The 56,590-nt window shown below is 73.3% G+C and carries 52 protein-coding genes and 1 riboswitch (1 of these 53 cut by a window edge); of the genes, 28 read left to right on the forward strand and 24 right to left on the reverse strand.

Annotated elements, in window-relative coordinates; genetic code table 11:
- Nucleotides 1–123: 123 nt before the first annotated feature.
- Nucleotides 124–2,634: an SdrD B-like domain-containing protein gene (locus tag ACGFRB_RS07410; protein ID WP_393240191.1), complete on the reverse strand. Its 2,511-nt coding sequence runs from the start codon at nt 2,632–2,634 to the stop codon at nt 124–126.
- A 220-nt stretch (nt 2,635–2,854) separates the two neighbouring features.
- On the opposite strand from ACGFRB_RS07410, the gene ACGFRB_RS07415 reads away from it, so the two are divergent.
- Nucleotides 2,855–3,574 (forward strand): hypothetical protein, encoded by a 720-nt coding sequence (locus ACGFRB_RS07415; protein ID WP_393240194.1) that lies wholly within the window; start codon nt 2,855–2,857, stop codon nt 3,572–3,574.
- A gap of 102 nt (nt 3,575–3,676) precedes the next feature.
- Here the strand turns inward: ACGFRB_RS07415 and ACGFRB_RS07420 are convergent, their stop codons facing one another.
- The gene (locus ACGFRB_RS07420; RefSeq protein ID WP_393240197.1) at nt 3,677–5,473 is read right to left on the reverse strand and encodes an AMP-dependent synthetase/ligase; all 1,797 of its coding nucleotides are present in this window, start codon (nt 5,471–5,473) and stop codon (nt 3,677–3,679) included.
- A 391-nt stretch (nt 5,474–5,864) separates the two neighbouring features.
- Here ACGFRB_RS07420 and ACGFRB_RS07425 point away from each other — a divergent pair, with 391 nt between their 5' ends.
- The 6 genes from ACGFRB_RS07425 (at nt 5,865) to ACGFRB_RS07450 (ending at nt 11,604) form a co-directional block, all read left to right on the forward strand.
- Nucleotides 5,865–6,632: a metallophosphoesterase gene (locus ACGFRB_RS07425; protein WP_363011575.1), complete on the forward strand. Its 768-nt coding sequence runs from the start codon at nt 5,865–5,867 to the stop codon at nt 6,630–6,632.
- Nucleotides 6,633–6,839: 207 nt separating this feature from the next.
- On the forward strand, nt 6,840–7,283 hold the full coding sequence (locus tag ACGFRB_RS07430) for an SRPBCC family protein (protein WP_361228217.1): 444 nt from the start codon (nt 6,840–6,842) through the stop codon (nt 7,281–7,283).
- Nucleotides 7,284–7,419: 136 nt separating this feature from the next.
- Complete coding sequence (locus tag ACGFRB_RS07435) at nt 7,420–8,694, forward strand: ArsA family ATPase (RefSeq protein WP_393240201.1); 1,275 nt, start codon at nt 7,420–7,422, stop codon at nt 8,692–8,694.
- A 161-nt stretch (nt 8,695–8,855) separates the two neighbouring features.
- A complete protein-coding gene (locus tag ACGFRB_RS07440; RefSeq protein WP_393240204.1) occupies nt 8,856–9,458 on the forward strand; it encodes a DUF5304 domain-containing protein in 603 nt (200 codons plus the stop codon).
- An 80-nt stretch (nt 9,459–9,538) separates the two neighbouring features.
- Nucleotides 9,539–10,480 (forward strand): ROK family glucokinase, encoded by a 942-nt coding sequence (locus tag ACGFRB_RS07445; RefSeq protein ID WP_361228223.1) that lies wholly within the window; start codon nt 9,539–9,541, stop codon nt 10,478–10,480.
- A gap of 320 nt (nt 10,481–10,800) precedes the next feature.
- Complete coding sequence (locus ACGFRB_RS07450) at nt 10,801–11,604, forward strand: endonuclease/exonuclease/phosphatase family protein (protein WP_393240208.1); 804 nt, start codon at nt 10,801–10,803, stop codon at nt 11,602–11,604.
- An 89-nt stretch (nt 11,605–11,693) separates the two neighbouring features.
- On the opposite strand, the gene ACGFRB_RS07455 is transcribed toward ACGFRB_RS07450, so the two are convergent.
- Entirely contained in the window at nt 11,694–12,497 is an 804-nt protein-coding gene (locus ACGFRB_RS07455; RefSeq protein WP_393240210.1) for a hypothetical protein, read from the reverse strand.
- Nucleotides 12,490–13,272: an alpha/beta hydrolase gene (locus tag ACGFRB_RS07460; protein WP_393240213.1), complete on the reverse strand. Its 783-nt coding sequence runs from the start codon at nt 13,270–13,272 to the stop codon at nt 12,490–12,492. Before ACGFRB_RS07460 ends, ACGFRB_RS07455 begins: the two co-directional genes overlap by 8 nt.
- Nucleotides 13,273–13,455: 183 nt before the next feature.
- Here ACGFRB_RS07460 and ACGFRB_RS07465 point away from each other — a divergent pair, with 183 nt between their 5' ends.
- The 5 genes from ACGFRB_RS07465 to ACGFRB_RS07485 all read left to right on the forward strand — a co-directional run bounded on the left by ACGFRB_RS07465 (nt 13,456) and on the right by ACGFRB_RS07485 (nt 18,175).
- A complete protein-coding gene (locus tag ACGFRB_RS07465; protein ID WP_363011564.1) occupies nt 13,456–14,202 on the forward strand; it encodes a lysophospholipid acyltransferase family protein in 747 nt (248 codons plus the stop codon).
- A 144-nt stretch (nt 14,203–14,346) separates the two neighbouring features.
- Nucleotides 14,347–15,639 carry a MacS family sensor histidine kinase gene (macS, locus tag ACGFRB_RS07470; RefSeq protein ID WP_393240217.1) on the forward strand — a complete coding sequence of 431 codons (1,293 nt, stop codon included), beginning with the start codon at nt 14,347–14,349 and terminating at the stop codon, nt 15,637–15,639.
- Between the two features lie 188 nt (nt 15,640–15,827).
- The gene (locus ACGFRB_RS07475; RefSeq protein WP_363011633.1) at nt 15,828–16,478 is read left to right on the forward strand and encodes a response regulator transcription factor; all 651 of its coding nucleotides are present in this window, start codon (nt 15,828–15,830) and stop codon (nt 16,476–16,478) included.
- A 137-nt stretch (nt 16,479–16,615) separates the two neighbouring features.
- Nucleotides 16,616–17,638, forward strand: a complete 1,023-nt coding sequence (locus tag ACGFRB_RS07480; RefSeq protein WP_393240220.1) for a 2-hydroxyacid dehydrogenase — start codon at nt 16,616–16,618, stop codon at nt 17,636–17,638.
- 33 nt (nt 17,639–17,671) lie between these two features.
- Nucleotides 17,672–18,175, forward strand: coding sequence for a nuclear transport factor 2 family protein (locus ACGFRB_RS07485; RefSeq protein WP_393240223.1), 504 nt, complete (start codon nt 17,672–17,674; stop codon nt 18,173–18,175).
- Nucleotides 18,176–18,256: 81 nt separating this feature from the next.
- Here ACGFRB_RS07485 and ACGFRB_RS07490 read toward each other — a convergent pair whose 3' ends face one another.
- Nucleotides 18,257–20,233, reverse strand: a complete 1,977-nt coding sequence (locus ACGFRB_RS07490; protein ID WP_393240226.1) for an anthranilate synthase family protein — start codon at nt 20,231–20,233, stop codon at nt 18,257–18,259.
- A gap of 129 nt (nt 20,234–20,362) precedes the next feature.
- Nucleotides 20,363–20,419: a trp operon leader peptide gene (locus ACGFRB_RS07495; RefSeq protein ID WP_359875241.1), complete on the reverse strand. Its 57-nt coding sequence runs from the start codon at nt 20,417–20,419 to the stop codon at nt 20,363–20,365.
- Between the two features lie 100 nt (nt 20,420–20,519).
- Here ACGFRB_RS07495 and ACGFRB_RS07500 point away from each other — a divergent pair, with 100 nt between their 5' ends.
- Nucleotides 20,520–21,875 (forward strand): class II 3-deoxy-7-phosphoheptulonate synthase, encoded by a 1,356-nt coding sequence (locus ACGFRB_RS07500; RefSeq protein WP_361228250.1) that lies wholly within the window; start codon nt 20,520–20,522, stop codon nt 21,873–21,875.
- 179 nt (nt 21,876–22,054) lie between these two features.
- Nucleotides 22,055–22,408, forward strand: coding sequence for a bacterioferritin-associated ferredoxin (locus tag ACGFRB_RS07505; RefSeq protein ID WP_393240230.1), 354 nt, complete (start codon nt 22,055–22,057; stop codon nt 22,406–22,408).
- Nucleotides 22,409–22,423: 15 nt separating this feature from the next.
- On the opposite strand, the gene bfr is transcribed toward ACGFRB_RS07505, so the two are convergent.
- Nucleotides 22,424–22,900, reverse strand: coding sequence for a bacterioferritin (gene bfr, locus ACGFRB_RS07510; RefSeq protein ID WP_363011551.1), 477 nt, complete (start codon nt 22,898–22,900; stop codon nt 22,424–22,426).
- Nucleotides 22,901–23,089: 189 nt separating this feature from the next.
- On the opposite strand from bfr, the gene ACGFRB_RS07515 reads away from it, so the two are divergent.
- On the forward strand, nt 23,090–23,749 hold the full coding sequence (locus ACGFRB_RS07515; protein ID WP_393240233.1) for a sulfite oxidase-like oxidoreductase: 660 nt from the start codon (nt 23,090–23,092) through the stop codon (nt 23,747–23,749).
- Between the two features lie 27 nt (nt 23,750–23,776).
- Here ACGFRB_RS07515 and ACGFRB_RS07520 read toward each other — a convergent pair whose 3' ends face one another.
- From ACGFRB_RS07520 to thiO, 6 genes are all read right to left on the reverse strand, one after another.
- Nucleotides 23,777–24,379 (reverse strand): DUF4396 domain-containing protein, encoded by a 603-nt coding sequence (locus ACGFRB_RS07520; protein WP_393240236.1) that lies wholly within the window; start codon nt 24,377–24,379, stop codon nt 23,777–23,779.
- Nucleotides 24,380–24,497: 118 nt separating this feature from the next.
- Nucleotides 24,498–25,349, reverse strand: coding sequence for a deoxyribonuclease IV (locus ACGFRB_RS07525; protein ID WP_393240239.1), 852 nt, complete (start codon nt 25,347–25,349; stop codon nt 24,498–24,500).
- Nucleotides 25,350–25,355: 6 nt separating this feature from the next.
- Complete coding sequence (pknB, locus tag ACGFRB_RS07530) at nt 25,356–27,293, reverse strand: Stk1 family PASTA domain-containing Ser/Thr kinase (RefSeq protein WP_393240242.1); 1,938 nt, start codon at nt 27,291–27,293, stop codon at nt 25,356–25,358.
- Nucleotides 27,294–27,558: 265 nt separating this feature from the next.
- On the reverse strand, nt 27,559–28,353 hold the full coding sequence (locus ACGFRB_RS07535; protein WP_393240245.1) for a thiazole synthase: 795 nt from the start codon (nt 28,351–28,353) through the stop codon (nt 27,559–27,561).
- Nucleotides 28,354–28,358: 5 nt separating this feature from the next.
- Nucleotides 28,359–28,559 (reverse strand): sulfur carrier protein ThiS, encoded by a 201-nt coding sequence (gene thiS, locus ACGFRB_RS07540; protein WP_393240596.1) that lies wholly within the window; start codon nt 28,557–28,559, stop codon nt 28,359–28,361.
- A 116-nt stretch (nt 28,560–28,675) separates the two neighbouring features.
- Complete coding sequence (thiO, locus tag ACGFRB_RS07545) at nt 28,676–29,860, reverse strand: glycine oxidase ThiO (protein ID WP_393240248.1); 1,185 nt, start codon at nt 29,858–29,860, stop codon at nt 28,676–28,678.
- A riboswitch (TPP riboswitch) is annotated at nt 29,858–29,970 on the reverse strand. Its footprint overlaps the gene before it by 3 nt.
- Before the next feature lie 102 nt (nt 29,971–30,072).
- On the opposite strand from thiO, the gene ACGFRB_RS07550 reads away from it, so the two are divergent.
- The 6 genes from ACGFRB_RS07550 (at nt 30,073) to ACGFRB_RS07575 (ending at nt 35,336) form a co-directional block, all read left to right on the forward strand.
- A complete protein-coding gene (locus ACGFRB_RS07550) occupies nt 30,073–31,398 on the forward strand; it encodes an NAD(P)/FAD-dependent oxidoreductase (protein WP_393240250.1) in 1,326 nt (441 codons plus the stop codon).
- Between the two features lie 43 nt (nt 31,399–31,441).
- A complete protein-coding gene (locus ACGFRB_RS07555) occupies nt 31,442–31,807 on the forward strand; it encodes an Rv2175c family DNA-binding protein (protein WP_363011540.1) in 366 nt (121 codons plus the stop codon).
- 154 nt (nt 31,808–31,961) lie between these two features.
- Nucleotides 31,962–32,732: a thiamine phosphate synthase gene (gene thiE, locus ACGFRB_RS07560; RefSeq protein ID WP_393240254.1), complete on the forward strand. Its 771-nt coding sequence runs from the start codon at nt 31,962–31,964 to the stop codon at nt 32,730–32,732.
- A gap of 171 nt (nt 32,733–32,903) precedes the next feature.
- The gene (metF, locus tag ACGFRB_RS07565) at nt 32,904–33,821 is read left to right on the forward strand and encodes a methylenetetrahydrofolate reductase [NAD(P)H] (RefSeq protein ID WP_393240256.1); all 918 of its coding nucleotides are present in this window, start codon (nt 32,904–32,906) and stop codon (nt 33,819–33,821) included.
- 51 nt (nt 33,822–33,872) lie between these two features.
- A complete protein-coding gene (locus ACGFRB_RS07570; protein WP_393240259.1) occupies nt 33,873–34,769 on the forward strand; it encodes a hypothetical protein in 897 nt (298 codons plus the stop codon).
- Nucleotides 34,770–34,802: 33 nt separating this feature from the next.
- Nucleotides 34,803–35,336 carry a hypothetical protein gene (locus ACGFRB_RS07575; protein ID WP_393240262.1) on the forward strand — a complete coding sequence of 178 codons (534 nt, stop codon included), beginning with the start codon at nt 34,803–34,805 and terminating at the stop codon, nt 35,334–35,336.
- A gap of 59 nt (nt 35,337–35,395) precedes the next feature.
- On the opposite strand, the gene ACGFRB_RS07580 is transcribed toward ACGFRB_RS07575, so the two are convergent.
- From ACGFRB_RS07580 to ACGFRB_RS07605, 6 genes are all read right to left on the reverse strand, one after another.
- Nucleotides 35,396–36,088, reverse strand: a complete 693-nt coding sequence (locus ACGFRB_RS07580) for a type 1 glutamine amidotransferase domain-containing protein (protein ID WP_393240265.1) — start codon at nt 36,086–36,088, stop codon at nt 35,396–35,398.
- A 163-nt stretch (nt 36,089–36,251) separates the two neighbouring features.
- Nucleotides 36,252–37,700: a phytoene desaturase family protein gene (locus tag ACGFRB_RS07585; protein WP_393240268.1), complete on the reverse strand. Its 1,449-nt coding sequence runs from the start codon at nt 37,698–37,700 to the stop codon at nt 36,252–36,254.
- Between the two features lie 116 nt (nt 37,701–37,816).
- Nucleotides 37,817–38,461, reverse strand: coding sequence for a DUF4126 domain-containing protein (locus tag ACGFRB_RS07590; protein ID WP_363011528.1), 645 nt, complete (start codon nt 38,459–38,461; stop codon nt 37,817–37,819).
- A 330-nt stretch (nt 38,462–38,791) separates the two neighbouring features.
- The gene (locus tag ACGFRB_RS07595; RefSeq protein WP_363011526.1) at nt 38,792–39,400 is read right to left on the reverse strand and encodes a TetR/AcrR family transcriptional regulator; all 609 of its coding nucleotides are present in this window, start codon (nt 39,398–39,400) and stop codon (nt 38,792–38,794) included.
- An 85-nt stretch (nt 39,401–39,485) separates the two neighbouring features.
- The gene (locus ACGFRB_RS07600; RefSeq protein ID WP_393240272.1) at nt 39,486–41,672 is read right to left on the reverse strand and encodes a YhgE/Pip family protein; all 2,187 of its coding nucleotides are present in this window, start codon (nt 41,670–41,672) and stop codon (nt 39,486–39,488) included.
- Complete coding sequence (locus ACGFRB_RS07605) at nt 41,644–42,648, reverse strand: ATP-binding cassette domain-containing protein (RefSeq protein WP_393240275.1); 1,005 nt, start codon at nt 42,646–42,648, stop codon at nt 41,644–41,646. The genes ACGFRB_RS07600 and ACGFRB_RS07605 overlap by 29 nt, the downstream gene beginning before the upstream one ends.
- A 154-nt stretch (nt 42,649–42,802) precedes the next feature.
- Between ACGFRB_RS07605 and ACGFRB_RS07610 the strand changes: the two genes are divergently transcribed.
- On the forward strand, nt 42,803–43,531 hold the full coding sequence (locus tag ACGFRB_RS07610; protein ID WP_393240278.1) for a class I SAM-dependent methyltransferase: 729 nt from the start codon (nt 42,803–42,805) through the stop codon (nt 43,529–43,531).
- Nucleotides 43,532–43,636: 105 nt separating this feature from the next.
- Here ACGFRB_RS07610 and ACGFRB_RS07615 read toward each other — a convergent pair whose 3' ends face one another.
- The gene (locus ACGFRB_RS07615) at nt 43,637–43,942 is read right to left on the reverse strand and encodes a hypothetical protein (protein WP_393240281.1); all 306 of its coding nucleotides are present in this window, start codon (nt 43,940–43,942) and stop codon (nt 43,637–43,639) included.
- Between the two features lie 218 nt (nt 43,943–44,160).
- On the opposite strand from ACGFRB_RS07615, the gene ACGFRB_RS07620 reads away from it, so the two are divergent.
- The 3 genes from ACGFRB_RS07620 (at nt 44,161) to ACGFRB_RS07630 (ending at nt 46,551) form a co-directional block, all read left to right on the forward strand.
- Nucleotides 44,161–44,757, forward strand: a complete 597-nt coding sequence (locus tag ACGFRB_RS07620) for an SAV_6107 family HEPN domain-containing protein (RefSeq protein ID WP_393240284.1) — start codon at nt 44,161–44,163, stop codon at nt 44,755–44,757.
- A 74-nt stretch (nt 44,758–44,831) separates the two neighbouring features.
- The gene (locus ACGFRB_RS07625) at nt 44,832–45,620 is read left to right on the forward strand and encodes a class I SAM-dependent methyltransferase (RefSeq protein WP_393240287.1); all 789 of its coding nucleotides are present in this window, start codon (nt 44,832–44,834) and stop codon (nt 45,618–45,620) included.
- 526 nt (nt 45,621–46,146) lie between these two features.
- Nucleotides 46,147–46,551, forward strand: a complete 405-nt coding sequence (locus tag ACGFRB_RS07630) for a DUF3040 domain-containing protein (RefSeq protein WP_363011514.1) — start codon at nt 46,147–46,149, stop codon at nt 46,549–46,551.
- Nucleotides 46,552–46,826: 275 nt separating this feature from the next.
- Here ACGFRB_RS07630 and ACGFRB_RS07635 read toward each other — a convergent pair whose 3' ends face one another.
- The 4 genes from ACGFRB_RS07635 to ACGFRB_RS07650 all read right to left on the reverse strand — a co-directional run bounded on the left by ACGFRB_RS07635 (nt 46,827) and on the right by ACGFRB_RS07650 (nt 52,887).
- Nucleotides 46,827–49,238 carry a transglutaminaseTgpA domain-containing protein gene (locus tag ACGFRB_RS07635; RefSeq protein WP_393240291.1) on the reverse strand — a complete coding sequence of 804 codons (2,412 nt, stop codon included), beginning with the start codon at nt 49,236–49,238 and terminating at the stop codon, nt 46,827–46,829.
- Nucleotides 49,239–49,530: 292 nt separating this feature from the next.
- On the reverse strand, nt 49,531–50,892 hold the full coding sequence (locus ACGFRB_RS07640; protein ID WP_393240599.1) for a DUF58 domain-containing protein: 1,362 nt from the start codon (nt 50,890–50,892) through the stop codon (nt 49,531–49,533).
- Entirely contained in the window at nt 50,892–51,998 is a 1,107-nt protein-coding gene (locus ACGFRB_RS07645) for an AAA family ATPase (protein ID WP_393240294.1), read from the reverse strand. The genes ACGFRB_RS07640 and ACGFRB_RS07645 overlap by 1 nt, the downstream gene beginning before the upstream one ends.
- A gap of 226 nt (nt 51,999–52,224) precedes the next feature.
- Nucleotides 52,225–52,887, reverse strand: coding sequence for a beta-class carbonic anhydrase (locus tag ACGFRB_RS07650; RefSeq protein WP_393240297.1), 663 nt, complete (start codon nt 52,885–52,887; stop codon nt 52,225–52,227).
- 268 nt (nt 52,888–53,155) lie between these two features.
- On the opposite strand from ACGFRB_RS07650, the gene rsmH reads away from it, so the two are divergent.
- The 3 genes in view from rsmH to ACGFRB_RS07665 are tightly spaced (at most 58 nt apart) and all read left to right on the forward strand, a layout consistent with a single transcriptional unit that may run on beyond the window.
- Nucleotides 53,156–54,112 (forward strand): 16S rRNA (cytosine(1402)-N(4))-methyltransferase RsmH, encoded by a 957-nt coding sequence (gene rsmH, locus ACGFRB_RS07655; RefSeq protein WP_363012477.1) that lies wholly within the window; start codon nt 53,156–53,158, stop codon nt 54,110–54,112.
- Between the two features lie 58 nt (nt 54,113–54,170).
- A complete protein-coding gene (locus ACGFRB_RS07660) occupies nt 54,171–54,668 on the forward strand; it encodes a septum formation initiator family protein (RefSeq protein ID WP_393240300.1) in 498 nt (165 codons plus the stop codon).
- Between the two features lie 3 nt (nt 54,669–54,671).
- Nucleotides 54,672–56,590, forward strand: the 5' portion of a protein-coding gene (locus ACGFRB_RS07665) for a peptidoglycan D,D-transpeptidase FtsI family protein (RefSeq protein WP_393240303.1). It continues 94 nt past the right edge of the window; the window shows 1,919 of its 2,013 coding nt (coding positions 1–1,919); the start codon lies at nt 54,672–54,674; the stop codon falls past the right edge of the window.

Here is a 56,590-nt window from a genome sequence, read left to right on the forward strand (position 1 = left end):
TCCGCCCGGCCTCCGGAGGTACTCCGCCGCACCGCGTCCGCGAGCGGTCACGACGACGGGCCGGCGCGTCGCACCGGCCCGTCGCAGGGGTACCCGCTGATGTCCGTCAGCGGTCGTGGGTGATCAGTGGAGCCTGGAGCGGCGCTTACGGGTCATGAAGACGACGGCCGCGCCCGCGCCGACCAGCAGGGTGGTGAGGGCGAGGTACAGGCCCGTACCGGACGTGCCCGTGTGGGCGAGGGAGCCCGAGTCGCCGCCGTTCGGGACCGGGCCGGGGGGAAGCGGCGCCGCGGAGGTCGGCGGTGCCGGCGTCGGCGGGGTGCTGGTCGGCGGCACCGAGGTCGTCGGGGTCGGGGTGGGGGTAGGAGGGGTCTCCTCGGGGATGTACACGCCGGCGTCGATCGTGTGGTCGACCTCTCCCGCCTTCGCGGGTGCCGTGACCGGCGCGGTTCCGTCGCACAGCTGCCCGGTGGTCGGCGGCGTCACATTGGAGTCGTGCGCCCGGTCGTCACCGGCCCTCGGGAGCGTGAAGCGCAGATCGGTGGCCGCCGGCTTGCCGGGCACCTGGCTGGTGTCCGCCGTACACACGTTGAACCGCACGGTGTAGTCGGCGCCCGGCGTGAGCTCGTACGCCGCGCCGACCCCGCCGAAGTAGTACTCGCCCGCGGCGTCGGTCCTGGTCGTGGCGACCTGCTTGCCGTCGGCGTCCAGCAGGTCGATCGTGGCGCCCGGCAGCAGCACGTGCCCGGGGTCCTGGATGCCGTTGTGGTCACCGTCGAACCAGACCACGTTGCCGATCTGGATCGGCGCGTTCGCCGCGGCGTACGCGATGTCGCCGAGGCCGCCGGCCTTGCCGAACCCGTTTCCGTCGACGAACTGGTACGCGTTGCCGTTCGGGTCGTTGCCCGGTCCCGCCCCGGTGGCGACGTCGTAGAAGCCGGCACCGGCGGTGCTGACATGGACGGTCGGGTCCATCTGGGTGCTGATGACCCACTGCTGCTGCGGGATGTAGGCGACCGAGCCGAGCGAGGTCTCCTGGTGCAGCCCGCGCTGGTTCGGGGCCGGGGTGGTCTGGCCGGAGAAGAAGTCGCCGGGGAAGTACTCGACGACGCCCTCCGCCTCCAAGCCGTCGTTGGCGGGAGTCGCGTGGTTCGGGCAGCCCTCGGTGCCCTCCCAGGCGTACCCGCCGGTGGGCTTGGCGCAGGCCATGGTGATGTCACCGCCGGCCATGCCGCCCTGCGGGGTGTTCTTGTCGGGCCTCGGGTCGAGCCCGCCGGCGACGTCCATGAGCCGGTCGCGGAAGCCGAGGATCATCGAACCGTCGCGGGCGAAGGCCATACTGGCCAGCTCCGGCTGCGGACCGATCATCGTGGCGCCCACCACGTTGCTGTCCCAGGTCTCCAGGCGGGTGTCCCAGGGGTTCCAGAAGCGGGACGCCTCGTGGTCCGGGAAGCCGACGAACACATCCCCGCGCTCGGCGGTCAGCGGATGGTCCAGTACGGGGGTGAACTCCTTGCCGTCGTACGTGGAGACGACGGCCTTCAGGTCCGCGCGCTTGCGCGTGCTCTCCGCGCTGCACACGCCGCCGACGTACAGGGTGTTGTCGTGGACGGCCAGACCGGTCGGCCGCCAGTCGCCGGCCGAGGCGCAGCCCGGGTCGGGGATCGGCACCGTGGCCTTCGGCGCCGAGGCGCTCGCCCCGGTGGCGTCGAAGCTGACCAGGCTGCGGGTGAGCAGGTTCACCGCGTACAGCGTCGAGCCGTCCTCCGACAGGGCCAGGCCACCGATGCTCTCCTTGCCCGGCGCGTCGGTGAACCCGGCGTCCTTGAGCATGTTGGCGCTGTCGTGCGCCGTCGCCGTGGCGCCCGGCACCTTCGCGAACAGCTTCGGGGCGCCGCCGCCGTCGGCCGGCACGGTGTAGATCGCGTCGCCGCCCTCCGGCCCGTACGCGGCGAACCGCCGGGCGAACGCCGCCTGGAACAGCCGTTTGCGGTACCTGTCATAGGCAAGGCCCGTGGTCGTCCCCACCTGTTCCTGCGTGGCGAGCACGGTCGGGCAGGCCTTGTCGGCGGGACAGGTGCCGCGGGAGTCCGTCCCGAAGGCCACCAGCGCCCGGGTGTCGCTCGCGCCGGGGCCGGTCTGGACCGGTACGAAGTAGCGGGTGTCCGCCAGCGCGTAGTCGGCCGCGTCCCAGACCCCGGTGATCACCGAGTCGTCCTTGCCCTCGGAGACGTCCACGAACGACGTGAAGCTGTCGAAGTGGTTCTCCTCGGTGGAGGCGGGCGCCGCCCGCAGGTAGCGGTCGTACGGCGCCGGGACGCTGACGTCGACGCGGTACCGGCCACCGGTCAGTTCGGCCGACGGGGGCAGCACGACCTTGCCGGTGGCGTCCGTGGTGCCGGTGACGTGATGACCGGCCGGGTCTAAGACGTCGACCTTCATCCCCCGCTGCGGCACGTCCATGGTCGTGTTGATCACGCCGGTGCCGAAGAAGTCCCGCAGCACCTGGACCGTCAGTGTGCCGTCGGAGGTGGCGGCGCCGGCCTGCCCGGCGCCTGTCGCGATGGTGCCGGTGGCCCCACCGATCAGTAACAGACCGGACAGCCCCACGCGTGCCAGTCTTGGAATCGCCATGTACGGGCACTCCTCTTTGTCGTCCTATGTCCCTACGGACACAGCAACCGACCGCAATATCCCACAAGTTGACGTTCAATCAGGTCGGAAAGCGGAATTTGCCGGCTGGGCCGCCGGGCGACTGTTAGCATCCCGCCGCGTGCGGAGCATAAGGATCAGGCGAGGTCTCCCTCGGGGAGCGGCGGACCGGCACGGGGCGAAGCGACCCCGGACGCGCTGGATGGCAGCGGGCGCGGGCATCGCCGTCGCGGCTGCCGTGGCCCTCGCGTTCGCCCTTGCCGGCGACGGCGACGAGCCCGTCGCCCGGCGCGTGCTGACCTCGGACGAGGCCGACCGGCTGGCGGTCGCGCGGTTCCGTAACTACGAAGCGGAAGGCCGCGCGGTGACGATCACCGTGCCGGGCGCGGCCGGCGGGCTGGTCGTGACCGGATCCGTCGACTACCGCGCGAAGACGGGGTACGGGGTGGTGCGCGGAACCGGACGCGACGCGTCCGGCGACGGCCTGATCGAGTGGACGGCCGCCACCGTCCGTTTCCACCCCTTGGCGAACGCCCCGGCGACCGCGCCGGCGTCGCCGCCCGCGACCGGCTGGTACGACCGTCCGCTGCGGACGGCCGGCAACACCCTGGACAGTGCGCTGGCCATCGTCCTCGGCCTGGGCGGCGACCGCCCGGACAACGCCCAGCTTCTCCGGCAGAACGGCGCCGCGTGGATCGGGTCCGGCCAGGTGCGCGGCCGGCGGACGGACATCATGACCGGCCCGGACGCCCGCGGCAAGGCCGGTACGGCGGACAGCGTGCGCTACTGGGTCGGCGAGGACGGGACCATGTACCGGGTGCGGGCAGACGTGGCCTCCGAACCGCGGCCGGTGGTCATCGAGTTCGACACCCAGAGGTACGTCCCCGTCCGCCCGGTGCCGAAGGCGACGCCCGCGCGGTGACCCCGGCACCCGGCACCCGGCCCCTGGAACCCCGCCACGTAGGGGAAACGCCCCGGCCTGATCAGGCCGGGGCGTTTCCCCTACGTGCGGGAGGAGGGGCCGTCAGACGGTGTAGATCGCCTCGATCTCGTCGGCGAAGTCCTTCGCCACCACGTTGCGCTTCAGCTTCAGCGACGGGGTGATGTGCCCCGCCTGCTCCGTGAACTGCGAGGACAGGATGCGGAACTTGCGCACCGACTCGGCCTTGGAGACGGCCGCGTTGCCGTCGTCCACCGCCCGCTGGACCTCCGCGAGCAGCTCCGGGTCGTCGCGCAGCGACGCCGCCGTGGCACCGGCCGGCTTGCCGTGCTCGGCCGCCCAGCGGCCCAGGAAATCCTCGTCGAGGGTGACGAGCGCGGCGACGAACGGCCGCCCGTCGCCGACCACCATGCACTCGGCGACCAGCGCGTGGGCCCGGATCCGGTCCTCGATGACGGCCGGGGCGACGTTCTTGCCGCCCGCCGTCACCAGGATCTCCTTCTTGCGGCCGGTGATCGTGAGGTAGCCGTCCTCGTCGAGGGTGCCGATGTCACCGGTGTGGAACCAGCCGTCGGCCAGCGCCTCGGCCGTCGCCGCCTCGTTGTTCCAGTAGCCGGAGAAGAGGTGCTCGCCGTGCAGCAGCACCTCGCCGTCGTCGGCGATCCGTACCACCGAGCCCGGCAGAGGCTGGCCGACCGTACCGATCTTCGGCCGGTCCCACGGGTTGAACGCGGTCGCCGCGCACGACTCGGTGAGGCCGTAGCCCTCCAGGACCGTGAAGCCGATGCCCCGGAAGAAGTGGCCGAGCCGCTCGCCCAGCGGCGCGCCGCCCGAGATCGCGTACTCGCCGCGCCCGCCGAGCACCGCGCGCAGCTTCGTGTAGACGAGCTTGTCGAAGATCTTGTGCTTGATCCGCAGTCCGAGGCCCGGCCCCTGAGGGGTGCTCAGCGCGCGGCTGTACGCGATGGAGGTCTGGGCGGCCTTGTCGAAGATCTTGCCCTTGCCGTCGGCCTGCGCCTTGGCGCGCGCCCCGTTGTAGACCTTCTCGAAGACCCGCGGCACGCCGAGGATCATGGTCGGCTGGAAGGCCGCCAGCTCGTCGGTGAGGTTCTTGATGTCCGGCAGACAGCCCAGTTTGACCGGGGCCATCACACAGGCGATCTCGACGAGCCGGCCGAAGACGTGCGCCGTCGGCAGGAACAGCAGCACCGAGGACTCGTTGGTGCGAAACAGCGGCCTCAGCCGCTCGACGGTGTTGCCGCACTCGGCGAAGAAGGCGCGGTGGGTCAGCACGCAACCCTTGGGGCGGCCGGTGGTGCCCGAGGTGTAGACGATGGTCGCCGGGTCGTCGGCGTTGGCCGCCGACATCCGCTGGTCGAGGGTCTCGTCGGAGACGTCCGCGCCCTCGGCGGTGAGGCTCGCGATCGCGTCGGCGTCGATCTGCCGCACGCTCTTGAGGGCCGGCAGGTTCGCCCGTACCGACTCCACCGAGGCCTCGTGCCCCGCGTTCTCCACGAAGGCGAGGGCGGCGCCCGAGTCGCCGAGGATCCACTGGATCTGCTCCGGCGAGCTGGTCTCGTACACCGGCACGGTCACCGCGCCCGCGCTCCAGATGGCGAAGTCGAGCAGCACCCACTCGTAGCGGGTGCGGGACAGCAGGGCGACCCGGTCGCCCGTCTCGATGCCCGCGGCGATCAGACCCTTGGCCACCCCACGGACCTCGGCGAGGAACTGCTTCGCGGTGACGTCGGTCCAGGTGCCCCCCACCTTGTGCCCCAGAACGGCGACATCTGGGTGCTGGGCGGCGTTCCGGCGGATGAGATCCGTCAGATTCCCGTCGGCGGGGACCTCGTACAAAGCCGGAAGGCTGAACTCGCGCAAGACTGCTGCTCCTCATCGGGCGCCGGCGCCACGGCTCTGTGTGATGCACCGGTGCGGTCCAAGATCGGGCAGGTGCTCAAGGGTGGGGGTGAGCACGACTGGACTGCCCGGACGTTACCCATCAGTACGTGGTTCCCGATAGGGGGTCCTGGCCAGATGTTCCATGCGTCACACCGCCCTGACGCTCTTGGCCGCAGAGTAGTCGACGGCATTCCCGACTCCCAAGTAACCGCAGGTCGCGCCTGCCGGAGGGGTGTGGCGGGGTGGCTTCCGGAGGTAAACGGAGCAGGTCATTCCACGGGGGTACGGGGGATTCCCGGCGCGGCCCCGGGCCGGAAGCGGCCGATTCGGGGGAGGTCCCCTCGCGCCGTACGGCCCCTACCCTGACCCCATGCGGATCAACGTGGTGAGCGATGTGCACGGCAACACGGCGGCCCTCGCCCGCGCCGGGGACGGCGCCGACGCCCTCGTCTGCCTCGGCGACCTGGTGCTCTTCCTCGACTACGCCGACCACAGCCGAGGCATCTTCCCCGACCTCTTCGGCGCCGAGAACGCCGACCGCCTCGTCGCCCTGCGCACCGCCCGCCGCTTCGACGAGGCCCGCGACCTCGGCCGCAGGCTCTGGGCCGGACTCGGCGTCGACCGCGCCGAGGCCATCGAGGCGGGCGTCCGCCGCCAGTACGCCGAAATGTTCGCCGCCTTCCCCACTCCGACGTACGCCACCTACGGAAATGTCGACATGCCCGGCCTGTGGCCCGAGTACGCGGGACCCGGTACCACCGTCCTCGACGGCGGGCGGGCCGAGATCGGCGGTCTCGTCTTCGGCTTCGTCGGCGGCGGTCTGCCCACCCCCATGCGCACCCCGTACGAGATCCCCGACGAGGAGTACGCCGCCAAGGTCGAGGCCCTCGGCGAGGTCGACGTGCTCTGCTCGCACATCCCGCCGGACGTGCCGGAACTGACCTACGACACCGTCGCCCGCCGCTTCGAACGCGGCAGCCGTGCCCTGCTCGACGCGGTGCGCCGGACCCGGCCGCGCTACGCCCTCTTCGGCCATGTCCACCAGCCGCTCGTGCGCCGGATGCGGATCGGCGCGACCGAGTGCGTGAACGTCGGGCACTTCGCGGCGACCGGCCGTCCCTGGACGCTGGAGTGGTGAGCCGGAGCCGGAGCCGGAGCCGGAGCTGGAGCCGGTGGGCGGGGGCGGGCGGACCCGGTGCCGTTTCCGCCGTGGCCCCGGATACGGCCGCGGTCGCGGGGCCGGCCGGGCCGTGACCGCCCTCGGCCGGAGCGGTGACGGGCGCCCGGGGGCGGCGCGATAGCCTGCTGGCAGACACGGATCGCGTCCACACGAGGAGCCCCCGCGATGGCGGAACACACCAGCTCGAGCATCACGATCGAGGCGGCCCCGGCCGAGGTCATGGGCGTCATCGCGGACTTCGCCCGCTACCCGGAGTGGACCGGCGAGGTGAAGGAGGCCGAGGTCCTGAAGACGGACGCGGCCGGCCGCGCCGAGCAGGTCCGGCTGCTCCTGGACGCCGGCGCCATCAAGGACGACCACACCCTCGCGTACACCTGGACCGGCACCGACGAGGTCAGCTGGACGCTGGTCAAGTCCCAGATGCTCCGCGTCCTCGACGGCTCCTACCGGCTCGCCCCGGCGGCCGGCGGCTCCCGTACCGAGGTCACGTACCAGCTGACCGTCGACGTCAAGATCCCCATGCTCGGCATGATCAAGCGCAAGGCCGAGAAGGTCATCATCGACCGCGCCCTCGCGGGCCTGAAGAAGCGCGTCGAATCCGGGAAGTGACCCGAGGCCCCTTACCGGCACAGCCGGTCCGGCTAGGCCCGGCCCGCCCCGGCGGGGAACCGGCCGGACGGCCCTGAGGGCCTTTGAAGGGGAACCGGGCCGCGAGCCGGGCAGGGCCGCCGGTACGGTTCGGCGCATGCGGATCATTCTTGTCACCGGTACGGGCGGCGCCGGGCGGAGCACCGTGGCCGCGGGCACCGCGCTCGCCGAGGCCCGGGCGGGCCGGCGGGTGCTGTTCGTCACCGCCGCGGCCCGGGGAGCGGCCGGCGGCGCGGCGGACGGCGTGGTCGGGCTGCTCGCCGGCGGGGCCGGAGCCCCGGCGGGCCGCCCGCACCCGGTCCCGCTGGACACCCCGGCCACCGCTCCCGGCGGCGGCGAAACGTTCCATGGCGCCGGGACCGGCAGCCTGCACCTCCTGGTCCCCGACCCCGCCGGCGACTTCCGGCGTGAGTTCCTCGGCTTCCAGGACCGTTCGCAGACCGCGCTCGACCTGCTCGGCGCCACCCCCTTCGAGGAGGCCGAGCTGACCGAACTGCCCGGCAGCGGACAGGTCGCGCTGCTCCGGGCGGTACGTGACGCCGCCGCCGGGAACTGGGACCTCGCCGTCGTCGAGCTGCCCCCGGTCACCGAGGCCCTCGCCCTGCTCGCCCTGCCCGAGCAGCTCCGCCGCTATCTGCGCCGGCTCCTGCCCGCCGAACGCCAGGCCGCCCGCGCGCTGCGCCCGATGCTCGCCCAGCTGGCCGGCGTACCCCTGCCCGCGCAGTGGCTGTACGAGACCACCGCCCGCTGGGAGGCGGAACTCGCCGCCGTCCAGGATGTGATCGACTCCCCGGACACCGCCGTCCGGCTCGTCCTCGAACCGGGCCCCGCCGCCACCGGCACCCTGCGCACCGCCCGCCTCGGCCTCGCCCTCCAGGGCCTCGCCCTGGACACGGTCGTCGCCAACCGGGTGCTGCCGGCCGGCTCGTTTGACCCCTGGTTCGCCGGCCTCGCCGCCGAACAGCACCGCCACCTGGCCGCCCTGCGCGAGGAACACCCCGGCCTGCGCGAGCTGCCGCACCTCGGGCGCGCCCCGCGCGGCCTCGACGACCTGGCCCTGCTCGCCACGACCGGCGGTACGGGGACGGGGGGCCCGGGGCTTGCCGCCGCGCCCGTACGGACCGTCGAGGACCGGCGCGCCGAGGACGGCATCCTGGTCTGGCACGTTCCGCTGCCCGGCGCCGTCAAGGACGGTCTCGGCCTGGTCCGGCGCGGCGATGAGCTGCTGCTCTCCGTCGGCCCGTTCCGGCGCGCTCTGCCGCTGCCCGCGGCGCTGCGCCGCTGCACGGTCACCGGCGCCGGACTCGTCGACGGCGACCTGCGGATCCGCTTCGCCCCGGACCCGGGACTCTGGCCGGCCGGTACGCGCTGAGTGGGGCGGATCGGGTCGGGGCGCCTGGGGCCCGCGCGGCTCGATCCGGCCGGATCCATTCCGTAGCGCGGCGGACCGCTGCGGCGACGGCCGGATCGGCACCCTCCTGGAGCCGCCCGCCCGGCGTGTACCGTCGATCGTAGAGACGTAAGGAGGAGGCCATGAGCGAGAGCGACCCGGACGCCTGGGCCCAGGCGTGTGCCGAGGACCTTCAGGCCGAGAAGGCCCGCCGCCGCGCCCGGCGCGGCGAGGAACCCGGCTCCCCGGCGGAGGAGTTCCGCAAGCTCTTCGAGGCCGTCGCCGACAAGCTCTCCGGGAGCTTCGGCGGCACGCTCGGCGGCGCCGCCGCGGGGCAGGCCGCGGCCACCGTCCAGCAGGTCGTCCACCAGGCCAAGGCGCTGGTGGAGCCCGTCATCGAACGCAACCCGCAGGTCTTCGACCACCTCGCCGCCGCAGGCGGCGAACTGCTCGCGGCCTACCGCTCGGCCGTCCAGGGCCACGAGGCCCGCTGGACCCGCGGCGACACCCGCGAGGCCAACGAGGCGGGCGCGCCCCGCCCGGCCGGTACGGACAACCCCCACGACGTCCACACCGACAAGGGCGGCGAGAGCGCCGAGAGCGGTGCGGGTGGCACGAAGAGCACGCGGGGCACTTCGGGTACGGAAGGCACTCCGGGCCCGCGGGGCCGGAGCGACGGCCCCGACGGCCCCGGTGGGCCGGACGACGACGGCCCCGCGACCGGGCAGCACATCGACCTCGACTGAGCCCGTCCGCGCAGCCCGGAGCGGCCCTCCGCCTCGGGTACGGTGATCCTTCGCGGGGCTCCACCGGAACTGAGGGACACATGGGACTCACCATCGGCGTCGACATCGGCGGCACGAAGATCGCGGCCGGCGTGGTCGACGAGGAGGGCAACATCCTCGGCACGCACACCGTGCCCACGCCGCCCACCCCCGAGGGCATCGTCGACGCCATCTGCGCCGCCGTCTCCGAGGCGGGCAAGGGCCACTCGATCGAGGCCGTCGGCATCGGAGCCGCCGGCTACGTCGACGACAAGCGCGCCACCGTTCTGTTCGCCCCCAACATCGACTGGCGGCACGAGCCGCTGAAGGACAAGGTCGAACAGCGCGTCGGCCTCCCCGTCGTCGTCGAGAACGACGCCAACGCCGCCGCCTGGGGCGAATACCGCTTCGGCGCGGGCCAGGGCCACGAGGACGTCATCTGCATCACTCTGGGCACCGGCCTCGGCGGCGGCATCATCATCGGCAACAAGCTGCGCCGCGGCCGTTTCGGCGTGGCCGCCGAGTTCGGCCACATCCGGGTCGTCCCCGACGGCCTGCTGTGCGGCTGCGGCAGCCAGGGCTGCTGGGAGCAGTACGCCTCCGGCCGCGCCCTCGTCCGCTACGCCCGCCAGCGCGCCCTGGCCACCCCCGAGAACGCCGAGGTGCTCCTCGGCCTCGGCGACGGCACCCCGGAGGGCATCCAGGGCCGGCACATCAGCGAGGCCGCCCGGGCCGGCGACCCGGTCGCCATCGACTCCTTCCGCGAGCTGGCCCGCTGGGCCGGTGCCGGTCTCGCGGACCTGGCGTCGCTCTTCGACCCCTCGGCGTTCATCGTCGGCGGCGGTGTCTCCGACGAGGGCGAGCTGGTCCTGGACCCGATCCGCAAGTCCTTCCGGCGCTGGCTGGTCGGCGGCCGGCACCGTCCGCACGCCCAGGTCCTCGCCGCGCAGCTCGGCAACAAGGCCGGTCTGGTCGGCGCCGCCGACCTGGCCCGCCAGGGCTGAGCCCCGCCGCCCCCGCCGCCCCCGCCGCACGACCCTCGCGCCCCTGCGCGCGCCCCTTGGGCGACCCTCGTGCCCGTCGTGCCCTCTGTGGCGCGGCGGGCACGCCGTCTATCGTGACCGGCATGGCGATCAGCGCGCGGAGCGGCCTGGGGCGTGTTTCGAAAGTCCCTCCTGGCCCGCGACGCCTGGCACGCACACTCGCTGCGTTGTCGGAGTCATCCAAGTACGTCCAGTACGAGGATGATCCTCCGCCTTGCGATGCTGCTCGGCATCCGAAGGATGAATCAAGGCGCCGAGACGGAGCGAGCGAAGCGAGCGCAGTGCACCAGACGCCGCAGGCCCCGCCCTCCGGGCGGACGGAGCTACTTTCGAAACACGCCCTTGCCGGTCTGCCCGGCTCCCGTACCGAGCCGGACGGCTCGGCCGTCGTCCGGGTCCTCTCCTACAACGTGCGCTCGATGCGCGACGACGAGGACGCCCTCGCCCGGGTGATCCGGGCCTGCGCTCCCGATCTGGTCTTCGTGCAGGAGGCCCCGCGCTTCTTCCGCTGGCGCGAGCACGCGGCCCGGCTCGCCGCGAAGAGCGAACTGGTCGTCCTGACCGGCGGCGCGACCGCCGCCGGTCCACTGCTGCTGTGCTCGCTGCGCGCCACCGTGGAACGCGCCGAGGACCTGCTCCTGCCCCTCACTCCCGGCCTCCACCGGCGCGGTCTCGCGACCGCCGTCGTCCGCTTCGGCGGTGCGCGGGTGGGGCTCGTCAGCTGTCATCTGAGCCTGGACGCGAACGAGCGCGACACCCAGGCGGGCCTGCTCCTCGACCAGGTGGCCGCGCTCGGCACCCCGTACACGATCGTCGCCGGCGACCTCAACGAACGCCCCGGCGGCCGGGCCTGGACCCGGCTGACCAAGGAACTGCGGGACGGCCACGAGGCCGCCCCCTGGGGCACCGGCGCCACCTTCCCGGCCACCGCGCCCGACCGCCGGATCGACGCCGTCCTCGCCACCCCGGGCATCGAGTTCCTGGCCTGCGGTGTCCCACCGGACCTCGACCCCGCCGACCTGTGCGCGGCCACGGATCATCTCCCGTTGGTGGCGGTGGTCCGGATCCCTGCGGTGGGTGGGTGACGGTCGGTGGCCGGAGGCCGCCGCAGCTGTCCGAAGCCCGTGAGGCGCCGCGGCACCGAACAGCGCGAGGAGGGCATCGAAGGAAAGGATCAGACGACCGCGCCCCGGCCCGGGTCGTCGAAACCGTCCTCGTCCTCGTCGTCGCTCTTCATCCGGGCCACCAGCGTCACGAACCCGCCCAGGAAGCCGCCCACGCACAGCGTGGTCAGCCACCAGGTCATGTCCCACTGGAGCAGCACCGCGAGCAGCATCAGGACCGGGCCGCCCGCAGCGGCCAGCCACGCGAACTTGGTCGTCGTGTCGGCCTCCGGCAGTGGCGGCGGCTCCGGCGGGACGAAATGGCCCTCGTCGGGTTCGGCCGGCGAGTAGTCCCGGGGGCCGCCCGGCCCCACGCCCGGCGCGAACACGATCGACGAACCGAGCGCCGGCTTTCCGGGCTCGTCCGGCGCCGCCGGACGGCGGAACTTGTCCGGCTTCTCCGCCGCCTCCGAGGAGGAGTCCGCGCGCCCTTCCGGCCGCCCCTCCGCCCCTTCGCCCTTGCCGTCGCCGCTGCTCCGGCCGTCGTCCTCACGTCCGTCCGAAGCCGCCCGATCCGCTCCGGACGCGGCTCCGGAGGCAGTCCCGGACGTCGTTCCGGACGCCGTCCCGGGCGTCGCCCTGTCTCCAGGCGTCCCCGTGCTTCCCTTGTTCCCCTTGCTTCCCGAAGCCCCCTTGCCCCCGGCCGTCCCCTCGTCCCCGGGCAGGTCCGGCAGCGCCAGATCCTCCACCCGGCGGAAGGGCCGTGCCCCCGGCGGGTCCGCCGGCTCCTCCCCGTACCCCGCGACGATCGCCGCCCAGGCAGCCTCCTCGTCGATGGGCTGCGGCTCCCGCTCCCCGTCCTGCTGCTCAGCCACCGCTCGCGATTCCCTTCTCGCCTGCCACTTCGGGAGCGAGCCTGGCCATGAACGCCCAGCTCTCCTCGAAGATCCGCTCCGCGTCATGGTCCAACGTCGCCACGTGGTAGCTCTGTTCCAGCAGGATTTCCCGGACGTCGGTCGACGACACCCGGCTGAGCACCCGAGCCGAGTCGGCCGGCGGGACGACATGGTCCTGCGGGCTGCGCAGAAGCAGCAGGGGACAGGTGACCTGCGGCAGCTCCCCGTCCACGACCTGGAAGAAGCGCCGCAGCGAATACGCCGCGTGCAGCGGCACCCGGGGGTAGCCGACCTCGTCCACGCCCGGCTTCGCGATGTCGCTGGCGATACCCGCGACGGACGGCACCAGGTGCCGGACCACCGGCAGTGCCTTCGCCGCGAGGCCGTGGACCTTGTTCCCCGGGTTCACGAGCACGATCCCGGCGACCGTGTCACCGTGCCGCGCCGCGAGCCGCAGGGTCAGGGCGCCGCCCATCGACAGACCCATGACGAAGACCCGCGAGCAGCGCTCGGTCAGCTCCAGCAGCGCGCGTTCCACCTCCGCGTACCAGTCGTGCCAGGTCGTGAGCTGCATGTCCTGCCAGCGGGTGCCGTGACCCGGCAGCAGCGGCAGCGACACCGTCAGCCCCTGCGCGGCCAGGAACTCGGCCCAGGGGCGCATCGACTGCGGGGAACCGGTGAAGCCGTGACAGAGGAGTACGCCGACCTCTCCGCCCTCATGGCGGTACGGCTCGGCTCCAGGAAGGACCGGCACGGGGTCTCCTGTTCGGGTTCGACATCGAAGAAGGGCTTTCACCGTACGCGACCGGACCGACACCGACCAGGGCCGTTCGCGGGCGGGCATGGACGCCTGTGGCCGCCCGGCCCGCCGCCCAGGGGATAAAGTCGTCGTGACGGCGCGCAGTGGAGCGCGGCGGCACACGGAAGGCATGGAGAGTTGATCTACGGCGCAATGAAGTTCTCCCTCGGCGGGTCCCTGAAGCTCGCCTTCAGGCCCTGGGTCGAGGGCCTGGAGAACGTACCCGCCGAAGGCCCGGCCATCCTCGCGAGCAACCACCTGTCCTTCTCCGACTCCTTCTTCCTGCCCGCGGTGCTCGACCGCAAGGTGACCTTCATCGCCAAGGCCGAGTACTTCACCACCCCCGGCGTCAAGGGCCGGCTGACCGCCGCCTTCTTCAAGGGCGTCGGCCAGCTCCCGGTGGACCGCTCGGGCGGGCGGGGCGCGGGCGAGGCGGCGATCAAGGCCGGCATCCAGGTCATCGAGAACGGCGGCCTGTTCGGCATCTACCCTGAGGGCACCCGTTCGCCCGACGGCCGGCTCTACCGGGGCAAGCCCGGCGGCCTCGCGCGCGTGGCGCTCGCCACCGGCGCGCCGGTGATCCCGGTCGCCATGATCGACACGGAGAAGATCCAGCCGCCCGGCAAGGTCCTGCCCAAGCTGATGCGCCCGGGCATCCGGATCGGCAAGCCGCTGGACTTCAGCCGCTACCAGGGCATGGACGGCGACCGCTTCATCCTGCGCTCGGTGACCGACGAGGTCATGTACGAGATCATGAAGCTGTCCGGCCAGGAGTACGTGGACATCTACGCGACGGCCGCCAAGCGCCAGATGGCGGAGGCCGAGAAGGCCGCCAAGCAGGCCGTGAAGGAAGAGATCGCGGCACGCGAGGACTCCGGCGCCTGACCCCGGCAGGGGTACGTACGGGGGTACGTGCGGGGGTACGTACGAGGGCGCGCACCGGGGCGCACGGGCCGAGGTAGCGGACCGGCGGACCGGCGAAGCGACGGGCCTACGGGCCTACGGGCTTACGGAGTGACGGGGGCGACGATGGCCAGGCGCGAGCAGGTCGTGCGCATGTCGGTCGAACAACCGCTGTGGCGCGCGCTCGCCGCGTACCGCGTCCTCACCCTGGTCTACGCCCTGCTGCTGGCCTTCTTCGGCCGCGCCCGCTACGAGCATCCCGCGGTCGCCGCCGGCTATCTCGCCGTCCTGGCCGTATGGACCCTCGCCACCCTGCCCCGGGTGGCCAACGCGGCGAGCTGCACCAAGCGCTTCCTCGCCGCCGACCTCACCGTCGCCCTCACCGGCATCCTGCTGACCCCGGTCGCCGACCTCCAGGCGCAGTCCGTCGACGGGCCCACCCTGCCGTCGATATGGACCGCCGGCGCCGTCCTCGCGTACGCGATCAAGGGCGGCTGGCGCTGGGCCGCCGTCGCCTCCACCCTCGTCGGCGTCGCCAACCTGGTCGAACGCGCCCATCCCAGCCGGGACACCCTGCACAACGTGCTCCTCGTGTGGGTCGCCTCCATCGGCATCGGCTACGTGGTCCAGATCGCCCGCGCCTCCGAACGGACCCTGGCCCGCGCCCTGGAGATCGAGGCCGCGACCCGCGAACGGGAACGGCTCGCCCGGGACATCCACGACAGCGTGCTCCAGGTGCTCGCCATGGTGCAGCGGCGCGGTACGGCGCTCGGCGGCGAGGCCGCCGAGCTGGGCCGGATGGCGGGCGAGCAGGAGATCGCGCTGCGCACCCTGGTCGCGGGCGGGCTCGTCCGTCCCTCCCATGTCTCCGAGGACGAGTCGGCGGGTGCCGTCGTCCGGCTCGTGGAGTCGCCGGAGGGACGGGAGGGACCAGCGGGTCCAAAGGGGCCGGAGGGTCTCGGTGGAGCGGGGGAGTCCGGCGAGATCGACCTGCGTATGCTGCTCGCCCCGCGCGCCGGTGCCCGGATCACCCTCGCCGATCCCGGCGCCCCCGTCCCGCTGGCGGCCTCGGCCGCCCGCGAACTGGCCGCCGCCGTCGGCGCCGCCCTGGACAACGTACGGGTGCACGCGGGCGAGGGCGCCCGCGCCTGGATCCTGGTCGAGGACTGGGGCGACGAGGTGATCGTGACCGTACGGGACGACGGCCCCGGCATCCCCGAGGGCCGGCTCGCCCAGGCCGAGGGCGAGGGCCGGATGGGCGTCGCGCTGTCCATCCGGGGCAGACTGCGGGACCTCGGCGGCAGCGCCGAACTGATCTCGGTACCCGGTCAGGGCACCGAAGTGGAACTGAAGGTCCCGCGCACGCCACGGGACCAGCACGAACAGCGTGACCAGCGGGAACAACGGGGGAAGGCATGAGCGACGTGGACGAGCGGCAGCCTCGGGCGGCGGAGCACGGCACCGGCGGATCGGCCGGACAGGGCGGTGCACAGCCCGGACCGGCGGGGCGGTACGGCGGCCGGCCCGGACCCGCGGGGCCGAGTGGTGCGCCGGCCGGGCAGCCCGGACCGGCCGTACAGGACCGGTCCGAGCGGCCGATCCGGGTCATGGTCGTCGACGACCACCCGATGTGGCGGGACGCCGTCGCCCGCGACCTCGGCGAGGCGGGCCTGGACGTGGTCGCCACCGCCGGCGACGGCGAGCAGGCCGTCCGCCGGGCCGCCGCCGCTGCCCCCGATGTCCTCGTCCTCGATCTGAACCTGCCGCTCAAGCCGGGCGTCCGGGTCTGCAAGGAACTGGTCGCCGCCGACCCGCGCCTGCGCGTCCTGGTCCTGTCGGCCAGCGGCGAGCACGCCGACGTCCTGGAGGCCGTGAAGTCCGGCGCCACCGGCTATCTGCTGAAGTCGGCCAGTACGGAGGAACTGCTCGACGCGGTCCGCCGTACCGCCGTGGGCGACCCCGTCTTCACTCCCGGCCTGGCCGGTCTGGTCCTCGGCGAGTACCGGCGGCTCGCCGCCACGCCCGCCCGGACCTCCGGATCCGCCGCCACGCCGGCCGCGCCCCGGCTCACCGACCGGGAGACCGAGGTCCTGCGCCTGGTAGCCAAGGGCCTGAGCTACAAACAGATCGCCGAACGGCTCGTGATCTCGCACCGCACGGTGCAGAACCACGTCCAGAACACCCTCGGCAAGCTCCAGCTGCACAACCGCGTGGAACTCGTCCGGTACGCCATCGAGCGCGGCCTCGACGAGGCCTGAGGGCGCGCCGGAGCGGCTCCGCGCTCCCCGGGCCAGGAGCTGTCCGGGCCCGTATATTCGCCGTGGGGGATCCGTGGACGCCCCCGGGTCCCCGTGAAAGAGCGGCGGCGGAACCCGGCGGAGCAACCGGAGGGCCTGTGGAGATCCTGGCGTTCGGCGTCCAGGCGGACGAGAAGCCGCTCATCGAGCGGGCCTTCGCGGGCCATCACGAGGTCCGCTGTCTGGATGTCTTCCTCAGCGCGGACACCGCGCCCATCGCCGCCGGGTACGAGGTCGTCTCGACCAGCGTCAACGCCAGTCTCGACCACCGGGTGCTGCAGACCCTCGCGGCCGGCGGCACCCAGATGGTCGCCCAGCGCTCCACCGGCTTCAACAACATCGACCTGGAGGTGGCCGAGCGCCTGGGACTCACCGTCGCCCGGGTCTCGGCGTACTCCCCGTACTCCGTCGCCGAGTTCGCCTGGACCCTGGCCATGGCGGTCAACCGGCGGATCGTCCGGGCCTCCATCCGCACCCGCGACTTCGACTTCCGGCTCGACGGACTGATGGGCCGCGATCTGCACGGCCGCACCGCCGGGGTCGTCGGCACGGGCAAGATCGGCGAGGCGTTCACCCGGATCGCCCATGGCTTCGGTATGCGGCTGCTCGGCTGGGATCTGGCCGAGAACCCCGCCTGCCGACAGCTCGGCATGACGTACGTGGACAAGGAACGGCTGTTCGCCGAGGCCGATCTGATCAGCCTGCACGTCCCGCTGCTCCCCGACACCCACCACCTCGTCGACGCCAGGGCCCTGCGGTCGATGAAGGACGACGCCATCCTGGTGAACTCCAGCCGAGGCGGTCTCGTCGACACCGAGGCCCTGGTCGGCGAGCTGCGCGCGGGCCGCTTCACCGGGGTCGGGCTCGATGTCTACGAGGCCGAGGCCGGGCTCTTCTTCCTCGACAAGTCCCTCGCGGGCGTCGCGGACGACACCCTCGCCCGGCTGATGACCTTCCCGAACGTCCTGGTCACCTCGCACCAGGCGTACTACACCGCCGAGGCGGTCGGCCAGATCATCGACACCACGGTGAGGAACGTCCTCGACTACCTGGCCGGCCGTCGCGGCGAGAACGTCCTGGTCCCGCGCCTCGCTCCCACGCGGCCGACCGCCGAGGCTTGACCTCAAGCTCGCTTGAGGTCACAGACTCCCCTCATGACCACTCCACGGGATCACACCGAGATCACCCTGCTCGTCGACCGGTTCTTCCGGGCCCTGGACGAACGGACGTTCACGGCGGGCTGGGGCCGCGCCTTCTTCACCGACGACATCGTCGAGGAGACCCCCTTCGGGATCTTCCGGGGGCCCGAGGCCGTCCGCGCGATGGAGGAGGCGGTCGAACGCTTCGACCGCACGCAGCACATGGCGTCCGGAATCCTCACCGACCAGGCCTCCGACGCGGACCCGGACCCGGGGCCGGGGCCGGACGCCGGGACGGAGCGGGCCACCGCCTCCTGGGACGCCCTGATGACCCATGTCCACCACGCCGCCACGCTCCGGGAGCGTGGCAGCGGGGCCGATCCCCTCCTGGTCGTGGGCGGCCGTTTCGAGACAGAGCTCCGGCGCACCCCCGAAGGGTGGCGTTTCACCCGGATGGCGGTCCGGCCCGTCTGGACGACGGGACAGCCGCCCCCGGGAATCGACCCCGAGATGCCGTGACGGTATGACGGCGTCATGACGAGGCGCCGCACGGCCGGTCCGCCGTACAGGCCGGTCATCCGCGCGTCCCGTCCGCCGGGCTCAGACCAGGACGCCCGCCAGCAGTGAGGCGGTGATCGCCGCGCCCTCCCGGGTCAGCACCGACTCCGGGTGGAACTGCACCCCCGCGAACCCGGGCCCGCGCAGCGCGTGCACCTCCCCGCTCGCCGGGTCCCGGCTGACCTCGATCCGGTGCAGCGCCAGCTCCGTCGCCGCCGCCTCGTCGCAGCGCGCGGTGAAGCTGTTGTAGAAGCCGACCGTCCGTTCCTGCCCGAACAGATCGATCCGGGTCTGCGCCCCCTGGAACGGGACCCGCTTGCGTACGATCTCCAGGCCCAGCTCCGCCGCGATCAGCTCGTGCCCGAGGCACACGCCCAACAGCCCGTACCGGTGCCCGCGCAGCAGCTCCGCCGCGAGGCCGCGCAGGAAGCGCATCTTCGGGTCGGCCGCGTCCGACGGGTCGCCGGGCCCCGGGCCGAGCACCACCGGACCCTCGTGCGCGAGCGCGAGTTCCCGCAGCCCCGGCTCGTCGTAGCGCAGGACGGACACGTCCAGGCCGGCGGAGCGCAGCAGATGCGCCAGCATCGCGGTGAAGGTGTCCTCCGCGTCGATCACGAGGGCGTGCCCGGACAGTTCGGCCGACCGGGCCTGCATCCGCAGCCAGAACGGCGCCAGGTCCGCCCGGCGCGCGTCGAGCGCGGCCCGCACCCGGGGATCGTCGGCGAGCCGGGGCCGCTCCCCGGCCTCTCCCGGAGTCCCGGCCACTCCCGGGGCGCCGGCGCCCGCCGGCCGGCCCTCCCGTACCCCGAGGGCCGTGAGCACGGCCGCCGCCTTGGCGTGGGTCTCGGCGACCTCGCCCGCCGGGTCGGAGTGCCGGACGAGCGTCGCGCCGACCGCGACCCGCAGCGTGCCGTCCGCCGCGATGTCGGCCGTACGGATGAGGATCGGCGAGTCCAGCGTCTGCGCCCCGGACGCGTCGGTGCCCAGCAGTGCCAGCGCCCCCGCGTAGTAGCCGCGGCCGTCCGCCTCGTACCGCTCGATCACCCGGCAGGCGTTCTGCACCGGCGAGCCGGTCACCGTCGCCGCGAACATCGTCTCGCGCAGCACCTCGCGCACGTCGAGTGTGGACCGGCCGCGCAGCTCGTACTCCGTATGGGCGAGGTGCGCCATCTCCTTCAGCCGGGGCCCGATCACCACCCCGCCCTGGTCGCCGACCGTGCACATCATCTTCAGCTCCTCGTCGACCACCATCGACAGCTCCTCCGTCTCCTTGCGGTCGGCGAGGAAGTCCAGGAGCCCGTCGGGCGTCGGCGCGGCGCCCGCCGGATAGCGGTAGGTGCCGCTGATCGGGTTCATCACCACCGTCCCGCCCGACATCCGTACATGCGCCTCGGGGCTCGCGCCGACCAGGGTGCGTTCGCCGGTGTGCACGACGAAGGTCCAGTACGCGCCCCGCTCGCCCACGAGCAGCCGCCGGAACAGGGCCAGCGCGTCGGCCCGGCCGAAGCCCGGGACTCGGCCGGTGAAGGTGCGCCGGATGACGAAGTTGGCGCCCTCGCCCCGTCCGATCTCCTCGTCGATCACCCGCCGCACGATCCGGGCATATGCCTGATCGTCGATGTCGAACCCGCCGTCCTCGACCCGTACGGGGTGCTCCGGCAGCGCGGCGACGACCTCGTCGAGCGGCAGCTCGTACGCCTCCTCGGCGACCAGGACCGACAGTGGGGTGCCGTCGTCGCGGACATCGAAGCCGCGCTCGCGGATCTGCCGGAACGGGACGAGCGCCAGCGCGGGCCGGGGCCCCACCGGCAGCTCGGCCAGCCGGGCGGCCTCGCGCACCGGCCCGATCAGCACCTCGACGATGTCGTGGTGCTGATCGGGAGCGCGCCGCCGCAGCAGCGCGAACGGCGGGCAGTCGGCGCCCCGGAGACGGTCGAGGAGGCCGGAGGGGTCGGGGAGGCCGGAGGTACCGGCGGGATCGGGGAGCGCCGGGGAGGGGTGCGGACGGGAGTGATCCATGGCGGGTGTTCCTTCCTTCGGTGGACCCTGCGGGTCCTTCGGAAGAGGAACGGCCCCCCGGGCGCGGCGCCCGGATACGAGAAAGGCCGCCCCTCGGGCGGCCTTCGCGTGGACTGTGGAAACGCGCAGTCAGTGGGCCGCCGGATGAGCGGTCCACCACCAGTTCTGGACTGTTTGCGCGAACATGGCGCCGATCGTAGCGCACCAAACGGTCACAAGGTGTCACGTTCATCTCATCCTTCGGTCACCGTCGTGGACGAACGCCGCGTACCCGTACTGTTGAGACGTGACCGTGAACGCTGATTTCCACGCCGTCGCCACCCCGGCGACCTGGCGAGACCTGCCCGCGGCGCAGCAGCCCGAGTACCCCGATGCCGAGGCGCTGCGCGATGTCGTCGCGGAGCTCCAGAGCTATCCGCCCCTCGTCTTCGCCGGCGAGTGCGACCAGCTGCGCGCCCGGATGGGAGCCGTCGCCCGTGGCGAGGCGTTCCTGCTCCAGGGCGGCGACTGCGCCGAAGCCTTCGACGGGGTGTCCGCCGAGCAGATCCGGGCGAAGCTGAAGACCCTGCTCCAGATGAGCGCCGTCCTCACCTACGCGGCCTCCGTGCCCGTCGTGAAGGTCGGCCGGATCGCCGGGCAGTACTCCAAGCCCCGCTCCAAGCCCACCGAGACCCGCGACGGGGTGACGCTCCCGACCTACCGGGGCGACTCCGTCAACGGCTTCGACTTCACCGAGGGCGCCCGGATTCCGGACCCCGAGCGGCTGAAGCGGATGTACCACGCGTCCGCCTCCACGCTGAACCTGGTCCGCGCCTTCACCACCGGTGGCTACGCCGACCTGCGCCAGGTGCACGCCTGGAACCAGGACTTCGTGAAGTCGTCCCCGTCGGGCCAGCGCTACGAGCAGCTGGCGCGCGAGATCGACAACGCGCTGAACTTCATGAAGGCCTGTGGCACCGACCCGGCCGAGTTCCGCGCGGTGGAGTTCTACGCCTCCCACGAGGCGCTGCTCCTCGACTACGAGGGCGCGCTGACGCGTACCGACTCGCGCACCGGGCAGCTGTACGACACCTCCGGCCACATGGTCTGGATCGGTGAGCGCACCCGGCAGCTCGACCACGCGCACATCGAGTTCGCCTCGAAGATCCAGAACCCGATCGGCATCAAGCTCGGCCCGACGACGACGGCCGAGGACGCGCTGACGTACGTGGACCGGCTGGACCCGGACCGCGAGCCCGGCCGGCTGACCTTCATCGTCCGCATGGGCGCCGACAAGGTCCGCGACAAGCTGCCCGAGCTGGTCGAGAAGGTCACCGCCGCCGGCGCGACCGTCGCCTGGGTGACCGACCCGATGCACGGCAACACCTTCGAGGCGGCCTCCGGCCACAAGACCCGCCGCTTCGACGACGTGCTCGACGAGGTCAAGGGCTTCTTCGAGGTCCACAAGGCGCTGGGCACCCACCCGGGCGGCATCCACGTCGAGCTGACCGGTGACGACGTCACCGAGTGCGTGGGCGGCGGCGACGAGATCTTCGTCGACGATCTGCACCAGCGCTACGAGACGGCGTGCGACCCGCGGCTCAACCGCAGCCAGTCGCTGGACCTGGCGTTCCTGGTGGCGGAGATGTACCGCGACCAGTGACCGGTGACTCACCAGTGCGTGACCGGTGAGTGACTCGCTGAGCGGGTGAAGTGTGGCAGTGGGGCACGGATCGTTGTGATCCGTGCCCCACTGTCGTATCCGGGGCTTCTGTCCTCCTGGGGTGCCAGGTAAGGTGAGGTTTACCTTATCGATCTCGGCCCCGGTGGGAGGTGGACCGCGTGTACGTGTGCTCGTGCTTCGGCGTCACCGAGGAGCAGGTGAAGCAACACGCGGAAGCCGGCGCCTGTACGCCCCGCCGGATCGCCTCGGCCACCAAGGCGGGCACGGACTGTGGCTCGTGCGTCCGCCGGATCCAGGGTCTGCTCGGCCGGGGCGCCTGCCCGCGGCGCGAGCTTCTCGACAGCGGCCATCCGGCGCTCGCGGCCGAGGTGCCGGAGGACCTCCGGGCCGCCGGGACCCCCGAGATGCCGGAGGCCCCGGACGTGACGGAGTCGACAGGGATCCCGGGGATTCCCGTCCAGGTGCCGGCCCGGATGCCGGTCCGCCTCGCGGCCGTACCCGACGCGGCCTAGAACGCCCTCGTTCGATCAGCTCGGCTGCTCGATGAGTGTCGAGATGTAGAGCGCCTCACCCAGGGACTCGATCAGCTCCAGCTGGGTGTCGAGGTAGTCGATGTGGTGCTCCTCGTCCGCCAGGATGTCCTCGAAGAGGTTGGCCGAGGTGATGTCGCCCTTGGTCCGCATGACCTCGATCCCGCGCTTCAGCCGGTCGATCGCCTCCACCTCGACCTGGCGGTCCGCCTCGAACATCTCCCGGATCGTCTGTCCCACCCGGACGTGGAAGAGCCGCTGGTAGTTGGGCAGGCCGTCGAGCATCAGGATGCGCTCGGTCAGCTTGTCCGCGTGCTTCATCTCGTCCATGGACTCCTCGCGCGTGTACTTCGCGAGTTTCGTCCAGCCGTTGTTGTCCTGGATGCGGTAGTGCAGCCAGTACTGGTTGATCGCGGTCAGTTCGCCGGTCAGCTGCTCATTGAGGAATTCAAGGACCTCGGGGTCGCCCTGCATCGCTACGGGATCCCTTCCACGCATGTCGGTGCCGCCCTCGGGCGGGGTGGCCGCATCCTCGCAAGCGGGCAGGGGTGACGTCCAGTAAGTTCACGCTTACTAGGAGTTGTCCGGATCGTCGTGATGTTCCAGGGATGTCGGTGCATGGCTGGTCATGACCACCCCTCGCGGTCTGTCACCATAGGTGACATGGGTCAGCCGGAGGAGGGCGGAGCGCGCCGGGAAACAGCGGCGGCGGCAGCGATGCCGGAGCTTCCGCCGGAGCTCCCGCCGGGGCAGCGGCTACAGCGCGGCTGGCCGGTGACCCACTACGGTCCCGTGCCCCGCTTCAAGCCGGACCGCTGGGATTTCCGGGTCTTCGGGGCGACCGCCGACGGCGACAAGCACTGCTGGAACCACGAGGAATTCTCCGCGCTGCCCTTCGCCACCGTCGTGGCGGATCTGCACTGCGTGACCAAATTCAGCATGCTCGGGTCCGAATGGGGCGGGGTGCCCGCCCGGACGATCCTGGAACTGGCGCCGCCCGCGCCGCAGGTCACCCACGTGATGGTCTGGGCCGAGTACGGCTACAGCGCCAATATGCGGCTCGCCGACTTCGCCTCCGAACGCACCATCTTCGCCACCCACAAGGACGGCGAGCTGCTCACCGCCGAGCACGGCTTCCCGCTGCGTCTCGTGGTGCCGCACCTGTACGCCTGGAAGGGCCCGAAATGGGTGCGGGGCGTCGAGTACATGGCCGCCGACCGGCGGGGCTTCTGGGAGGAGCGCGGTTACCACAACCTCGGTGACCCGTGGCGGGAGCAGCGCTACTCGTACCAGGAGGAGCCGGGCGACGGCCCCGAGTTCTGACGGGGCCGTCCGGCCGTTCGGGTCCGGTCAGTGGAACTGGTGGACGACCGCGTGACCCTTGCCGCGGCCGATCATCCACTTGTTGACCGGTGTGGTGATGACGAAGGCGAGCGCCAGTGAGGCCGCCAGCGAGATCCAGAACAGCGCGTCGGACAGGGTCGCGTCCATGGCTCCCGGCCACAGGACGATGAAGCCGTTGTCGATGATCTCCATGACGGCGATGGAGACGGTGTCGGCGGCGAGCGCGATCGGCAGGGCGCTCTTGAAGTCGAGGCCGGCCTTCAGGATGCCGCGCAGGGTGAGCGCGTAGCCGAAGGCGAAGGCCAGGATGATCGCGAGGATCATCGTCGGCAGGTTGCCCCAGCCGAACGCGGTGCCGATGACCATGCCGAGTATCTCGCCGATGGCGCAGCCGGTGAGGCAGTGCAGGGTGGCCTGGGCGGCCATGGCCCAGGAGGCGGGCCCGTGCCCGGCGTGCCCGGCGTGCCCGGTGTGGCCGGCGTGGGCCGCATGGCCCCCGTGGTCGGTGGGTCCATGGGGGGACGTGTGCCCCTGGTGCCCCGCGTGCCCCTCGTGTCCCTGGTGCTCGTCGTGTTCGTGCTCGTGGTGGGCGTGCTGCTCGTGCTGCATGGGAGCCCCCAAAACGCGGATATCGGTCCTGTCTGCCTCGGGAACCGTATACCCCCCCTGGGTATTCCTCAAGGGTGGGGAATACCTGCCCCGGCTCGCCCGGGCCAGGGCAGGGAGCTCAGCCGCGCAGCTTCTTCAGCAGCTCCACGTCGGCCTTGTGCCCCTCCGTGCCGCCCGGCGTCTCGATGATCAGCGGCACGCCGTCGGTGGCCGGGTGCCGCAGCAGCTCCCCGAACGCCTCCTGGCCGATGTGCCCCGCGCCGATGTTCGCGTGCCGGTCCTTGTGCGCGCCGACGACGTCCTTCGAGTCGTTGGCGTGGATCAGCTTCAGCCGGCCCTCGCCGATGACCGACACCAGCTCGTCCAGCGTGCGCGCGGCACCGTCCGGGCCGGTCAGATCATGGCCGGCGGCGAAGATATGACAGGTGTCCAGGCATATGCCCAGCTTCGGGTGCCGGTCGAGCGCGTCGAAATACGGCCCGAAGTCCTCGGCCCGTGAACACAGCGAGGAGCCCTGCCCGGCCGTCGATTCGAGCAGCAGGAACGGGTCGTCGTCGTGCGTCAGCTCGTCCAGCAGCGGCAGCATCCGCTCCCGTACCTGCGCCAGCGCCTGTGCGCGAGGCCGTCCGCCGGTCGCGGAGCCGGTGTGCACCACCACGCCCCTCGCGCCGATCTCCCGGCCGCGGCGCAGCGAGTGCCGCATCGACTCCACCGACTTCTCCACGGTGGCCTCGGTGTGCGAGCCGAAGTTGATCAGATACGGGGCGTGCACCCACGCCGACAGGCCCTCGGCCGCGCAGCCGGCCCGGAACAGCTCGTCCTGGGCCGGATTGCCGGCCGGGGTGGCCCAGCCGCGCGGATTGGCGACGAAGACCTGCACGGTCTCCGCGCCGAGTTCGCGCGCGTAGCCGAGACCGGTGGTGGCGAGGCCGCCGGCCACGGGGACATGACCGCCGACGGGATTGCGCATGAGAGTTCAGAGTCCCTTGATCGTGAGGGTGACGGCGGAGCCCTCCGGGGCGTTCTGCCCGCCGGGCACGGACTGGGCGGAGACCTCGTCGCCGAGGAACGGGAAGGTCTTGGAGATCTTCACCGTGAAGCCGGCGCTCTCCAGCGCGTCCTTCGCCTCGTCCACGGTACGGCCCACGACGTCCGGAACGGGAATCATCCTCGGACCCTTGGAGACGGTCAGCGTGATGGTGTCGCCCTTGGCGGCCCGGCTGCCCACGGCCAGCGACTGCGCGGCGACCGCGCCGGCGTCCACCGGGGACTCGACCCGCTCCGGCGCGACCGCCACCTTCAGACCGGCCTTCTGGAGGGTGGCCGTGGCCTGTGACACCGGCTGCCCGGTGACGTCCGGGACCGGGACGGGCACGCCCTTGCTGACCTGGAGCGCGATCGCCGAGTCGGGGGCGCGCTCGGTGCCGGGCTCCGGGTCGGAGCCGATCACCGCGCCCTGGGCGACGGACCGGCTGAAGGCGTAGCCGACGACACCGGGCGCGAGCCCCTCGTCGGCCAGCCGCTTCTTCGCCTCGGCGAGCGGGACACCCTTGAGGTTCGGGACCTTCACCACCTTGGGACCGCGGGACAGGGTGAGCGTCACCCGGCCGTTGCCGCGGATCCGCTCGCCGGGAGCCGGGTCCACGGCCATGACGGTGCCGCGTTCGTACACGTCGCTGAACGCGCGCTCGGTCGCGCCGACCTCCAGGCCCGTGCCGGCCAGACGCCGGGTGGCCTCGGCCTCGCTCTGGCCGAGGACGGCGGGGACATGGGTGAACTGGCCCGCGTTGATGTACCAGACACCGGTCCCGATGCCGAGGGCGAGCAGGACGGCGGTGACGATCAGGAGCGGCCCGCGGGTGATCCGGCGGCGGAAACCGGCCGCCGACGCCGAAGACGCCGCCGACGCCGGGGCGGCAGGGTCGGGTGCGGGGGTGGGCAGCACGCTGGTGTGCTCCACGGGCATCGGCCGGAGCCGGGGGAGCACACTGGTCCGTGCCTCCGACTCGGCGTCCCCGTTGCCCGCCGCCGGCTCCTTGGCCTGCGGCGGTACGGCGTCCAGCTGCGCGTCGTCGAGCCGGGCCCGCGCCTCGCGGACCAGGGCGAGCAGGGCCACCGCGTCGCCGGGCCGCGCCTCGCGGTCGCGGGCCGTCGCCGTGGCCACCAGCGCGTCCAGCTCGGGGGCGAGCCCCGGGACGGCGGCGGACGGCGCGGGCATGTCGGTGCGCAGGTGCTGGTAGAGGATCTGGGCCGGGGTGTCGCCGGTGTACGGCTTGGCGCCGGTCAGCATCTCGTACAGGACGACCCCGCACGCGTACACGTCGGCCCGGGTGTCGGCGCTGCCGTCCTCGATCTGCTCCGGCGCGAGGTAGGAGACGGTGCCGAGGACCGAGCCGGTGGTGTCGGTGACCGAGCCCACGGCCCGCACCAGGCCGAAGTCGGCGACCTTCACCCGGCCGTCGTCGCCGATCAGGACGTTCTCCGGCTTCATGTCCCGGTGCACGAACCCGGCCCGGTGCGCGGCGCCCAGCGCGGCGAGCACCGGCTCCAGGACGTCGAGGGCCGCGCGCGGCCGCAGCGCGCCGCGCTCGCGCAGCACGTCCCGCAGGGTGCAGCCGGCTACGTACTCCATGGCCAGATAGACGTACGCGCCGTCCGCGCCCTGGTCGAAGACCCCGACGACATTCGGGTGCGCGAGACGGGCGACGGACTTCGCCTCCCGCATGAACCGCTCCACGAACGCGGCGTCCGTGGCGAGGTCCGGGTGCATCACCTTGAGCGCGAGCTCGCGGTCGAGCCGGGTGTCCACGGCCCGGTAGACCGTGGCCATACCGCCGACGGCGATGCGCGCGTCGACGCGGTAGCGGCCGTCGAGCAGCCGCCCGACGAGGGGGTCCTGAAGGGTCGTGTCCACCCGTCGAGTCTACGAGGGCCCGGGCCGGGCCCCGCCCGTCCGGCCGGGCTCTGCAGCGCTCTTGTGACGTGCTGGATCGGCGTGCCGGATTCCCGGCCCGGGAGACGGCCCGGAAGGGTGCGGAAGGGCGTACGTACGGTGCGCGGGCCCGGCCGTACGGGGTACGGGCAGCGGTGTACGCCGTACGAGTCCCGGACACGTACGGCGTACAGGAAGGGACGTACGGCGTACGAGTCCGGGTCCCGGCCCCTACCCGGGAGAGGGCTCAGAACGCCGGGCGTTCCGGGTCCAGCCGGGCCAGGCCCTCCCGGGGCGAGGACGCCTCCGCGAAGTGCCGGCGCGGGATCCGCCCCGCCCGGTACGCGAGCCGTCCCGCCTCGACCGCGTGCCGCATCGCCCCGGCCATGAGCACCGGGTCCTGGGCCCGGGTCACCGCCGAGGCCAGCATCACCGCCGCGCACCCCAGCTCCATCGCGAGGGCCGCGTCCGAGGCCGTGCCCGCCCCCGCGTCGAGGATCACCGGTACGCCCGCCGCCGCTGTGATCAGCTCGAAGTTGTGCGGGTTGCGGATGCCGAGCCCGGAGCCGATCGGCGAGCCGAGCGGCATGACCGCCACGCAGCCCGCGTCCTCCAGCTTCCGCGCGAGCACCGGGTCGTCATTGGTGTACGGCAGCACCGTGAAGCCGTCGTCCACCAGCGTCTCCGCCGCGTCGAGCAGCTCCACCGGGTCCGGCAGCAGGGTCCGCTCGTCGGCGATGACCTCCAGCTTGATCCAGTTCGTGCCGAGGGCCTCCCGGGCCAGCCGCGCCGTCAGCACCGCCTCGCCCGCCGTGAAGCAGCCGGCGGTGTTCGGCAGGACCTGGATGCCCCGCCGTTCGAGGACGGAGAGGACGGAGCCGCGCACCGTCGGGTCGAGGCGGCGCATGGCGACCGTGGTCAGTTCCGTACCGCTCGCGACCAGGGAGCGGTCGAGCACGTCGAGGCTGGGCGCCCCGCCGGTGCCCATGATCAGGCGCGAGGAGAACTCCCTGCCGCCGAGCGGGAACACGTCGTCGGACATCGCGCTCAGCCTCCCTGGACCGCGGTGAGGATCTCGACCCGGTCGCCCTCGCCGAGCCGGGTCGCCGCCCACTCGCCGCGCGGGACGACGGTCTCGTTGACGGCGGCGGCCACGCCGGAGGGGGCCGGGGTGAACTCGGCGACCAGCTCCGCGAGGGCCGTCGGCCCGGTCAGCGTCCGGGCCCGGCCGTTGACCGTCACGGCCACGGGCGCGGGCGGGGTCGTGGCCGCGGACCCGGTCGCGGTCACCGGGGCGTCGGCAGCCGTGCCGATGCCGATGCCGGTACCGCTGTCCGTACCGCTGTCGGTGTCGGTGTCGGTGTTCATGCGTACTCCAGGGAGGTGGGCGCGAAACGGCGGGCGGTGAACGGGCGCGCTTCCTCGGGCAGCGAGCCGCTGGTCAGCGCCTCGGCCAGGGCGTCGCCGGTGACGGGGGCGAGCAGCACCCCGTTGCGGTGGTGCCCGGTCGCCAGATGCAGTCCGGCGAGCGCGCTCGGGCCGAGCAGCGGCGCGTTGTCGGGGGAGCCGGGCCGCAGCCCGGCGCGGGTCTCGGTGAGCGGCAGCTCGGTGATGCCGGGCACCAGTTCATGGGCGTCGCGCAGCAGCTCGTACACCCCGCCGGCGGTCACCGTGGTGTCGAAGCCCTGCTCCTCGGTGGTGGCGCCGACGACCAGCTCGCCGTTCTCGCGCGGCACGAGATAGACCTGGCCGCCGCGGACCATCGCGCGCACGGTCCGGGACAGGAACGGCGCGTACGCGGGCGGTACCCGCAGCCGCACCACCTGCCCCTTCACCGGCCGGACCGGGGGCACCGCGTGCGCCGGCACGCCGTCGAGCCGGCCGCTCAGCGAGCCCCCGGCGAGCACCACCTGCCCGGCCGCCGGCGCGGTGCCGTCGGCGAGGACCGCGCCCGCGGCCCGGTCCCGTACCACCGTGAGCCGCTCGGCCCGCGCCCGGTGGAACACCACCCCGGCCCGCTCGCACGCCACCAGCAGCGCGTCCGTGAGCCGCCGCGGATCGACCTGGTGGTCCCCGTCCACTCGCAGCCCGCCGCGCACCCCCGGGGCCAGCATCGGTTCGAGCCGCCGGCATTCGCGGCCGCTCAGCCACTGCGAGACGAGCCCGCAGCGGTTGTGGAGCGCGTGCAGTTCGCGCAAGTGCGCCCGGTCGTCGGCGTCGAGCGCGACGGCGAGGGTGCCGCAGGCGCGGTAGCCGACGTCCAGACCGCCGGTGGCGTCGGCGAGTTCGGCGACGAACTCGGGATAGCGGCGCGCCGAGGCGAGGTTGAGGCCGAGCAGGGTCTCCTCGCCGTAGTGGAGTTCGGTGACGGCGGCGAGCATGCCGGCCGCCACCCGGGCGGCCCCGCCGCCCGGTTCGGGATCGGCCACGGCGGTGCGCAGCCCGCGCTGCGCGGCCCGCCAGGCCGTGACCAGGCCGATGATTCCGCCCCCGATGACGAGGACGTCGACCGCGGCGTCGACCGCGGCCGTGCCGGAAGTACGCGACATGGGCGTCCAGCCCCTCCCTTCGCCGGCATGACCCGGATCAGGTTCGTACGGTCGGAGGCCGGTCAGCCTCCCTCTCAGCCCGGTGCGTCCGGGCTCCCGCGAGTGCTCTACGTCCGCCACACTAGCCCTCGTCCGGGGCGCGCCACAGGGCGCCTCCGGCCACCCGGCGAACTGACGGTGTGTCAGGTGGGTCCGGTGCGTAGGGTGGCCGGGTGAGCGAGCAGAAGCAGGTACCCCACCACGTCGTGATCGCCGGTGCCGGAATGGCGGGCGTCCAGACCGCCGTCGCCCTGCGCGAACAGGGTTTCACCGGCCCCGTCACCCTCATCGGCGCCGAGCCGCACCAGCCCTACGACCGGCCCCCGCTGTCCAAGGCCGTGCTCCTCGGCAAGGCCGAGGGCTCCGCCTTCGACATCGACTTCGACTCCCTCGGCGTCGAACTCCGCCTCGGCGTCGAGGTCACCGGACTGCGCCCGGCCGACCACGAGATCGACACCGAGGCCGGCCCCGTCCCGTACGGCACCCTCGTCGTCGCCACCGGCGCCCACCCGCTCACCCTGCCCGGCGGCGAGGGCGTCCCCGGCGTCCACCTGCTGCGCACCCTCGACGACGCGGGCCGCCTCGGCGCCGTCCTCAAGGACCGGCGCGACGTCGTCGTGGTCGGGGCCGGCTGGATCGGCGCCGAGTTCGCCACCGCCGCGCGCGAGGCCGGCTGCGCCGTCACCGTCGTCGAGGCCGCCGACCGGCCGCTGGCCGGCGCTCTGCCCGCCGAGGTCACCGTGCCCATGGCCCGCTGGTACGCCGAGAGCGGCGCCGAACTCCGGCTCAACGCGCGCGTGGAGCACATCGAGCCGGGCCGGGTCGTCCTCGCCGAGGGCGCCGGGCGATCCGGCGAGCGCACCGCCCTGCCTGCCGACGCCGTCGTCGTCGGCATCGGGGCCCGCCCCGCCACCGGCTGGCTGGCCGGCTCCGGCGCCGCCCTCGACCCGGACGGCGCGATCACGGCCGACGACCGGCTGCGCACCTCGCTGCCCGACGTGTACGCGGTCGGCGACTGCGCGTCCTTCCCGTCCGCCCGCTACGGCACCCGGCTGCTCGTCCACCACTGGGACAACGCCCTCCAGGGCCCCCGTACCGTCGCCGCCGACATCGTCGCCGAGACCGCGCGCACGGCCGCCGCGAGCGTGGGCGCGGGGGAGGAGGCCGATTCGGAGGCGGGTGCGGATGCGGGGGCCGGGGCCGGGGTGCCGTCGCCCGCGCCGTACGACCCGGTGCCCTACTTCTGGTCCGAGCAGTTCGGCCGCTTCGTCCAGTACGCCGGCCATCACGCCGAGACCGACACCCTGCTGTGGCGCGGCGACCCGGCCGATCCGGCCTGGAGCGTGCTGTGGCTGCGCGACGGCGCCGTCCGGGCGCTGCTGGCCGTCGGCCGCCCGCGCGACCTCGCCCAGGGCCGCCGGCTGATCGAGAGCGGCGCCGAGGTCGACCCGGCGAAGGCCGCCGACCCGGCCGTCCCCCTGAAGGCGGCACTCCGGTAGGGCCCGACTACCGGCTGTCGGTCCGAGATGGCACGCTTGTCCTGTGACCGAGATTGACGCAAGAACCGATGCTCTCGTCCCCTCCTGGCTCTACCTCCCCGACATCGCGGAACTCCTCGACGTCCAGGTGACGCGAGTCCGGCAGCTGGTCAACGAGGGCCAGCTCATCGCCGTACGCCGCGGGGAGAACAACGCGCTCCAGGTGCCCGCCGCCTTCATCCAGGACGGCAAGGTGGTCAAGGGGCTCGTCGGCCTTCTGACCCTCCTCAGGGACGACGGCTTCTCCGACGAAGAGATGCTGGAGTGGCTGTTCACTCCGGACGAGAGCCTGCCCGGCACCCCCGCGCAGGCCCTCGCCGAGAATCGCGGCACGGAGGTGAAGCGCCGCGCCCAGGCGCTCGCCGTCTGACCCGAGAAGCCCGCACATCCGCACCCGTACGTCCGGGTGTCCGTACGCCCGTACGCGTCCAGCCGGACGTGTGCGGGCGTACGGCGCGCGGACGCCGGGCCGGCCCCGCTCCGGCCGGCCGGTCCGGCGCCATCCGAGGGGGAGAAGCTTTTCCATGGAGTCCGCACCGTCCATGCCGTCCGCGCTGACCACGCCGTCCGCACCGTCAACGACGGCCGCACTTTCTGCCCGGCCCGTGCCGTCGCCCCGCACCTCGCCCCGCGACCGGCTCGCCGCCGCCCGGCTCTACCTGTGCACCGACGCCCGCAAGCGCCAGGGCGACCTGCCGGACTTCCTCGACGCCGTGCTCTCCTCCGGCGTGGACGTCGTCCAGCTCCGCGACAAGGGCATGGAAGCCGGTGAGGAACTGGACCATCTGGCCGTCCTCGCCGACGCCTGCCGCCGCCACGGCGCGCTCCTCGCCGTCAACGACCGGGCCGACGTCGCCCATGCCGTCCGCTCCGACGTGCTCCACCTCGGCCAGGGCGACCTGCCGGTGCCCGCCGCCCGCGCGATCCTCGGCGACGAGGTGCTGATCGGCCGCTCCTGCCACGCCGAGTCGGAGGTGGCCGCGGCCGCCGCCGAACCGGGCGTCGACTACTTCTGCACCGGGCCCTGCTGGCCCACCCCCACCAAGCCCGGACGGTACGCGCCGGGCCTCGGCCTCGTCCGGTACGCGGCCTCCCTGGCCCAGGACCGGCCCTGGTTCGCCATCGGCGGCATCGACGAGACCAACCTGGACCAGGTGATGGACGCGGGCGCCCGCCGGATCGTGGTCGTCCGCGCGCTCACCGAGGCCACCGACCCCGCCGCCGCGGCGGCCGCCCTCGCCCGCCGGATCCGCGAACGCGACCCGGCGCGTGAGACCGCCGCGCCTGTCGCCTGAGTCGCGTAAGGCGTTCACGTAAGGCGTTCGGTCAAGGCGTTCGCGCGGGCCCGGGGAGGGCTCTTCGGGGGTGTCCACGGGCGCCGGGACGGTGTCCGCAGCGGCATCCGCCGGTTGTCCATTAAGCGGACATGCCCCCGCCGCACCCCGGGCCCCGTCTAACCTGCCGGTATGGCCCTTGGTACCGCTTCCGTCCGTCCGGACCGTGCGCGCACGGTCCGCGACATCCTCGCCTCCGGTGGCACCTCGTACTCCTTCGAGTTCTTCGCGCCGCGCAGCGAGAAGAGCGAGCAGAGCCTCTGGAACGCCATGCGCCGCATCGAGGCGGTCGCGCCGAGCTTCGTCTCGGTGACGTACGGTGCCGGCGGCTCCACCCGCGGCGGCACCGTCAAGGCCACCCAGAAGATCGCCGCCGACACCACGCTCACCCCGGTCGCCCATCTGACCGCGGTCGACCACTCCGTCGCCGAACTGCGCAACGTCCTCGGCCAGTACGCCGACGTCGGCATCCGCAACATGCTCGCCGTCCGCGGCGACCCGCCGGGCGACCCGCTCGGCGACTGGATCGCCCATCCCGAGGGCGTCCACTACGCGGCCGACCTGGTCCGGCTGATCAAGGAGTCCGGCGACTTCTGCGTGGGCGTCGCCGCCTTCCCCGAGATGCACCCGCGCTCCACCGACTGGGACACCGACATCCGCCACTTCGTGGAGAAGTGCCGGGCGGGCGCCGACTACGCCATCACCCAGATGTTCTTCGACCCGGAGGCGTATCTGCGGCTGCGCGACAGCGTGGCGAAGGCCGGCTGCGACACGCCGATCATCCCCGAGGTCATGCCCGTGATCAGCGTGAAGACCCTGGAACGGCTGCCCTTGCTGAGCAACGCGGCCTTCCCGGCGGACGTCAAGGACCGCATCCACGCGGTGAAGGACGATCCCGCCGCTGTACGCTCCTTGGGGATCGAGTTCGCGACCGAGTTCTGCGCGCGGCTGCTCTCCGAGGGTGTCCCCGGACTGCACTTCATCACGCTCAACAACTCTGTGGCGACGCTCGAGATCTACGAGAATCTCGGACTGCACCAGCAGTCCTGACCGGCCCTACCCGCCCTTACCCGCGGCGGAGGCCGAAGGAGAGGGGCGGGCATGGGGTGGACGGTCCTCTACATCGCGTTCGGAGTGGTGGCGCTCTGGCTGCTGGGTGAAGTGCTGCTGCAGTACAAGGCGCGACTGCGCTGGCGTCTGCTCGCCTTCGGCGGCTTCCTCGGCGTGGTCCTCGGCGTGCTGCTGCCGTCGGTGCTGGTGATCGTCATCGGCGCCCTCGCCTTCGCCACCGGCCAGATCCTCGTCACCCTCTCCTTCCGGCGCGGCTTCTCCACCGGCTGGGCCATCGGCGGCCGCCCGGGCGCCAGCCGCCGCCGCAGGGCGGGCGGCGGCAAGAGCCGGGAGAGCGCGACCCTGGAGGTCAGCGACCTCACGTACGAGGACGCCGCCCACGAGACCGGTGCCGACCCCGCCGCCCCGGCGGACCCCGACGCCGCCGCGCCCACCGCGGTGTACGCGGCGGAGCCGATGCCCGAGGACACCGGTAACTACGGGGTCTACGACGGCTCCTACGGTCACCCGGCCGCCCCGGCCGCCCCGGCCGACGACCGGACGGCGGCCTACGCCGACCCGTACGCCCCCGGAGCCGGATACGGGCAGCACCAGCCGGCCTACGACTACGGCACCGGCGACCAGCAGAGCTATGCCGCCTACTCCGACCCGTACATCGGCGGCGGCCGGCCCCAAGACCCCTACCAGCAGCCCTACGCCGATCCGTACGCCTCCTCGTACGGCGGCTACGACACCCCGCCCGGCGGCGTCTGGGTCCCGCAGCAGCGCGACCCGGGGCAGCAGCCCGCGTACCCGCCCTACCCGCCGGAGCAGCAGGACCCCCAGGAGCCGCACGAGCCGCAGGGGCACTACGGCCAGGGCGGTCACGGCGGCCACGGCGGCCACGGCGGCCAGGGTGGCAACGGCGGTGACCAGCACTACCGTTGAGCCCCCTGGCACCCGGTCGGCCGGGTGCGCGTCATGGCGGATATCCCCATGCGGATGTCGTCCGTCCGTGAGAACGTCTCACGGATGAACGGTCAGGAAGAAGCCGGGGTCCGCGCGTACGTGCTCACGGACGGCGCGAGCCCCGCGGACGTCGTACGGGTCCACCGCGAAGCGCTGCGGGTCCTGCGCCCGGGCATCGACGTGGCCCACATCGACGTCTACAGCGACGCCCCGTGGCCGCCCGAGGTCCTGCCCTCCTGCGAGCGTGCCCTGTCGCTGGCCCGCGAGGGCGTCGCGCGCGGCAGCCGTTCCCGGCGTGCCGACCCCGGGATGGGGATCGACCTCGACCCCCGGGACGACGGGCAGTTCGCCGTCCTGACGGACCTGGCCCCCTACACCATCCACGCCGAGGCGTGGGGCGGCGGCCGGCCGGTCTTCAGCGCCGACGACTCCGGGACGGCCCTGTGGATCGAGGCCACACGGGAACAGGAAGCGGCGCTCGAGGCCCGGTTGAGCCTGCTGGGGATCGGCTGGGACGTGCTCGCTGTCCATGCCTCCCGGCGCTGAGCCGCCCGCTGCCTCCCTGGCCGGGCGACCGGGCCCTCTCCGGCCCGCCGCCTGCCCGGCTACGCCAGGACCTTGAGCAGTTCCTTGGCGAGGACGCCGGACGACGCCGGGTTCTGACCCGTGTGGAGATTGCGGTCGACCACCGTGTACGGCTTCCACATCTCGCCGCGCTCGAACCGCACGCCCAGTTCCTTCAGTTGGTCCTCCAGCAGCCACGGGGCCTGGGCGGCCAGCCCGACGGCGTCCTCCTCGTCGTTGGTGAAGCCGGTGACCCGGTAGCCGGCGAAGGGCGAGACCCCGCGCACCCGGGTGGCCAGCATCGCGGCGGGGGCGTGGCAGACCACGGCGAGCGGCTTGCCCGAGGCGAGCGCCTCGGTCAGCAGCCGGCCCGCGTCGGCGTCCTGCCACAGGTCCTCCATCGGACCGTGGCCGCCGGGGAAGTAGACGGCGTCGTAGTCCTCCAGCCGGGCCTCGGACAGCCGGATGGGCCGCCGGAGTTCCTCCGCGCGGCGGATGACGCGCTCCAGCGCCAGGGCGCCGTCGGCGCCGCCCGCCATGTCGGGGCGCAGGCTCATCATGTCGACGGTGGGGACCACCCCGCCGGGGGAGGCCACCACGACCTGGTGGCCGGCGTCCGTGATCGTCTCGTACGGCGCCGCGAACTCCTCGGCCCAGTAGCCGGTGGCGTGCCGGGTGCCGTCCTTGAGGGTCCAGTAGGGGGATGCGGTCAGTACGAAGAGCAGCTTGGCCATCGTCGGTCACTCCAGCGTCCGGGGTCACGGCCCGCGTCCGTGCCGCGGGGCCGCCGCTTCCCCCGCCACGATCGCGCACCCGACGGCCCCCCGCACCCGGGGCGCACCCGGCCCGCACCCGGCCCACCCGTACGAGCCCCCGCCCGTACGACCGGCCCACCCCTCACTGCGAGCCGCGGAAGTCCGCGCCCTCCACGATCAGACCGGCGACCAGGGCGCCCGACATCCCGGCGTGGGCGAGCCCACCGCCCGGGTGGGACCAGCCGCCCGCGAAGTACAGGCCCGGCAGCGGCGACACATTCGCGGCGGGCAGCCACCGGCCGCGGTCCCCGGCCAGCGCGGGCCCGGGCACCTCGGCCGCGCCCGTCTCCACAAGCGTGTCGTCGGGGGTGCGCACCTCCTGCCACAGCAGCCGGTCGCGCAGCCCCGGCACGGCCGCCTCCGCCCGCGTCAGCATCCGCCCGGCGAACTCCGTCCAGGACGGCAGGATTTCCGTGGTCGCCGTGACCGTCACCGACTCGTGGGCGTCGTCGGGCCGCAGCGCCGGATCGCCGGGCCGCAGCACCGTCACCGTCGGCAGGCCGGCGGCGGCGTGCACCACGGTGCGGTGGACGGCCCCCGCTTCGCGGGCGCCGCGCAGCGCCAGACACAACGTCACCCGCCCGGTGCGCACCGGCTGGTGCCTCGGCCAGGTCTCGGGCCGGCTCTGTGGGAGCCCGGGGCCGACGATCCCCTCCCGGTACAGCGCGGGCACGGGCGCGCCCGCGACCACATGGTCCGCCGGTACCGTCCGGCCGTCCGCGAGGCGCACCCCGGCCGCCCGGCCGCCCTCCTCCACGACGTCCGTCACCTCGGCGCCGAAGACGAACTCCACCCGCCGCTGCACACACCGCTCGTACACCGCGTCCGCGAGCGCCCGGATGCCGCCGCCCACGTACCAGGTGCCGAAGGTCTGCTCCAGATACGGCAGGACGGCCGCCGAGGCCGGCGCGTCGGCCGGGTCGAAGCCGTACCCCCAGGCGTACGAATCGAGCAGCGCGACCAGCCGGGGATCGCGCAGCTCACGGGCGGCGACCTGGGCGAGGGTGGTCGTCGGGCGGCGCAGCAGGCCCGCCTTGAGCGCCGGGTACGGGTCGCGGCCGAGCGCGGCGACGGTGGAGCCGTCGGCGGCCTGCGGTTCCTCCAGGAGCGGACGCCGGGTGCGGTCCCACGCCTCGCGGGCCCGCACCAGGAAGTCGCCCCAGCGTGCCCCCGTGCCCGCGCCGAGCGCGGCGTCCAGGGCGGCGACGGTGCCGGCGCGCGAGGCGTTCGGCAGGTCGGCGCGGGTGCCGTCGGCGAAGACGTGCCGGCTCGCCGGATCGACCTGGGTGAGCGTGACGCACTCCTCCAGGGGCTGCTTGCCGGTCTTGACGAACAGATCGCGGTAGACGGCGGGCAGATGCAGCAGCCCGGGGCCGGTGTCGAAACCGAACCCGTCGCGTTCCAGTCGGCGGACCCCGCCGCCGTACGTCGCACCGCTCTCGTACACCGCCACGCGGTGGCCCGCCACCGCCAGCCGGGCGGCTGCCGCCATGGCGCCGAGACCCGCGCCGATCACCACAATCCGTGCCATGACCGGGACTTTATCGGCAGCGGTGGACGGCGCGCCGGGCGCGGTCCGGGGGAGGGGGCTGGTCCGGGGGCCGGTGTGGTCCCGGTGTGCTTTCGGACCGGCCGCCCGCCCCGGCGTCAGTCCGCGTACGGGGCGGGCGGAGGCGGTGCCTGCGGGGCGGCCAGGGCCGCGGCGGCGAGTCGTTTCTCCTCGCGGCGGGCGGCCCGGCGCCGCCAGAAGCGGCGGATGCGATGAGCGAGGAAGGCGACGACCACCAGACCGAGGACGAGGAACGTGCCCGCGATCACCGACGCCGCGACCGGATGGAAGATCGCGAAGGTGACGAGGCCCGCCACCCCCAGGTCCTCCAGCGTCGACACGACGATGTTGGAGAACGGTTCCGGCGAACTGTTGATCGCCATCCGGGTGCCCGCCTTGACGAGATGGCTGAGCAGCGCCGTACCGCCGCCGATCGCGCCCGCCGCCAGCTCGGGCAGCGAACCGGACTGCCCGGCCAGCAGCGCGGCCACCACCGCGCCGCTGATCGGCCGGATCACCGTGTGGACGGTGTCCCAGACGGAGTCGACGTACGGGATCTTGTCCGCGACCACCTCGCACAGGAACAGGATCCCGGCGACGATCAGGACGTCGGGCCGCTGCAGCGCGCCGGGCACGTCGTCGGCGAGACCGGTCGCGCCGAGGAGGCCGAGCAGCAGGACCACCGCGTACGCGTTGATCCCGCTCGCCCAGCCGCTTGTGAAGACCAGGGGGAGTACGGACACGCCGGGCATCGTAACCAGTCTGAGTAGGTGTACCTAGAGGGCGAGATGAGTAGCCGCGCGGATAGGCCCTGACCTGTGGAGACGGAAGAGTGGAAGGCATGGAAGGGGCGTGGCTCCGAAACCGCCGGCACGGGGCTGCGGAGCGGGGCCGCGCACCTGCCGGAACGGGGATACGGGAAACCGGGGGATACGGGGATACGGGAAAACGGGGATACGGGGTACGGGAAGAGCGCCGGTCCGGCGAGGCTCGAGGGGATCGAGTCACACCGGACCGGCGCTCTGTTTCGTGTCAGGGACGCCGCGTCACGGTACGTGTTGCCGAGGGCCGGGTCAGCGGCCGCCGACCCGCCCGTGCAGCAGCCGGGACAGCGCCGCGTGGACGTCGTCCAGGGAACGTTCGCTCTGGAACGCCTGCCAGTCGAGCGCGGCCACCAGCACCATGCCCACCAGGGCGGAGGCGGTGAGCGGTACGTCGATCTCCTCGTTCAGCTCGCCGGCCGCCACCCCCTCGCGCAGCACGCCCTCGACGACCGCGACGGCCTCCTGGCGTACCACCAGGAGCGTCGAGTTCCAGGCCCGCCCCGTGCGCCACAGCTCCGCCACGTACAGCTGGGTGAAGGCCGGATAGCGCTCGATGAAGACCAGGCCGGCCCGGATCATCGCGTCCAGCGCCTCGACCCGGGTGCCGCCCCGCGCGGCGGTCTCCTCGGCCGCCGTCCGCAGGGAGGCGGCCAGGAGGGAGACGCCGTGCCGCAGCAGCTCCTCGAAGAGTTCGGTCTTGCTCTTGAAGTTGTAGTAGACGGTGCCCTTGGCGACCCCCGCGCGTTCGGCGATCTCGTCGACCGTGGTCGCCGAGAAGCCCTGCTCCGCTATGAGGGTGACGGCGGCTTCGTAGAGCTTCGAGCGGGTCGCCTGACGTCGGGTGCTGCTGCTGTCCATGGCGCGCATTCTCACAGGTTTCGCGGGGCGGGTGGCGGGGGCGGACGCCCGCTTCAAGAGCGGGCGTCCGCTTCAAGGGCGGTCGTCACAGCGACAGTTCGGGGTGCAGGCGGTCCATCGTCCAGACCTGCTTCTTGCGGGCCGACAGCGCGGTCAGCGCGAGCGCGCCCACCGTGAACGCGGCCAGCACCGCGCAGCCCTGCCAGACCGGCCCGAGACCGCCGCCGCTGATGAGCCGGCGCAGCGCCTCGACCACGTACGTCATCGGCAGGTAGGGGTGCAGGGCGTTGAAGAAGCCGGGGCTGGTCTGCACCGGGTAGGTGCCGCCCGCCGAGGTGAGCTGGAGCATCAGCACCGCGAGCACCAGGATGCGTCCCGCCGCGCCGAAGCGCGCGTTCATCCACTGGATGAGGGCGGCGAAACAGCAGGTCGTCAGGGAGAGGAAGGCGATGGTGCCGGCGGCCCTGGCCATCTCCAGACCGAGCCCCCAGTGCAGGACGCCCACCAGCAGGGCCACCTGGAACACGCCGAGCGTGGCCACCGGGAGCCAGCCCGCGAAGGCGATCCGCCAGGCGGAGGCGCCGGCGGCGAGGGCGCGCCGGTTGAGCGGCTGGATGAGCATGTACGCCACCATCGAGCCGACCCAGAGGGAGAGCGGGATGAAGTACGGGGCGAAGCCGGTGCCGTAGTTGGGCGCCTTGTGCAGCGACTGGGCGGCGAGCTTGACCGGGTCGGCCATCACCTCGGTGCGCCGGTCGCGGTCCTCCTGGTCGTAGTCGGGGATCTTCTTCACGCCGTCGCCGAGACCGGCGGCCAGTTCGCCCGAGCCGTCGGCGAGCTTGAACAGTCCGCCGTCGAGGTCGCCGGCGCCCTTGTTCAGCTTGCCGACACCCGTGTCCAGGCTGGCCGCGCCGGTGCGCGCGCCGGTGAGACCGGTGTTCAGCTTGGCCGCGCCGGCGGCGACCTTGTGGGCGCCCGTGTTCAGCGCGTTGATGTCCCTGATGGCGCCCTCGACGTCCTCGTTCAGGTGCGGGGCGCGGCGGGCCAGTTCGTCGGCGTCCGTCTTGAGCTTCGCGAGCTGGGTGTCGAGCGACTTCAGGTCGCCGCTGCGGTCCTTGGCCAGGGTGCGCAGGTCATCGGCGACCTTCACGAGGTCGCCGGAGCTGACGGTGGCCTTGCGCAGCAGTTCGCAGCCGTGAGCGTCGACGGCGGGGGCGGGCGGGGCTACCGGAGCGGCCGGGGCGCCGGTCTCGGCGGCGGCGGTGTCCGGGGTGGTGGCGGCGGGCGGCGCGACGGGCGCGGCCGGGGGCCGGGCGGTGAGGCACTGCTTGCGGTAGAACGCGGACAGATCGGCGTCCGCCTGGTGCGCGGTGGCGCGGACGACGGGAGCGCGGCGCACCAGGTCGTCCAGGTTGTCGCGGACGGCGACCGTCGAGTCGGAGACCAGCTTGGCCGAGTCGCGGATCGACTTGCCGTTGTCGGCGAGGTACGGACGGATCTTGGCGGCCTCGCCGTTGACCTTGTCGGCGAGCCGCTGGGTGCCGTTCGCGACCTCGCGGGAGCCGGCCTTGAGGTCCGTGGCGCCCTTGTCGAGCTTGGTGATGCCGACGGCCAGGTCGCCGCTGCCCTTCTTGGCGTTCTTCAGACCGTCGGCCAGGTCCTTGGACCCCGCCTTCGCCTTGTCGACACCGGCCTTGAGGTCGCCGGCGCCCTTGGCCGCCTCGGCGGTGGCGTCGTGCAGGTCGGAGAAGGAGATGAAGATCTTGTCGAGGAAGGTCCGCGAGGTCTTGGTGGAGGCGGCGCTGCGCACCTCGGCGAAGACCGAGCGGGAGATCGACCCGACGATGTAGTTGTTCGCGTCGTTCGTCCGTACCTTCAGCGCGCCGGTCTCGGGGGAGTCGCCGGAGCTGGAGGCGATCCGCTCGCTGAAGTCGGCGGGCATGGTGAGGGACAGGTAGTACGTCCCGTCCTCGACGCCCTTGCGGGCCTCCTCGTCGGTCACCTCGTGCCACTCGAAGATCCCGCTCTCGCGCAGGTTCTCGGTGATGTCGGCGCCCGCGGTGATCTTCTGACCGGCGGCGGTGGTGCCCTTGTCCTCGTTGACGAGGGCGACGGGGAGTTTGTCGAGCCTGCTGTACGGGTCCCAGAAGGACCACAGGTACAGCGCGCCGTACAGCAGCGGAAGCAGCAGGATCGCGACGAGCGCGGCGCGCGGGAGCTTCCCCCTGCCGAACCGCTTCAGCTCAAGCGCGGCAAGCCTCGGCGAGCGCATCGGTCTTTCCCTTCCCGGTCGTGTCGTTCGTGTCGTTCGTGGTGCTCGGGTCGTCCGCGTCGTTCTTCTCGGACCGCGAGTTCTGCGAGCTCTTCGGGTTCTTCGAGGTCTGCGAGTTCTTCGGGGTGTCGTCCTCGGAGGCGACCTTGGTCAGCGTGGTGGGGACGGTGTCCGCTCCGGCCGGCTGTCCGGGCTGAACGGGCGGTACGGGCTGTTCGGGCCGGGCGTGCTTGCCGCGCGGCCCGGAGGACGCCGGGTCCTGGGCGGTGGTGGCGGTGGTGGAGATCCGCAGGGCGTCCCGGGGCGCCTCGCTGCACACGGCGAGCACGGTGACGCCGGACGCGGCGACGGACCGCAACAGGGCCCAGGCCTTCTCACGGTCGGCGTCGGAGAGCTTGAGGTCGGTGTCGTCGAGCGCGAGCAGCCGGGGCCGGCCGATGAGGGCGAGCGCGACCGACAGCCGCAGCGCCTCCAGGCGTTCCAGATCCCGTACGGAGGTGCGCTCGCCCTTCTCCAGTGAGTCGAGGTCGAGTCCGGCGGCGGCCAGGGCGGTGTCGATGCGGGCCCGGGCGGCGGCGCGGCGCTCGGCGGGCGAACGCAGCAGCATCTTCAGGGAGCCGTCGAACCGGCGCTGGAGCAGGGCCCGTTCGCGCAGGTGCTCGGCGACGGTCAGGGCCGGGTCGAGGTCGCTGACGCCGGGGACCGGGCCGAGCGCGCTGAGCCGTCGTACGGCCGCCATCTTGCGCGGCAGCCGCAGCCCGGCCACGTCGGCGTGGCCCTCCGTGGGCTTCATCCGGCCGGAGAGTGCGAGCAGCAGGCAGGTACGGCCGGAGCCGGACGGGCCCTCGATCGCGACGAGACTTCCGGGCGCCGCTTCGAAGGTGATCCCGCGAAACGCCCAGCCGCGCGGGCCCTTCAGGCCGAATCCGTCCGCGATGACGGCGGCGCCGTCCGGGTTGTCCGGGTTCGTTGTCACGATCCCCCCTGGAATCCTTTTTGAACTGACCAGTCAGTTCAAAAGCTACCTCGGAGGGCCCGCCCGCGCAAAACCGCCCGGAAGCCGGGGCAGGGCGGGCCGAGGGTGCCTTCTCCCTTTGCCGTACGGCGAGTTCGCCCGGTACGAACAAGGAATGACGGGAAAGACACCGGCGGACGACCCCCGCTCCTTCGACCGCTTCGCCCGCGACTACGACCGCTTCGTCAGCCTGCTCCCGGGCCGGAACACGTCCTGGCTGCTCGGCCTCGACCCGAGAGGAGGCCGCGCCCTGGACGCGGGCTGCGGCTCGGGGCACGCGGCCCGGGCCCTGGCGGACCGCTTCGACGAGGTGGTCGGCGTGGATCTGAGCCACCCTCTGATCGCCCTCGCCGAGACCACTCGCGCCCACCCCCGGGTGCGCTATCTCGCCCGGGACCTGCTCGACCTGACGGACCCCGAAGGCTTCGACCTCGTCTACAGCCACACGACGCTCCACCACCTGGACGACTACCGCGCGGCTCTCGAACACCTGCGGAGTCTCGTCCGCCCCGGCGGCACCGTCGCCCTCGTCGACAACGTCCACGACCGAGGGCCCGGCCGGACCCCGCCCCGCCGCGCCTACACCTGGCCCGCCCGCTGGAACTTCCCCCGCGAACTGCTCCGCCTCGGCCCGCGCGACGCCTGGTTCCAGCTCCGCTTCTGGCACAGCCGTTTTTGGCTGGACCACCTGCTCGCCGACCGCTACCTGACGCGCGCCGAGTTCCGCGCCCTGTACACCTCCGTCTTCCCCGGCGCCCGCTTCGACGACCTCGGCTTCGCCCTCGCGATGACCTGGACGGCACCAGGAGGGGCGGCGCCGGGGCGGGGTGTCACCTGCCGATGAGGCGGCTGGTGAAACCGTCCCGGACGAGGGACTCGTACGCGTCCCGGACCTCGTCCGGGAGGGGCGGAGTTCTGGGGAGGGGCCTCACCGACCGGTTCCGTGCGCCTACCAGTAAGTACGTGTGATCTTGTCGGGCAGCCGCCCCCACCGTCCTGCTTCCTGGAAGATCGCCGATGCCGCGATCAGGAAGGTACGGCGGAGGCCCGGGTCCGGGTCGGGGTGCTCCATGTTCCCGGTGTTCTTGTCGAGGAGCATGTCGCCGAAGGCGATTCCCTCCGGTGTGCAGGGGCGGGCGATCGATCCCCCCGGATCGATCAGGAGGTTCCCGGCGGCGCCTTCCGCGGTTTCCCAGGCGTAGACGGATCCCGCTTCGAGAGAAGCGACCTTCCTGCACGTCAGTGACGCTGTCACACGGATTCCCATCATTTCGCCGGGTGGAGGACGTGGTGCGGCCGTGCGGCCGGCGGCACCGCCGGTGACCCGGGGCCGTGGCGCGCAGCCGGAGGTTAACGCCGGTAGGGCGTGTCGTCGCGACAGGCGGGCCGGTCTGCCGGACGGGTTGTCAGTGGGAGTGGGCAGGATAGGGACATACGGCACGTGTGCCGCCATCCGACGACAGGAGGCTCGTCATGGCCGGTCAGTCCGCCGCCGCGTTCCGGCGGCGCGTAACCGGAAGTCGCCTTGCCCCCGCCCGTACCGGACCCGCCACCGACATCCACCCCGTGCCGCGCCGCGCCTCGGCGCCGCCGGCGGCCCTGGACCTGCTCGCCAAGGCCAGGGCAGGGCTCGACGAGGCCGCCACGCTCGACGTGCCCAACGAGCGGTACGCCACCGCCCATCTCGCCGCCCTGCGCACCGCCGCCGCCGTGCTCGCCGCGCGCGGCCGGCCCGAGCGGGATCCGCGCCGGCGGGCCCGGATCCGCAGCGCGTGGTCGGTGCTGCCCGAGATAGCGCCCGAACTGACCGAGTGGAGCTCCCTGTTCGCCTCCGGCGCCGACCGCCGGGCCCGCGCCGAGGCGGGCATCCCCGGCGCGGCGAGCCGGCGGGACGCCGACGACCTGCTCCGGGACGCCGCCCTCTTCCTCCGGCTCGTCGAACGGCTGCTCGTCCTGCGCCCGGAGCTGCCCCGGCAGGCGGCACTCGGCGAGGGGGACGGGGGTGACCAGGGCGGACGGACCGGGGCCGGGCCCGGAGAACAGGGGTGGCCGGGCGCGGCCCGCCCGTAGGGCGGAACTCTCCGGACACGGCCGAGGCCATAGGGTGGGAGGTGTTCGTACCTGTCACCGAGGAGTCAACAGTCGTGTCGGACCCTTCCGCTGTCTCCGGCCGAGAGGCGACCTCGCGCCCGTCGCGCGCCTCTCTGCGTACCGCCGTCGTCTGGGACGTCCTCAAGGACGCGCTCGACCGCCAGGTCAAGGCCACCGGGAAGGACAGCCTCGATGTCCTCGACACGGGCGGCGGCTCCGGCAACTTCGCGGTCCCGGTGGCCGGTCTCGGTCACCGGGTCACCGTCGTCGACCCCAGCCCGAACGCGCTCTTCGCCCTGGGCCGCCGCGCCGCCGAGGCCGGGGTCGCCGACCGGGTGCGGGGAGTGCAGGGGGACATCCGCGGTCTGTTCGAGGTCGTCGACCGCGAGGGCTTCGACATCGTGCTGTGCCACGGGGTCCTGGAGTACGTGGACGACCCGGCCGAGGGCATCCGGAACGCGGCCGCCGCGCTGCGGCACGGCGGCAGCCTCAGCCTGCTCGCCGCCGGTCTCGGCGGCGCCGTACTGGCCCGCGCCCTCGCCGGTCACTTCACCGAGGCCCGGCACGCGCTGGACGACCCGGCCGGCCGCTGGGGCGAGGGCGACCCCGTGCCCCGGCGCTTCACCGCCGACCAGCTGACCGGCCTCGCGGCCGGCGCCGGACTCGCCGTGGGCTCCGTCCACGGCGTCCGGGTCTTCGCCGACCTGGTGCCCGGCGTCCTCGTCGACACCGAGCCCGCCGCCCCCGAGGCCCTGATGCGCCTGGAGGCCGCCGTGGCCGAGCTGCCGTCCTTCCACGCGGTCGCCTCCCAGCTGCACGTCCTGAGCGAGAAGCAGGGCTGACGCCGGTCGGCTGGTCCGGGTCCGCTGGTCCTGGTCCGGCGGTTCCGGGCCGCCGGTTCGCTGGCCGGCTGGTCCGGCGGCCCCGGTTCCCGGTCCCGCCGCCGGAGTCTGTGACCCCACCGGGGTTCCCGACTCCGGCCGGGGACCTCGACCCGGTTCCAGGCCCGGGGCCCCGGGCCGGCCGTCGTGGATCCCCGGCCCGCCGCACCCCGCGCCACCCGACCGGTGGCGCCCCCGGCCCGGCCCCGTACCGGCTCCCGGGCACTCGGTGCCCCTGAGCAGCGGCGCGACGGCGGACGGAGTACGGCGCGGGCCGTCCATACGGGGACGCGTCCCCGTATGATCGAGGAAGCAGCATCCGGCATGACGGGCAGGAGGCCGGGGAATCAACCCCCCGCCACCCGGTTCGCATGGCGGCCCGGATGGCGATTTGGCATTGAGGGCGGGTTTCACGGGGGCGATTCCCTGCCTATCCTGAAAGGGCCGCGAACCGGTCGCCCCCGCGACCGACGACTAGGAGGACCCCGTGCCGCTCTCGGAGCACGAGCAGCGCATGCTCGAGCAGATGGAGCGAGCGCTGTACGCCGAAGATCCCAAGTTCGCGACAGCGCTTGAGGGAAGCGGGCTGCGTACGTACACCCGGCGACGGGTCTACCAGGCAGCCGTCGGCTTCCTGGTGGGTATCGCGCTCCTCATGGCCGGAATGATCGCCCCGGATTACTGGATCATCAGCGTGGTGGGCTTTCTCGTCATGCTGGGGTGCGCGGTACTGGCCGTCACCGGCTGGCGCAAGGCGCCCAAGCCGGGCGAGCAGCAGCTGCGGGGAAGCGCCGGCGGTGGCCGGCAGGCCCGGCAGCGCCGCACGATGATGAACCGGCTCGAGGACCGGTGGCAGCGCCGCCGTGACGAACAGCAGGGCGGTCACCACTGACACCCGCCCCACCTGACACAACGAGAAGGCCCGCACCCCCGGTGCGGGCCTTCTCGCATGTCAGGAACGGGGATGTAGGTACGGCCCTGCTCGTCACGGGTCGACCGGCTCCGCTCCCACCGGCCCGCCCCGGCTGCCCCACAGGAGGCCGGACCAGTCGGGACGCCTTACACCCCGCCCGTCGCCCGTCGCCCGTCGCCCGGCGGCAGCCGGGCCAGGCCCCGCAGGCCCACCACGGCCCCGCAGGCCGCCCTCGCCCTACCGGCCACCCACGCTCAGGACGCCTTACCCCGAGCCCGCGCCCCCGGCAGCCGCGTCCGCAGCCACTGCCCCACTCCCACCGAGGGCACCAGCGCCCGTACCGCCTCCCGCAGCCTCGCCACCCTGTCCCGGGTCGCCCAGACCACCCGTACCGCCGAGCGCGGCGCGAGCAGTGCCCGCAGCCGGACCCGGCGGGACGCCGCGAGCCGGAAGCCGCGCCGTACGATCCGCGCCTCGGCCGCCAGGCCGTCCGCCGGGCGGGGCCGCGGGGCGTAGAGGAGCTCCTCCACCGCGCCCGCCGCCCGGTGCACGGCCTCGGCCGCGTCCTCGGGCAGCTCGCCCCGGCGCACCAGCCGCTCGGCCGTCGCGCGCGGGGTCCGCGACTCGTCGGGCGCGACCCCGTGGTCCCAGGCCGTGTCGTTGATCTCGCGCCACACCGCGAGGACCCCGCCCGCGGGGCCCAGCCGCCGGGCCCGGACCCGGGTCCGCCACAGCAGCGGCAGCAGCGGCAGGGTGAGCACCAGCACGATCCCCACGGCCAGCCAGACGATCCGGGACGTCGGCATGCCGCCGTCGTCGAAGGCCGCCGCGCCCACCGCCTGGTCGGGCCCGCAGTCGCCCTGGTGCTTCGCCTGCGCGGTGCAGCCCGCGGCGTCGCTCGGCGCGGCCGAGGGCTCGTCGGTCGGACCGGCCGAGGGCTGGGCCGACGGGGCCGTTGCGCCGCCGGAGGACTGCTCGCGGGTGTAGGCGGGGGTGGAGCCGCGCGACGGCGTCGGCTCGAAACGGGTCCAGCCGACGCCCTCGAAGTACAGTTCGGGCCACGCGTGCGCGTCCCGGATGCCGACCGAGACCGAGCCGTCGGGCTGCGGGGTGCCCGGCATGAAGCCGACGGCGACCCGGGCCGGGATGCCCAGGGAGCGGGCCATCGCCGCCATCGAGAAGGAGAAGTGGACGCAGAAGCCCTCCTTGTCCTTCAGGAAGCGGGAGATCGCGTGCACACCCGTGCCGGAGGCGACGTTCACGTCGTAGCGGAAGCCGCCCTCCGAGGCGAACCAGTTCTGGAGCTTCACGGCCCGCTCGTAGTCGTCACGGGCCCCGCCGGTGACCCGCAGGGCCGTCTCGCGGACGTCGGGGGGCAGTGAGGACGGGACCCGGGTGTACTCGCGGCGCAGCTCCGCCGGGGCGGCCGGGGCCGCCGCCAGCTGTCCGGCGGTGGGCCGTACGTCCAGGCTGGTGACCGTGTAGCGGGCGCCCTTGGTGCTCTGGCCGTTGTCGCCGACGAGCATCCGGCCCGCCGGCTCGTACCGCCAGCTGCCGTCGATGGAGACCCGGGACGCCGGGAACGGCATCGGCAGCCACTTCTGCTCGTACGCCGTGGAGGCCACCAGATTGGTGGTGGTCTCGCCGGTGTCGACGTTCTGGGAGAGCCCGATGGGCCGGGGCAGGGTCCCGGGCAGGTCCTGTACGGGGCGCACCGAGGACTTCCAGGAGGTGCCGTCGAACTGGTCGAGGGCGACGAGCCGCAGGTAGAGACCGCTGCCGTCGACGGCGTTCGTACGGTAGCGGAGCACCTCGCGGTCCTCGGGCTGGCGCAGATTGTTCTGCAGCGAGACCAGCGGGTTCACCGCCGAGATCGTGCCGCCCTTGCCGCCGCCGGAGCCCGGGCCGCTGCCGGGGCCGCCGAGGAAGCCGCCGCTCAGGCCCGGCAGGAGCAGCGGCACCACGAGCGAGACGCCCAGCGCGACCGCGCCGATCCGCCGCCCGGTGCGGGCGGGCGCGGACACCGAGGCGTCGTCGCCGGCCGCGGTGCCGGGCCGCCCCGAGCGCTGGGCGCCGCCGAAGACCCGGCCCCAGCGCGAGAGCCGGTCCCGGCCCTCGGACAGGAGCAGCAGCAGATACCCGGCGGCGGCCAGCGGGAAGAACAGCCACCCCGCGTCGCCGCCGGACAGTCCGGCGGCCACCGAGTACAGCGCGAGCAGCGGCAGCCCGGCCGGGGCCGCGCCGCGGAAGGTCACCGCGAGTGTGTCCACCAGGAGCCCGATCACCGCGACGCCGCTGACCAGGAGCAGCCGGATGCCGGCGGTGCTGGGCGCGGGCGGCGCGTACGTCCCGACGTCGTTCACGCCCTCCTCGAAGAGCCGCGCGAAGGCGTCGACGGCGTCCGGGCCGGGCACGAGCCAGCAGAACGCCTCCGACCGGGCGAAGAGCAGCGTCAGCGCGAGCACGGTCACGAGGAGCTGTGCGGCGATCGTCAGCGGGCGGGCCAGCGGCACCCGCCGGGTCAGGGCCCCGACCAGGCTTTGCAGGCCCACCACGAACGCCGCCGTGAAGATCCAGGTCGCCGGTTTCACCAGCGGCAACAGCGCGGCCGACGCGGCCATCGTCGCCCCGTACGCCGCCAGTGTCAGCCGTCCGCGTCCGCTCATGACCGGCCTCCGTACGTGTTGCCGGCCCTAGGGCGTGTTTCGAAAGTCCCTCCTGGCCCGCGACGCCTGGCACGCACTCCCCCGTGGCCCTTCGGGCACGGGAGGTGCCCCCACGCTGCGTTGTCGGAGTCATCCAAGTACGTCCAGTACGAGGATGATCCTCCGCCTTGCGATCGTACGCACCAGACGCCGCAGGCCCCGCCCTTCGGGCGGACGGAGCTACTTTCGAAACACGCCCCGGGGGGCCGGGCCGTCGCCCCGTACGCCGCCGGTGTCGGCCGCCCGCACCCGTTCATGACCAGCCTCCGTACGTGTCGGCCGCGGGGGCCTGGGTCGGCATCCCACCGGCGAGCTGCCACAGATCGGCGAGCCGGTCGCCGGGGGCCACCGGGAACGCCAGCCAGCCGGCCTCCCGCAGCCGGCGGACCCGGTCCTCGACGGCTCCGGCGACCGCGCCGCCGGTCAGCCAGGTGCCGGAGTCCAGGACGAAGGCGACGGCGGCGCCGTGCCGCTGCCGCATCCGGGCCGCCAGCGCCGTCTGGTCCTCGTCGAGATCGCCGAAGAACGCCACGAGCAGCCCCTCGTGCCCGCCGCGCAGCACGTCGAAGGCGCGCGAGAGCCCGGCGCCGTCGGAGTGGTCGATCACCGCGAGGGTGTCCATCAGCAGTCCGGCGGTCTCGGCCTGGTCGTGGCCGGACCCGGCGAAGCCCTCGGCGCCCTCGCCGGGCACGCTGCTGCCGGTGTCGGTGAGCAGCCGTACCGCGAAACCCCGCTCCAGCAGGTGCGTGAGCACGGACGCGGCGCCGGACACGGCCCACTCGAAGGCGGAGTCGGGGCCGCCGCCCTCGTAGGCGAGGTCCCGGGTGTCGAGCAGCACCGTGCAGCGGGCCCGCTGCGGCTGCTCCTCGCGGCGCACCATCAGCTCGCCGTAGCGGGCGGTGGAGCGCCAGTGGACCCGGCGCAGGTCGTCGCCGTGCCGGTAGGCGCGCGGAATGATGTCGTCGTCGCCGGCCAGCGCGAGGGACCGCTGCCGGCCCTCGCCGTAGCCGTTGGACTCGCCGCCGAGGCCCACCGCGGGCAGCGGCTCGGTACGCGGGACGACGGTGAGGGTGTCGTACGCGCTGAACGAACGGGTCAGCTCGCACATCCCGAACGGGTCGCCGAGCCGCAGCTGGAGCGGGCCGAGCGGAAAGCGTCCGCGCAGGTCGGAGCGGACCCGGTAGGACACCTCGCGGCGGCCCGAGGCCTCGACCCGGTCGAGGACGAAACGGGGCCGGGGCCCCAGCATGTACGGCACGTGGTCCTGGAGCATGAGCAGCCCGGTGGGCACTCGCGAGACGTTGTCGACCCGCAGATGGACCCGGGCCTCGGAGCCGGTCTCGACCCGCTGCGGGGCGAGCCGGCGGCTGCCCGCGACCCGGTAGCGGGTGCGGTGCGCGGCGATGACGCAGATCAGCGGCAGGGCCGCGAGCAGCAGCCCGACCCGCAGCAGATCGGCCTGGCCGAGGACGTACGCGCAGCCGGCGGCGGCGACCCCGGCGGCGAGGAAGGACCGGCCCCGGGTGGTGAGCCCGGCGAACGCGGCCCGCAGCCCGCCGCGGCCACCCCCCTCGGCGTCCGCCGCGGGCTCCGAAGGGGCGGCGGCGGTACGCATCACGGCCGCCGGGTGTCGGACTGCCGGGGGCCGTAGCCCGGCCCGGCGGACTGTCCGGGCGGCCCGGCCTGCGTGTGAGGTCCGTGCGGTCCGGCCTGCCCGTGCGGTCCGGCCTGCGCCGGCGGCCCGGAGTGGGCGGGCGCCGTCGCCGGGACCGGGGTGCCCTGGAGGATGTCGTCCACGACCTGCTCGGCGGTACGCCGGTTCAGCCGGGCCTGCGCGGTGGGCAGCAGCCGGTGGGCGAGCACCGGGGCGGCCAGCGCCTGGACGTCGTCGGGCAGCACGTACTCCCGTCCGGCGAGCGCGGCGGACGCCTTCGCGGCCCGCAGCAGATGCAGGGTGGCTCGCGGAGAGGCGCCGAGGCGCAGGTCGGGGTGGGTACGGGTGGCGGTGACCAGGTTCACCGCGTAGCGCCGTACGGAGTCGGCGACATGCACCGCGCGCACCGCCTCCACCAGCTTGAGTACGTCGTGGGCGTGGGCGACCGGCTGGAGGTCGTCGAGCGGCGAGAGAGCGCCGTGCGCGTCGAGCATCTTCAGCTCGGCCTCGGGGCTGGGGTAGCCCATGGACACCCGGGCCATGAACCGGTCGCGCTGCGCCTCCGGCAGCGGGTAGGTGCCCTCCATCTCCACCGGGTTCTGGGTGGCGACCACCATGAAGGGGCTGGGCAGCTCGTACGTCCGGCCGTCGACCGTGACCTGGCGCTCCTCCATGGATTCCAGGAGCGCCGACTGGGTCTTGGGCGAGGCCCGGTTGATCTCGTCGCCGATGACGATCTGGGCGAAGATCGCGCCCGGCTTGAACTCGAACTCGTGCCGCTGCTGATCGTAGATGGACACCCCGGTCACATCCGAGGGCAGCAGGTCGGGCGTGAACTGGATCCGGCGGACCGAGCAGTCGACGGACCGCGCCAGCGTCTTGGCCAGCATGGTCTTGCCGACGCCGGGTACGTCCTCGATGAGGAGATGCCCCTCGGCGAGCAGTACGGTCAGCGCGAGGCGCACGACTTCGGGCTTGCCCTCGATCACGCTCTCCACCGACCGGCGGATCCGCTCCGCTGTGGTGGTCAGATCCGTGAGGCTCGCTCGATCGTCAAAGGTCGTCACCCGGCCCTCCTCGGCCCTTTCGCAGCACCGACACCTGCCCCCGGCGCGAGGCCGGGGGGTGTCACCGTGCATTGTTGTCACCGGGACCGGTTCGTGTCACTCGCCCGTGACACGACTGGGACAACTGCGAGTGGAATGCCGGGGTTTGGGGTCTTACGTCGTCGTGGCGCGCGGGTTGACGCGCGGGGCCCCGCCCGCGCCCGCCCCCCTGCGCCCGCGTCCGTGCCTACTTCTCGGACGCGGCCTCGGCGGCCTCGGTGGTCTCGGCGGGCTCCGCCGGGTCGATCTCGCGCAGCCGGCCCGTCGTCACGTCGAAGACGAAGCCGCGCACGTCGTCGGAGTGGAGCAGGAACGGCGAGGTCCGCACCCGCCGCATCGACTGCCGGACGTCCTGGTCGACGTCCCGGAACGCCTCCACCGCCCACGCCGGGCGCAGCCCGACCTCGTCCTCCAGCTCGTGCCGGAAGTCCTCGGTGAGGGACTCCAGACCGCAGTTGGTGTGGTGCACCAGCATCACGCTGCGGGTGCCGAGCGCCCGCTGGCTGATGGTGAGGGAGCGGATCACGTCGTCGGTGACCACACCGCCCGCGTTGCGGATGGTGTGACAGTCGCCGAGCTCCAGACCGAGCGCGGCGTGCAGGTCGAGCCGGGCGTCCATGCAGGCGACCACGGCGACGCGGCGCACGGGCCGGGCGTCCATTCCGGGGTCGGTGAAGTCGGCGGCGTAGCGCCCGTTCGCCCGGACGAGCCGGTCGATGACCGTGCCCTCGGTGCTCGTGGCGTCTATGGCGGCGGCGGAGGAGTGCGCGGAGGCAGAGGTCGACATGACGTCGACGTTAGTGGCCGAGACCCCTCCGAGCCTGCTGTGAGAGCGGACAAAGAGCGTCAATGAACCTTGTTGTGAGCCAACCCACAGGGAGGACAGTACGGGTCCGGACGGGTGAACCGTACGGAATCGGCGGCCGCGCCTCCCGGACCGGGCGACGCGCCAGCCGGTTGATTGACCGGGGGGTCCGGTGGACTAAAGTGGCGCGAAGTTCACAGGAGACATCGCGCGACTCCCGCCGTTTCTCCCCGTACGTGCGGCGGTACCTACGGCTCGGCCCCCTGTCCGCTCGCCGGTGGTACCCGATCTCCGCCGGATCTGAGAGGGCGCTTTGAGCAACGACCGACACGTCCCGGTGATGCTCCAGCGGTGCCTGGACATGCTGGCTCCCGCCCTGGAGCGCCCCGGCGCGGTCGTCGTCGACTGCACCCTCGGCCTCGGCGGGCACAGCGAGGCGCTGCTGAGCCGCTTCCCCGAGGCGCGGCTCGTCGCCCTCGACCGCGACAAGGAGGCCCTGCGGCTCTCCGGCGAGCGGCTCGCCCCCTACGGGGAGCGCGCCACCCTCGTCCACGCGGTGTACGACGAGCTGCCCGAGGTCCTCGACCGGCTGGACATCCCGCGCGTCGATGGCGTCCTGTTCGACCTGGGCGTCTCCTCCATGCAGCTGGACGAGGCCGACCGCGGCTTCGCCTACGCCCAGGACGCCCCGCTCGACATGCGCATGGACCAGACGACCGGCATGAGCGCGGCCGAGGTCCTCAACACCTACCCGCCCGGCGAACTCGTCCGCATCCTGCGGGCGTACGGCGAGGAGAAGCAGGCCAAGCGGATCGTGTCGGCGATCGTGCGCGAGCGCGAGAGGGAGCCGTTCACCAACAGCGCCCGGCTGGTCGAGCTGATCCGCGACGCGCTGCCGCAGGCCGCCAAGCGCACCGGCGGCAACCCGGCCAAGCGCACCTTCCAGGCCCTGCGCATCGAGGTCAACGGCGAGCTGTCGGTCCTGGAACGGGCGATCCCGGCGGCCGTGAAGGCCCTCGCCGTGGACGGCCGGATCGCCGTCCTGTCGTACCACTCGCTGGAGGACCGGCTGGTCAAGCAGGTGTTCGCGGCGGGTGCCGCGAACACCGCGCCGCCCGGCCTGCCGGTCGTACCGGAGCGCTACCAGCCCCGTCTGAAGCTCCTCACCCGCGGCGCCGAACTCCCCACGGAGGAAGAGATCGCCGAGAACCGGCGCGCCGCCCCCGCCCGGCTGCGGGGGGCGCAGCGGATCAGGGAGGACGAGGCGTGAGGACCCCGCGCGCGGCCCTACGCCCCGCGGCGGAAAAACGCGCCGGGGGAGCGCGGCGATGAGCGGGCGCAGCCCCCTCAAGGGGCGGGCCGCCCGGCTCGGCAAACTCATGCCGTCCGGGCCCAGTACGGCGGCCCGCACCCCCTTCGTCCTGCTCGTCGTGGCCCTGCTCGGCGGCGGCCTGATCAGCCTGCTGCTGCTCAACTCCGCGCTCAACCAGGGCTCGTTCCACCTCAGCGAGCTGAAGAAGAAGACCACCGAACTCACCGACGAGGAACAGGCCCTCCAGCGGGACGTGGACGACAGCGCCGCCCCCGACGCCCTGGAGCGGCGGGCCCGCGAACTCGGCATGGTGCCCGGCGACAGCCCCGCCTTCCTCGACCAGGACGGCAAGGTCGTCGGCGTCCCCACCGAGGCCCCCGCGCCCACGGCCCCGCCGGACCCCGCGCCCTCCCAGGAACCCTCGCCCCGCCCGGCCGCGCCCGTCCCCGAGCCCCCGGCCGCCGACGCGACGACCCCGCCCGCCTCCGCCGCCCCGACGACCTCCGGCAGGTGACCCGTGCCCTCCAAGGAGCCCCCGCGCCGCCGCGTTCCCGGCCCCGCGCGCCCCGCCCCCCCGCGCCGCCCCGCAGCCTCCGGCAGATCCGGTCAGGGAGCAGCGGGCTCCTCGGGCCGGCCGTCCGGCAGGTCCCCGGGCGGCTCCGGCCGGCGCCCGGCCCCGCCCCGCCGTCCCGCCGCCAAGGCGCGCACCATCCGGCTCGGCAGCCCCAAACCCCGCCTCCGCCTGGTCTCCTTCGGCCTGACCCTCGTCATGCTGGTCTTCGTCGTCCGGCTGCTCCAGGTCCAGGCCGTGGACGCGAGCGCGTACGCCGCCAAGGCCGAGAAGCACCGCTATCTGGAGTACACGCTCCCCGCCGACCGCGGCGAGATCACCGACCGGGCCGGGATCGCGCTGGCCGCCAGCGTCGACGCGTACGACATCACCGCCGACCCCAAGCTCTTCACACCCGAGGACGCCAAGGTCAAGGACGCCCCCGAGCAGGCCGCCGCGCTCCTCGCGCCGGTGCTGGGCAAGGAGCCCGCCGAACTCGCGGCCAAACTCCGTACCCCCAAGTCCCGCTACACCGTCCTCGCCCGCAAGCAGACCCCGCAGGTCTGGAACCAGATCAAGGACCTGAAGAAGGTCTACGAGCAGAAGGCCGCGCCCGCCAACGGCGGCAACGGCGTCAACCTGCTCGGCGGGGTCCTCAGTGAGCCGGTCACCAAGCGCGTGTACCCCAACCGCGAACTCGCCGCCGGGATACTGGGATACGTCAACGCCGAGGGCCACGGCGCCGGCGGCGTGGAGACCATGCTCGACAAGGAGCTGTCCGGCAAGGACGGCAAGATCCGCTTCGCCCAGTCCGGCGGCCGCCGGGTGCCCACCATCGGCTCCCAGGGCACCCCGGCCGTGCCCGGCTCCGACATCGAGCTGACCATCGACCGGGACATCCAGTGGGCGGCCCAGCAGGCCATCACCGACCAGGTGCGCGAATCCCGGGCCGACCGGGGCTACGTCGTCGTCCAGGACACCCGGACCGGCGAGATCCTGGCCCTGGCCAACTCGCCCGGCTTCGACCCCAATGACCTGACCGCGGCCAACTCCACCGCCATGGGCAACGCCGCCCTCCAGGACGCCTACGAGCCCGGCTCCACCAGCAAGGTGATGTCCATCGCCGCCGTCCTGGAAGAGGGGGCGGCCACCCCCGACACCCATGTCACCGTGCCCAACCGGCTGCACCGGGGCGACCGGCTGTTCCACGACGACATCGACCACCCCACCTGGTACCTGACCCTCAACGGCGTCCTGGCGAAGTCCAGCAACATCGGCACCATCCTCGCCACCGGCCGGCTCGGCAAGACGCAGCCCGAGTCCAACAAGGTCCTCTACGACTACCTGCGCGAGTTCGGCGTCGGCCGGCCCACCGGGCTCGGCTACCCGGGCGAGACCCCCGGCATCCTCGCCAAGCCGCAGGACTGGTCGACCTCGCAGCAGTACACGATCCCCTTCGGCCAGGGCCTGTCCCTCAACGCCGTCCAGGCCGCCTCCGTCTACTCGACCATCGCCAACGGCGGGACGCGCATCGAACCCACCCTGGTCCGCGGCACCAAGGGCCCCGATGGCCGCTTCACACCGGCGCCCGCGCCGGAGCGCAACCGGGTCGTCAGCGAGAAGACCGCCACCACCCTTTCCCGGATGCTGGAGTCGGTCGTCGACGACCGGGAGGGCACCGGCACCAAGGCCGCCATCCCCGGCTACCGGGTCGCCGGCAAGACCGGAACCGCCAACCGGGTGGACCCCGAACTCGGCCGCTACAAGGGCTACACCGCCTCCTTCGCCGGTTTCGCCCCCGCCGACAAGCCCCGCGTCACCGTCTACTGCGCCATCCAGAACCCCACCAAGGGCAGCTACTTCGGCGGCCAGATCTGCGGCCCCAT

This window comes from Streptomyces sp. NPDC048718, assembly GCF_043198875.1.
Taxonomy (GTDB): Bacteria; Actinomycetota; Actinomycetes; order Streptomycetales; family Streptomycetaceae; genus Streptomyces.

Excerpts from the sequence above, each read along its gene's own strand:
- ACGFRB_RS07640 (WP_393240599.1), bottom strand. The coding sequence starts at position 50,892 with ATGCGTACCGCCGCCGCCCCTTCGGAGCCCGCGGCGGACGCCGAGGGG.
- thiO (WP_393240248.1), bottom strand. The coding sequence starts at position 29,860 with ATGTCGCGTACTTCCGGCACGGCCGCGGTCGACGCCGCGGTCGACGTC.
- ACGFRB_RS07485 (WP_393240223.1), top strand. The coding sequence starts at position 17,672 with ATGACCACTCCACGGGATCACACCGAGATCACCCTGCTCGTCGACCGG.
- ACGFRB_RS07490 (WP_393240226.1), bottom strand. The coding sequence starts at position 20,233 with ATGGATCACTCCCGTCCGCACCCCTCCCCGGCGCTCCCCGATCCCGCC.
- ACGFRB_RS07445 (WP_361228223.1), top strand. The coding sequence starts at position 9,539 with ATGGGACTCACCATCGGCGTCGACATCGGCGGCACGAAGATCGCGGCC.
- ACGFRB_RS07515 (WP_393240233.1), top strand. The coding sequence starts at position 23,090 with ATGGGTCAGCCGGAGGAGGGCGGAGCGCGCCGGGAAACAGCGGCGGCG.
- macS (WP_393240217.1), top strand. The coding sequence starts at position 14,347 with ATGGCCAGGCGCGAGCAGGTCGTGCGCATGTCGGTCGAACAACCGCTG.
- ACGFRB_RS07600 (WP_393240272.1), bottom strand. The coding sequence starts at position 41,672 with ATGCGCTCGCCGAGGCTTGCCGCGCTTGAGCTGAAGCGGTTCGGCAGG.
- bfr (WP_363011551.1), bottom strand. The coding sequence starts at position 22,900 with ATGCAGGGCGACCCCGAGGTCCTTGAATTCCTCAATGAGCAGCTGACC.
- ACGFRB_RS07570 (WP_393240259.1), top strand. The coding sequence starts at position 33,873 with ATGGGGTGGACGGTCCTCTACATCGCGTTCGGAGTGGTGGCGCTCTGG.
- ACGFRB_RS07595 (WP_363011526.1), bottom strand. The coding sequence starts at position 39,400 with ATGGACAGCAGCAGCACCCGACGTCAGGCGACCCGCTCGAAGCTCTAC.
- ACGFRB_RS07610 (WP_393240278.1), top strand. The coding sequence starts at position 42,803 with ATGACGGGAAAGACACCGGCGGACGACCCCCGCTCCTTCGACCGCTTC.
- thiE (WP_393240254.1), top strand. The coding sequence starts at position 31,962 with ATGGAGTCCGCACCGTCCATGCCGTCCGCGCTGACCACGCCGTCCGCA.
- ACGFRB_RS07430 (WP_361228217.1), top strand. The coding sequence starts at position 6,840 with ATGGCGGAACACACCAGCTCGAGCATCACGATCGAGGCGGCCCCGGCC.
- ACGFRB_RS07535 (WP_393240245.1), bottom strand. The coding sequence starts at position 28,353 with ATGTCCGACGACGTGTTCCCGCTCGGCGGCAGGGAGTTCTCCTCGCGC.
- ACGFRB_RS07520 (WP_393240236.1), bottom strand. The coding sequence starts at position 24,379 with ATGCAGCACGAGCAGCACGCCCACCACGAGCACGAACACGACGAGCAC.
- ACGFRB_RS07580 (WP_393240265.1), bottom strand. The coding sequence starts at position 36,088 with ATGGCCAAGCTGCTCTTCGTACTGACCGCATCCCCCTACTGGACCCTC.
- ACGFRB_RS07660 (WP_393240300.1), top strand. The coding sequence starts at position 54,171 with ATGAGCGGGCGCAGCCCCCTCAAGGGGCGGGCCGCCCGGCTCGGCAAA.
- ACGFRB_RS07585 (WP_393240268.1), bottom strand. The coding sequence starts at position 37,700 with ATGGCACGGATTGTGGTGATCGGCGCGGGTCTCGGCGCCATGGCGGCA.
- ACGFRB_RS07415 (WP_393240194.1), top strand. The coding sequence starts at position 2,855 with ATGGCAGCGGGCGCGGGCATCGCCGTCGCGGCTGCCGTGGCCCTCGCG.
- ACGFRB_RS07635 (WP_393240291.1), bottom strand. The coding sequence starts at position 49,238 with ATGAGCGGACGCGGACGGCTGACACTGGCGGCGTACGGGGCGACGATG.
- ACGFRB_RS07410 (WP_393240191.1), bottom strand. The coding sequence starts at position 2,634 with ATGGCGATTCCAAGACTGGCACGCGTGGGGCTGTCCGGTCTGTTACTG.
- ACGFRB_RS07525 (WP_393240239.1), bottom strand. The coding sequence starts at position 25,349 with ATGCGCAATCCCGTCGGCGGTCATGTCCCCGTGGCCGGCGGCCTCGCC.
- metF (WP_393240256.1), top strand. The coding sequence starts at position 32,904 with ATGGCCCTTGGTACCGCTTCCGTCCGTCCGGACCGTGCGCGCACGGTC.
- ACGFRB_RS07475 (WP_363011633.1), top strand. The coding sequence starts at position 15,828 with ATGGTCGTCGACGACCACCCGATGTGGCGGGACGCCGTCGCCCGCGAC.
- ACGFRB_RS07620 (WP_393240284.1), top strand. The coding sequence starts at position 44,161 with ATGGCCGGTCAGTCCGCCGCCGCGTTCCGGCGGCGCGTAACCGGAAGT.
- ACGFRB_RS07425 (WP_363011575.1), top strand. The coding sequence starts at position 5,865 with ATGCGGATCAACGTGGTGAGCGATGTGCACGGCAACACGGCGGCCCTC.
- ACGFRB_RS07440 (WP_393240204.1), top strand. The coding sequence starts at position 8,856 with ATGAGCGAGAGCGACCCGGACGCCTGGGCCCAGGCGTGTGCCGAGGAC.
- ACGFRB_RS07435 (WP_393240201.1), top strand. The coding sequence starts at position 7,420 with ATGCGGATCATTCTTGTCACCGGTACGGGCGGCGCCGGGCGGAGCACC.
- ACGFRB_RS07575 (WP_393240262.1), top strand. The coding sequence starts at position 34,803 with ATGGCGGATATCCCCATGCGGATGTCGTCCGTCCGTGAGAACGTCTCA.